Raw genomic sequence first — 45,285 nt, 5'->3', positions numbered from 1 at the left:
CGGCTGTGCACCCGGGCTTTCCTGCCCGGTTGTCGAACCCCAGGGATCCGAACCAAGTCCGCACTCACACGCACAAACAAAAACGCCCCGCTGGTGCGGGGCGTTTTTGTTTGAATATGGCGGAGAGTGAGGGATTCGAACCCCCGGAAGGTTTGACCCTTCGCCTGATTTCAAGTCAGGTGCATTCAACCGGACTCTGCCAACTCTCCGTTGAGTGGTGCGTATCTTAATGAAATTTTGATGGCTGTAAAGCATTAAATCTCAGAAATGGTTTAACTGATGCGTATTTAATCAAATCTAAGCGTTAATCACGGCCGTATACACCAACAGGCTGCGGTGATGTACATTTTTACTTATCAAGCTTGAAAAACGGAACCAAAAGCCATACAAAGTCTCTAAGTTTTAGTTTACCATCGTGGTCAACAACTTAAGTCCTGCTGGAGGAAACAATGGATCAACGTTCGGTGTATTCAAATGCATCATCACAATCGTCGGTGTTGCAAACCAATAAGGTTCTGCGCAACACGTACATGCTATTGGCGATGACTTTAGCATTTAGTGCCGTGTGTGCAGGGGTTGCTATGGCAGTGGGTATTTCACCCATTATGTCACTGCTGATGACAATTGGCGCCTTTGTAACGTTATTTGTCATTCACAAAAAAGCGGAGTCGTCGTCTGGTATATACTGGGTCTTTGCATTTACCGGACTTCTGGGCGCGTCATTGGGCTACACGCTTAACTTTTATCTTGGCGTCGCCGGGCCTGGGCTTATTATGGAAGCGCTGGGTGCAACAGCACTGGTATTTTTTGCCCTGTCAGGGTATGCCCTGACCACTAAGAAAGATTTCTCCTTTATGGGTGGCTTTCTGGTAGTTGGTCTGGTTGTCGTTCTGATTGCGGCGATTGCAAATATATTCTTTGCCGTACCTGCAGTTAGTCTGGCTATCAGTGCAGCGATTGTCTTTATCATGTCAGGGTTTATCCTGTTTGATACCAGCCGTATTATCCATGGCGGAGAGACCAACTATATCCGGGCGACCGTGTCTATGTACCTTAACCTGTACAACCTGTTCACGGCGATGCTGCACCTGTTAGGTGCGTTTGGCGGCGACGACTGATCGCAGCAAATTTTGAGGAAAACACCCCGGATTCGGGGTGTTTTTGTTTATGAGCAATTTTTCCGTCCTTATCACCACCCCGCCCTACGACAGCAGCGCTGGCGCGTCAGCCCTGACTTTTATAGAACAGGCTATTGCTCAGGGAAATGTGGTCAATCATGTGTTTTTTTATCAACAGGGTGTTTATCACGCCAACAGTTTTATACGTCCGCCGGGCGATGAGATAGCAATGCCTGATGCCTGGCGATCGCTACATGAATCTTTCGGCGTGCGCTTGCTGGTCTGCATCACAGCCGCGCTAAAGCGTGGTGTCTGTGATGTTCACAATGCACAGGAACATGAAATAAACGCGGCTAATATGACTGCACCGTTTGAACAGGCCGGGCTGGGTGAATTTTTTACTGCACTGCATGAGTGTGATCAGCTGGTACAGTTCTGATGAAACGTATTCTGGTCATTCTTACTACGCCCCCCTATGGCTCAGGCGACGCGCAGGACGCACTGGATTTTGCAGTGGCGGGTGTCAATTTCGGCCATGACATTGTTGTCCTGTTCGAGGGCGATGGCGTATGGCAGCTAACGCCTGAGCAGGCACCGCCCAAAGGCATTAAAAATGTGGGGAAACGAATTAAATCGTTACCGCTTTTTGATGTGGAAGAGATTTATGCCTGTAAAAGCAGTGTGGTTACGCGTATGGATAGTGCTGTGCTCCCCGCGTTCGTCACGCCACTCACAGAGGCAGAAAAAGCAGGCTTGCTTGAAGCTGCATCAATGGTTGTGAGGTTCTGATGCTGGTTTACTTAACGTCCAGTACATTGTCGGCAGCCAGCGCGGAACTGCTAAAAAAGTGCGCACCAGCTACACCAGTTTTACTGACACAAAATGCTGTGTATCAGTACGACTCACTTTGTCAGAACTTTCCGACACTGTCTGTCAGACTGTTAAGAGAAGATGCGACGGTGCGGGGTATCGGTATCACAGACAAACATCACTGGAGTATGGCCGACTGGATAAGCCATGGTCTCTCCTACAGCCCCTGGGTAAAATTAACATGAGTGAACATTACTACCTTGAGCATAACGGCAGCCAGATCCCCACCGACAAAGGTGGCTACCTGCTGGATTTTGAGCAGTGGGATGAATCGATGGTGCCGGTACTAGCCGAACAGGAAAACATTACGCTCACTGATGCACACTGGGAGGTAGTACGCTTTGTTCGGGCCTTTTACTTAGACTATGATACCAGTCCTGCGATACGGGCACTGGTTAAAGCCATGGCTCAGCAGTACGGGCCCGAAAAAGGCAACAGCCGCTATTTACAGCGGCTGTTTCCAAAAGGTCCGGCCAAACAGGCCACCAAGCTCGCGGGTTTACCCAAACCCGCGAAATGCCTTTAAATTTAAGCGCGCAGTTCGGTTACTCCGCCCATATAGCTCACCAGCGCTTCCGGGACTTTAATGCTGCCATCGGCCTGCTGATAGTTCTCAAGAATGGCCACCAGGGTGCGACCAATCGCAAGTCCTGAACCATTAAGGGTATGCAGCAATTCTGGTTTGTTGGTTTGTGGGTTACGGTAACGCGCCTGCATACGACGGGCCTGGAAGTCCGTCATGTTCGAGCATGAGGAAATCTCACGGTACGTGTTCTGTGCCGGCAGCCACACTTCCAAATCGTAGGTTTTTGCCGCACCAAACCCCATATCCCCTGTACAGAGAACCACTTTGCGGTATGCCAGTTCCAGTTTCTGCAGGATTTTTTCCGCATGTTCGGTTAAGGCATCCAGTGCAGCGAAACTGTCTTCGGGTTTCACCAGTTGCACCAGTTCTACTTTTTCAAACTGGTGCTGACGGATCAGCCCACGTGTGTCACGGCCATAAGAGCCGGCTTCAGAACGAAAACACGGTGTGTGCGCTGTCATTTTCAGTGGCAGTTGTTTAGCATCCAGGATCTCACCGCGGGCAATGTTAGTCAGCGGTACTTCCGCCGTTGGGATCAGTGATAACCCCTGCCCCTCTTCGGTGGCGGGTTGCGTGTGAAACAAATCTTCACCAAATTTTGGCAACTGACCCGTGCCATACAGGCTGTCATGGTTTACCAGGTACGGTACGTACGTTTCCTGATAATCGTGCTCGCACGTGTGTACATCCAGCATAAACTGCGCCAGTGCACGGTTAAGACGCGCCACCTGGCCCCGCATCACCACAAAACGACTGCCGGTTATCTTAGCCGAGGTATCAAAGTCCAGACCATTGGCCAGACCCTTGCCCAGATCCACATGATCCTGCACCTCAAAATCGAACCTGGGCGGTGTCCCCCACTTTAGCACTTCTACGTTCTCGTCTTCGCTTTTACCCACCGGCACACTGTCGTCTGGCAGGTTTGGGATGCCGGACGTAAATGACTCAATCTCTGCCAGCACTTCATCAAGCTGCGATTTGGCTGCATCAAGTTTATCGCCCAAGTCACTCACTTCGGCCAGCAGTGGCTGAATATCTTCGCCATCCCGCTTAGCCTTACCAATGGCTTTGCTACGTACATTGCGTTCGTTTTGCAGTTCCTGGGTTTCAGTCTGTAACGACTTGCGCTTTTCTTCAAGCGCAGTAAATGCCTCTGTATCCAGGGTGAAACCGCGTGTTTTCAGGCGCTGCGCAGTTGTCTCAATATCACTTCTCAGCCACTTGGGATCTAACATGTGTCTCTTATTATCCTTTCATCAATTCAATGCCTATCCAGCCCGCCACCAGGCAGGCAGTGACATTCAACAGCACATTAAGCAGTGCTTTGAACCACAGGCCATTTTCTAACAGGGTTAACGTTTCGATGGAAAACGTAGAAAACGTGGTAAATGCGCCAAACAAACCAACTCCAATCAGTAACCGGTAAGGGGAGTCTGCGATATCATGGCGCTCAATAAACCCGTATAACAGTGCCAGACCAAACGATCCCAGCACATTGACGGTAAGTGTACCAAAGGGAATGTGTTTTCCAAACCAGGAATCCACCGTCGTGGTCAGGAAATAACGCAGGCAGGCCCCGGCAGCACCACCAAATCCAATATACACATACATCAATGCGGTATTCATTTATAGCGTTTCCTGTTACTTCTGGCATTTAAGTCATCCAGATAGGCCCGTTTGGCCTTCACCGACTTTTCCATACCCCGCTCACTGGGTGTATACAACCGTGTGCCAGCCAGTGATTCTGGCAGGTACACTTCGCCGGCAGCAAAGGCATTGGGCTCGTCATGGGCATACCGGTAGCCCTCACCATGCCCCATCGACTTCATCAGTTTGGTAGGGGCATTGCGTAAATGCATCGGCACCGGGGCATCAGCAGTTTTACGTGCCAGCGCTTTTGCGTCACTAAAGGCGCGGTACACGGCATTGCTTTTGGCGGTCAGTGCACAGTATACCGTCGCCTGTGCAATGGCGCGTTCACCTTCCGCCGGTCCTACGCGATGAAAGGTATCCCACGCGGCTACGCATAACTGCAATGCTTTAGGATCGGCATTACCAATATCTTCTGAGGCTATTGCAAGCAGACGCCGGCCCACGTACAGCGCATCGCCGCCGCCATCTAAAATACGGGCGTACCAGTACAGCGCTGCATCAGGATCTGATCCACGTACGGATTTGTGAAAGGCGGAAATAAGATCGTAAAAGGTGTCGCCTTTATTATCGTAGCTTGCAACTTTCTCGCCTACAGCCTGTTCAATATCTCCCAGGCTGATTTCGCTGGCTTCCGTGAAGTCAGCGGCCAGCTCCAGATACGTCAGTAACCGTCGCGCATCGCCACTGCACAGACCTATCAGTGCATCACGGGCATCGCTGGCAAGCGTCAGCCCTCGCTCTCCCAGTCCCCGTTCGTTGTCGCTAAGCGCTTTGTCCAGAAGATTATTGAGTGAGTCATTTTCAAGCGGCTTGAGCACGTAAACACGCACCCGTGATAACAGTGCGTTGTTCAGCTCAAAAGACGGATTCTCGGTAGTGGCCCCCACAAACGTTACCGTTCCTGATTCGACAAACGGTAAAAATGCGTCCTGCTGACTTTTATTGAAACGATGTACCTCGTCAATAAATAATAAGGTGCGTTGCTGATACTGCGCGTCCTGCTGAGCCTTCTCCATGGCCTGACGTACCTCTTTTACCCCAGAGGTGACCGCAGAGAGGCGGATAACATTGGCATTGGTATAACGCGCAATCAATTCAGCCAGCGTCGTTTTACCGGTACCCGGCGGCCCCCATAACACCATAGAATGGCAGTGGCCGGCCTTAAGCATTTTTGCCAGTGGCTTGTCATCACCCAGCAGATGAGTCTGACCGGCGTAATCTTCGATAGTCGCTGGCCGCATGCGCGCTGCCAGCGGTGCAAACGGATCGGGTGTAGCGGTATCCATCAACGCTGATCGTCAATCACATAGCTGTCTGGTGCATCCACCTCAAACAGCGATGCATCCGGATTAAAATCGGTGTCAATAGCACTGAATGTCAGCTTATTGGTCTGTAACTGCGCATCAGTCATGGTCAGCGAGGTAAGCACATTATCGTCAAAAAACAGCGACAAGGACTGCACCTGCCCGTCAGCTTGTACGGGGTTAATCACAAAGTCCTGCTGCGAGTCAGCATAGGCAATATTGAAATCATTCCAGACCTCAGCCGATTGCGTGGTAAGCAAAATAACCGGGTTGTGACGCACAGCCTGGGCCTGATCGATGATAGTCACCTGTTCCACAAAGCTGTCGACGTTAAACACTGATTCCCCGTCGGCAATTAGCAAAGTTTCATCTGGCGTTTTGGTATGCCAGCGCAGTTTGTCCGGGCGTGCCATAACCAGCGAACCTGACGCTTCGCTAATCAGTGCGCCTTCATTATCCGTTACGGTTTGTTCAAAGTCAGCGCGGTACTGCTGCATCTCATGCAGCTTTTGTTTTAGCGCGCTACGGGCACTAATCGTATCGTCGCCAGCCCACACTGACAGGCTTAGTAACATCATTGCACCCAGCGTGGTAATTTTCTTTATCATCATTTTTACCCTTTTGGTGGTGGCGGTGCCAGCACTTCCCGGCTGCCATTGTGTCCCGGTGAACTTACGACGCCACTGGTCTCCATTTGTTCCACCAGACGTGCGGCCCGATTGTAACCAATTCTGAATTTACGCTGCACGCTGGATACGCTGGCCCGCCGGCTTTCTGTGACAAATGCCACGGCTTCGTCGTAAAAGGTATCCAGCTCCTGATCGCCGTCTTCGGCCTGTTCACCCGGCAACAGTACCTCAGAGGAGGCCTCACCGTTTAATATCTCATCGATATATTCAGGCTCACCACGTTTCTTCCAGTCAGCCACTACTGCATGCACCTCATGATCATCGACAAAGGCGCCGTGAACACGGGTTGGAACCGGGCTACCAGGCGGCAGATACAGCATATCCCCCATACCCAGCAGTGCTTCTGCACCCTGCTGGTCTAAAATGGTACGCGAATCCACTTTACTGGATACCTGAAAGCCAATACGCGTGGGTATATTGGCTTTGATGAGGCCTGTAATCACATCTACTGACGGGCGCTGAGTGGCCAGAACCAGATGAATACCTGCCGCCCGCGCTTTTTGGGCTATCCGCGCAATCAGCTCCTCAACCTTTTTGCCCACAATCATCATCATGTCGGCGAATTCATCGACCACCACAACAATACTGGGCAGCTTCTCAAGATCTGGCGCCTCGGTTTCCATGCTTTCCTCGGACTTCCAAAGCGGATCTTTAATTGGCTCACCATCTTTTATGGCTTGCGTCACTTTGGCGTTATAGCCTTTAAGGTTTCGTACGCCCAGCGCGCTCATCAGCCGGTAACGACGCTCCATTTCGCCCACACACCAGCGCAGGGCATTCGCTGCTTCCTTCATGTCGGTTACCACTTCAGCAAGCAGGTGAGGGATCCCTTCATACACAGACAGTTCCAGCATCTTGGGATCAATCATGATCATACGCACATCTTCCGGCGTGCTTTTGTACAGCAGGCTTAGGATCATGACATTGACCCCTACTGACTTACCAGAGCCGGTAGTACCCGCTACAAGCAGGTGCGGCATTTTGGCCAGATCAACCACCACAGGCTTACCGGAAATATCGGCGCCAAGTACCATAGTAAGTGCAGAGTCATTAGACTGAAATGTATCGCAGGCTATCACTTCGCTTAAGCGCACCATTTCACGCTTCTTGTTGGGAAGCTCCAGCCCGATGACAGACTTACCTGGGATAACTTCCACTACACGTACAGAAATGGCTGACATGGCCCGCGCCAAATCTTTAGACAGGCCGGTAATTTTGCTGACTTTGACGCCCGGCGCTAAATCAAGCTCGAACCGCGTAATAACCGGCCCCGGGTAAACTCCCACAACCGTCGCTTCAATATTAAAGTCTGCCAGTTTATCTTCTACCAGACGAGATACTGCATCGAGCTCTTCCTGAGTGATGGGATTCTCATGTCGATCGGGACGTTCCAGAAGATCCACCGACGGCATAGGTCCAACCGCTTCATTGGTACTCCCCTGCCCTGCTGATGAAGGTGCAACTTTTGTTGCCTTACGCGGTGCAGGCTCAGGCGCTGGCGGCGGTGTAGCCTGAGACGGGCCTGAATCTGCGTTCCCGGGCGCGTTATCGGTGTAAAATGGTGGCTCGTCCTCGTCCACAAACACATCATCCGGAATAGAAAATGTCGGCTCACTGCGTTGTGGCTGGCTGTGGGTGTCACGTGGCGTTCCAGGCTCCGGCCTGGCTGATGAGCCAGTATCATCTGCTGCAGGCTCTGCGCGCATACTGGTAATATCCAGTTCATCTGATGACGGCTGAACTTCATCCTGTTTAGGTTTAGCCAGCCTTGGCATATCAATATCCAGTAACTGCTGGGGCAGCCGCATTACTTTACGCCCGCTCCATAATGTCATATCCCCTATTGCATCAATAATCGCCAGCCAGGAAATACCTGTCATTAACGTAAAGCCGGTACAGAAGAAACACAGCAGCACTAAAATGGTACCCGCGATGTTGAAGTAGGGAATAAGCGCTGAACTGATCACATCGCCTACAAAGCCGCCTGCCGAGAAATTATAGATATCGTTGAAATTGACACTGGCAATTCCGGTCGCACCCAGTGCCATCAGTAATCCACCAATAATACGCAGGCCAATAGTCAGATAATCAAATTCTTCCAGAGTTTTAATGTGCTGAAACAGAAACCAGCCCAGAAACGCACTGACAAACGGTAACGTATAGGCAAGATAACCGAAGCTAAAAAGCAACAGATCGGCCACCCAGGCACCACTGGCCCCTACCCAGTTGTGTACATCCAGTTGCAAGCCAGCCTGGCTCCAGCCAGGATCACCAGAATTGAAAGAAGCTAATGCCAGCAGCAGGAAAAATGCAAATACGCAGGCGATAATCATGCCTGCTTCCAGAAGCCGCTGGATCCCTGTTAATCGCGCCATAACCCTAAAATCACTGTTTTTTTTACCACGTAGTTTCAAAGAGAAGATACCAAACTCACTTTTTGTTAGAAGACAGACGTGACGTTTGGATCCACGATTCGTGCCGCTTTGGAAACTGTTCGTGGTGGACTACTGTTTTTATGTACAACAGCCTACCACAAAGCTGCGGACAAGACCTATCAATTGTTTACTTCAGATTTATGCGTAATTCGGTAGTGCTTTTCACTTCTTCCATTACCACATAAGTGCGTGATTCACTTACGCCGGGCAAGCGCAACAAGGTGTCACCGAGGAGCTTGCGGTAACTCGACATATCAGCCACACGCGCTTTGAGCAAAAAATCAAAGTCACCGGACACCAGATGACACTCTTGTATGTCGTCATACTGGCGAACCGCAGCAGAAAATTCTGCGAAAATATCAACCGAGGTTTTGGTCAGTGTGATTTCCACAAATACCAGCATTGCGGCCCCAAGCTGCTGAGGATTGACGTGTGCATGATAGCCCAGAATATAGCCCTGTGTTTCAAGCCTTTTAACCCTTTCAAGACAAGGACTGGGACTCAGGCCAACTTGTTTAGCTAATTCCACATTGGATATACGTGCATTTTTCTGCAATACGTTAAGGATATTGCGATCGATACGATCGAGATGTTTCGGCGTTTTTACCAGCATATAATATTCTTCACATTGTCAATATGGCAGAATATAACACTGCGGAAGGTGGCTTTTCAGCAGATACTTTGCTTTTTTTTCACGTATACTGCGCAGCCTGTTATTCTGCGATATTGAAAAAAGAGGGCAAAACATGCTTGTCGGTGTACCTAAGGAAATTAAAAATCATGAATACCGCATTGGCTTAACCCCAGCCGCGGTGAAAGAATTTGTGACCCATGGTCACAGCGTTATGGTTGAAACCAATGCCGGTGATGCAATTGGTTTTACTGACCAGATGTATACCGAAGCCGGTGCGACGATTGCGCCGTCTGCACAACAAATTTTTGCAGAAGCAGAAATGATCGTGAAGGTAAAAGAGCCACAACCTAATGAGTGTAAATTGCTCAGTAAAGGTCAGACGCTTTACACGTACCTGCATCTGGCCCCAGACGCGACACAAACCGAACTGCTGGTCGCTTCTGGCGCAACCTGCATTGCCTATGAAACAGTGACCGATGGTCACGGTGGTCTTCCCCTGCTCGCGCCTATGAGTGAAGTGGCTGGCCGCATGTCTGTTCAGGCAGGCGCACATTATCTTGAAAAGTCTCACGGCGGCAGTGGTACATTGCTTGGTGGCGTACCGGGCGTTGCGCCAGGCAAGGTACTTGTAATTGGTGGCGGCGTGGTTGGCACTAACGCTGCGAAAATGGCGCTGGGACTGGGTGCTGATGTCACGATTCTTGACCGTTCACTACCACGTCTGCGCCAGCTAGATGATATTTTCCGTGGCCAGATAAAAACCGTATTTTCTACTGTTGATGCCATTGAGCATTACTCATCAAAAGCCGATCTGGTGGTCGGCGCCGTGCTGATTCCTGGCGCAGCGGCACCTAAGCTGTTAAATCGTGAACATATTAAAGCCATGAAGCCTGGCTCGGTACTGGTCGATGTTGCCATTGATCAGGGTGGCTGCTTTGAAACATCAAAGGCCACAACCCATCAGGAGCCAGTCTACACGGTAGATGACGTGGTTCACTATTGTGTGGCTAATATGCCAGGTGGCGTTGCACGCACCTCCACCATGGCACTCAATAACGCCACCATGCCATTTGGTCTGGCGCTTGCCAATAAAGGGCCAAAACAAGCGATGCTGGACGACAAGCACCTGCTGGCAGGCCTCAATGTTCATGAAGGCAAAGTCACCTATAAAGCAGTGGTTGATGCACTGGGTGAAGAGCTTGGTCTGAGTTATACGCCAGCGGAAGACGCGCTCAAATAAATCAGACTAAGTGTCAGACTAGGTCATTGAGAATTAAGCCCCGCTGAGCGGGGCTTTTTATTGCGGATAATCAGGATAGTTGATAGCGTACGCGGGAAACATTTCGACAATAAGGATTTTGACGATGAAGTTACGTATTTTAGTCGCAACGTTAGTTGCCCTCACAGCGAGTGCCTGTAGCAGTTTATCTCCCACCCTGACCCGCGCTCCTATCACAGTTGAGAATGATGAACTCGACAAATATTGGAAAAGTAGTGGCTTTAGTTTCAATATTGCATCACTGCCAGGACCCGCAGGCAGTGTCAAACTTCGCTACCTCATTGACTCAAATGGCGATGTCCACGATGTAGAAGTGATTGATTTTCAACCCAATGAAGACTGGGTCGTTGCAGGCAAGCGGGCCCTGGGTAATATTGAATACAAACCCAGTGAGCAGAACACCACAAAGCAGCCGGTGATTGTTGAAACCGAATTCACATTCATTAACCGCTAGAGAAGTGTCTTACCAGAGGCGACGGCCATCACTTGCGAAACCTGCCATGCGGCTGCGCCCTTCAGGACTCGCTAAGTGATGGTAAACTTAGCCGTATCCTGGGCTTGTTAACGACGCATTCACTTCAGTGAGTACCGACAGCGGAGCGTCAGCCTGTGTGACAGGTCGGCCCATGACCAGGTAACTGACACCATTTTGAATGGCTTCAACGGGTGTCATAATACGCTTTTGGTCGCCGGCATCACTGCCGACAGGCCGGATCCCAGGCGTTACCAACAGAAAATCGTCATCAAATACCTGACGTAACGCCATAGCTTCCTGGGCGGAGCAGACAATCCCGTCTAGGCCTGCCTGATGTGTTAATCGTGCCAGTTTCATAACCTGCTGGTCCGGTGTTACGCCATCAACAACCTCACTAAGTTGTTGCCGGTCCATACTGGTCAGCACAGTAACTGCAATCAGTTTGGTTTGCGGGTGCTGGCTTTCTGCGATTGCCTGTTTTGCAGCTTCCATCATTTCACGGCCTCCGGATGCATGAACGTTTACCATCCAAACGCCCAACTCCGCTGCGGCGCGGCATGCCTTGGCGACGGTATTGGGAATATCGTGAAATTTAAGGTCAAGAAACACATCAAAACCTTTGTCGATAAGTTGGCGCACAAAGTCCGGACCAAAAAGCGTGAACATTTCCTTGCCCACTTTTAACCGGCACAGTTCGGGATCAAGCGCATCGACAAATGCCAGTGCGGTCGCTTTGTTATCATAATCCAGCGCCACAATGACGCGAGGGTTTTGCATAGTCATTATTCTCCGTCGAGACCTTTGATGGGTTTAACGACCCCCCACTTTTTACAGGAGGGACATAACCAGTACAACTTTCGCCCTGAAAAGCCACAGCTCTGACAGCGGTATTTTGGCCGCTGCTCCATTTGCCGCTCAACCAAATCCTTCAATAACCGGAGACTGTTGGCGGAAGCAGGATCGTTAACCTGATCGATATACAGGCCCATCAGTGTTTTAAACCCGCGCATTGTAGGGCGTTCACCGAGTTGTTCAAGCAAATAATTGGCAGCCTGCTCCGTCTCACCCTTTTTAAGCAGCACATCGACCATGGCCAGATAGGACGTGGCGCATGCCTGCCAGTGAGCCTGCAAATGTTCGGAAAACCCGTCCCAGTCGTCAGTTTCCTCGGCTATTTTTTCCAGATATGGCACAGCTTCGCTGAACCAGCTGATATCCCGCTCGGCAACCTGACGATAATATGCCACTGCATCACTGTAGCGCTGTTGTTCCAGCGCCTGCTGGCCAAGCATTAACCACGGCCGCACAGCTTTTTCATCTGCATTGACCGCCTTTTGCAGCAGCGTTAAAGCCTGCGTCGTATCCTGCTTGTCTAGCAACACCTGCGCCTGTTCACAGTAAAAATGTGATAAACGCCCGCTGACTTCGTCATTATCACCGTGGCAGGCGACCATACGTTCAGCCAGTTCAATTGCCCTGTCCCATTCTTTGGTTGTCTGGTAAATGCTAAATAACTGTTGCTGCGCAATCAGGTAGTGTTTATCGCTGTTTAACAACTGCAAAAATGCATTTTCTGCCCGCTCAAGAAAGCCCGCCTGCGTGTAGTCAAGACCCAGTTCCTTAAGGGCGTTTTCCCGTTGTGTTGGTTGAATTTCATCGCGGCTCACCAGGTTCTGGTGCACCTTAATGGCACGGTCAATTTCTCCCCGGTGGCGGAAAAAGCTGCCCATAGCGATATGGGTTTCAACCGTATCGCTATTCATGTCAATCATCTTAATAAGGGTATCAACCGCTTTGTCAGGCTGATCGGACAATAGGAAATTAAGGCCTTTATAATAATGACGGGACAGAATGCTCGACTCTTTGCGCTGTGCCTGACGAACACTGTTACGGCCCATGATCCAGCCATAACCTGCAGCTACCGGCAGAAGAAGGAACAACAATTCGAGCATGTCAGGTTTCTTTGGTTAATCGCCGGACTTTCGCACGCAGCGCAACCACTTTCAGACGAAGGCTGAGCCAGCTTGCCAGCATAATCAATACGCCAATAACAACCCCCATCGCCAGAGCAATGGCAATTAAGGTTGATAGTCGTGTGTCTGACTGCGCAATTAAATAATTGACCGATACAACGGCGTCATTCTGTGACCCTACAGCAAACGCCAGTGCAAGCAGCACGACGATAACCAGTACGGAAAGTATAGCTCTCAATCCCTGTATCCTTTTTACAAACTATTGCTAGAGAATAGCAAATCAGGGCGCAACATCCTACAGGATAAAATGTTGAAAACCAGAATAGTTTCAGGCGGCATCGCCACTTTCAGCAGCATTTGGCTTTTTCCGGATCATACGCATACGGGCCCGTATTAAATCATTTTGCAGCGCTGAAATATTGGTCACATAAATACAGTGTGTGTAGCCGTCCTGCATACCGGAAAGCTTGTCATACATGGCTTTATCAAGTTTAGATAACTGTGCCAGACGCTTCTTAGTAAGCGGCGTGGTGGCATCATGGCAGCGCACCGCGGTCACCTCAGAAGTACACAACTGAATCGATTCTTCATCCAGTTTATGCTGAATTTGCTGGCGCATAGTACCAAAATTAAAGTCTTTTTCAGATATATAGACCAGCTTGTCATCGGTCTTTCTGACGCAATGTACAACCAGTGCCCCGGTACGTTTCCCTTTAAATAATAATTCCAGTAACTGAGATTTCGGTTTAGTGGCATCTTTATCTGCAAAAAAGCCGTGCAGAGGCGTCACACTTTGGGTTTTTGAAAATGGATACAAATCATCCGAAGATTCACTCTGATAGACCGTCTTCATTCGGTCCAGAATATGCCGGTTCATGACACAAAGCACAGACAGTGACGGCAAATGGCGTATCGCCAGATCCCAAAGAAAACGGTGCGTGGCCCGTTGCATACGAGCGATATCACGCATTTTAAAATACGCAGAGTTATCTTCGACAATCGCATCCACATTGGAGCCAGTTTTAGTTAGTTTATTTTCATCAAACAGGCATAGCCGCAATACACCGGCCTCACGGTCAAAATGTATAACCCGGTAGCGTTCGTTTCTGATCTTTAACTCTGGAATCGAGACACGAAGTTCATTGCCAATTTTATGATCGCCCGGCTCGACGGTTAGTTTCATGCCTTTGGCAGACAAGTCATTGACTGTTGCATCCAGTGATGACAATAGCCCAAGCTTTATGGATGCCGCCTTATCAACCAGGTAGCGGGTTTCGCTGCGACGATCCAGGTCTTCCTCCATTACATAGCCAATTGAACTGTGGCGCGTATCAGCAATATACCGCTTGGGGATCGATTTGAACTCACACCGTTCACCCAATGTGAGGTTTCTGAGCATATCGGATATATCGCGGCAATAGACAATATGGCTAATCTTATCGAGTTCGGGATACGTCTTGGCAGACATGTCGTGGATAGAAAATGCTTTTGATCGATCTTCGCTGGTCACTTCGTCAAGGCGACAATGCAGGCAGGCCAGACTTTTGCTTTTGTTCAGCAGATACACCAGGCCTGCAAGTTGACCATCGGCGGCGAGTTGCCGGTGGGTGACAACAATTTTGGTATCGCCCTTCTTTGTTTTAAGCAGACCATAAAATAAAAAGGCTTCGCGATAGGTCAGTAACTCTTTAGACAACGCACTAAAATTTTTCTGATGACCAAGCACATCCAACACATTATTCACTGAGTTAAATTGTGCATTGGCTTTGGTAAGCAACGCTATTTCTGGCTGAATACCTTCCAGCCCGCGTTTTGCATAAACGGGTAACCAGGGACTGTTTTCCAGCAAGCGATCGCGTTCAAGATCCTGCATGGCACGCTCAATTTCCAGCTCACGCTGCAGCGGTTGCTGATAGGCGGTTGCTTTAATGTATCGCTTAATCGCAGCTTTAATCTTTGGATCGGTGTCTGATGATATCGAGAAGTGGGAGTCGTATTTGCCGGTATGCTTGTTATATTTCATCGCGTCGAGGCGATATTTAATTTCTGTTGGCTGAGACGTCAGACCGCGTATTTCAGGAAACGTAAACGTAATTTCATCACCGGTTGCTGCACTGGGAGGGCGTCGTGTTTCCACCTCCATGGACTCAAAGGCGAGCGAACTCAGCGAACAGTGACGGCCTTTCTCAAACTCTGAACTGGCAACGGTAAAGTTGGGCTTTACCGCAATGTCATCACCAAAGTCGATATCGGTAAACGACTGCCCTTCTACTTTAAAGGCGTCCACAACCTTTTTAAATTGCTCGCGCTTCATGTGCGCCTGGTAGTGATCAGAATCCATGATGGATTCGAAGACACCCACCGTATAGCGGTCCTGATAAAGCGCTGTTTCATTCTTAAGAATTTGTGCGCCGACTTTGTCCAGGCGCATAGAAATGCCGAAGTGCTTAAACTTCATAACCGGGAATTGAGCAAACGCTGAATTGTCGGCAGGGGCATCTGTCAGCGATGTCAGCCGAATTACTTCCTCTTTAACAATGCGTCTGACACTGCTTGGCAGCCGTTTAGAAAACTTGTTGATCCCTTCAAGTAATCGGTTTTGCTGCTCATACGGCACAAGCGCACGAATAAGAGGTTGATACTGTTTTATTATTTTGTCTTCTTCAACAGCAGACATGAGCGGGACCACGCCTTTTAAGTACACCTCGAGAGCTATAATAAGAGGCGGACAGACAAATGGTCAATAGATAATCTATGCAATAAGATCATTAAATTAACTTTGTCAAAGTTATTTAGCTAAATTACATAAACTTAAGCTTTAAGCGTTTGCCTTTGCGTTGTTTTTAGAGAAAAAAAAACCGCACTGCGTGCGGTTTATTTATTAATCGAAGCGTTAACACGCTCGCGAAGTTCTTTTCCGGGTTTGAAGTGCGGGACATACTTACCATCCAACTCTACCGTTTCCCCGGTTTTAGGGTTTCTACCAGTGCGAGGAGCACGATAGTGAAGCGAAAAGCTTCCAAACCCCCGAATTTCAATGCGATCCCCTTTCTGAAGGGTCTGCGCCATTTGTTCAAGAATTTCCTTGATGGCGGCTTCAAGCTCCTTCGCAGGGATATGGCGAGCCTGATCCGCGAGCCGTTCTATCAGTTCCGACTTGGTCATAACAACCTCACTGTCAAATGAATACGCAAACAGCCACTACGGACGTGGGTGTGGTTTCAAACCACACCCAAGACGTTATTACTCGCCTTTCGCCGCTTTAAACGCTTCCGCCATCGCGTTAGCAAAGCCAGCTTCGTCTTGCTGGTTCACTTTGTCGATCGCTTCTTTTTCGTCAGCCTGGTCTTTCGCTTTAACAGACAGGTTAACGGTGCGGTTCTTACGGTCAACGCCCATTAGCTTGGCTTCAATGCTCTCACCAACGCTAACTTCGTCAGAAGCATCTTCTACACGGTCAACAGATAAATCTGCAACACGAATGTAGCCATCTACTTCTTCCGCCAGGTTAACTGTAACACCTTTCGCGTCTACAGCAGTAACTGTACCGTTAACGATAGCACCTTTCTTGTTGTCTGTCAGATACTTGTTGAACGGATCTTCTTCGATTTGCTTCACGCCCAGTGAGATACGCTCACGCTCTGGGTCGACTTGCAGAACCACTGCTGAGATTTCGTCACCTTTCTTGTAATCACGAACGGCTTCTTCACCTGGCTTGTTCCAGCTGATGTCTGATAAGTGAACCAGACCATCGATACCGCCTTCAAGGCCGATGAAGATACCGAAGTCAGTGATTGACTTGATTTTACCGGTAACTTTGTCGCCTTTCTCGTGAGACTTGGCAAACTCTTCCCAAGGGTTAGCGATGCACTGCTTAAGGCCAAGTGAAATACGACGACGCTCTTCGTCAATTTCCAGAACCATAACTTCAACAGTGTCACCCAGGTTAACAACCTTAGACGGGTGGATGTTCTTGTTCGTCCAGTCCATTTCTGAAACGTGAACCAGACCTTCAACGCCATCTTCAATTTCAACGAAGCAACCATAGTCTGTCAGGTTAGTAACCTGGCCAGAGATCTTGGTGCCTTCTGGGTAGCGCTGAGAAATATCCTGCCAAGGATCGTTGCCCATCTGTTTCATACCCAGAGAAACACGTTGCTTCTCTTTGTCGAACTTCAGGACTTTAACGTTAATTTCGTCGCCAACGTTGACGATTTCGCTTGGATGCTTAACGCGCTTCCAGGCCATGTCAGTGATGTGAAGCAGACCATCTACGCCGCCCAGATCAACGAACGCACCGTAGTCAGTCAGGTTCTTAACGATACCTTTAATTTCGTGACCTTCTTCCAGGTTCGCCAGCAGTGACTCACGTTCTGCGCTGTTTTCTGCTTCGATAACGGCACGACGAGAAACAACCACGTTGTTACGCTTGGCATCCAGCTTGATAACTTTAAATTCAAGCTCTTTGTTTTCCAGGTGCGTGGTGTCGCGTACAGGACGTACGTCAACCAGAGAACCCGGAAGGAATGCGCGTACACTGTTAACTTCAACAGTGAAACCGCCTTTAACTTTTCCGTTGATAACGCCTTTGATGGTTTCTTTATCATCATAGGCTTTTTCCAGCTCGACCCAGGCTTCGTGACGCTTCGCTTTCTCACGTGACAGTACTGTTTCGCCAAAGCCGTCTTCTACTGCGTCTAGTGCTACGTCAACCTGATCGCCGATCTCGATTTCCAGATCGCCTTCAGCATTCTTAAATTGGTCAGCTGGGATAGCACTTTCTGATTTCAGGCCTGCATCAACAAGAACGATATCTTTGTCGATAGAAACTACGGTACCTTTTACAATTGAACCAGGACGAGTTTCCAGTTCCTGTAGGCTTTCTTCAAAAAGTTGTGCAAAATTTTCAGTCATAAGGTTATAAACAATCAATTAAGTTGAAATCCACATTACATTCCGGCTAACGTGGGGTTATTAACAAACGTTGTCACTTCCTGTGACAACAGGCGCGATGAAAGCGATAAATATGCTGGCTATTTAAGCCTTGCTTTTACAACTTCCATTGCTTTTTCAAAGACCTGCGATATATCCAGGTCTGTCGAATCAATTACTACTGCATCTTCAGCCGGTACCAGAGGTGCGACGCTGCGTTGTGTATCACGCTCGTCCCGGGCCTTGATATCGGTTAAAAGGCGCGCAATATTAACATCCATACCCTTCTCTTTCAACTGGCTATAACGCCGCTGGGCTCTGGCCTCGGCGCTTGCTGTAAGAAAGATTTTTATGGCCGCGTCAGGAAATACAACCGTTCCCATATCACGGCCATCGGCAACGAGTCCCGGCTCCTGCTGAAACGCACGCTGACGGCGCAACAGCGCTTCACGAACGCGAGGCAGTGCAGCGACCTTTGACGCTACGGCCCCCACGTCTTCCGTGCGGATATCATCGGTGACATCTTCGCCTTCTAAAATGATCCGGGTAGCATCATCATTGGTGACAAAGTTCACATCAAGGCCGGTGGCCAGCGGCACAATCGCTTCTTCATCTTCGCATGGAAGGTCATGATGCAGTGTTGCCACAGCCAGCACACGATAAATCGCGCCACTGTCAAGAAAGTGCCAGTCGAGCGACTTGGCCAGCAAACTACTTAATGTGCCCTTTCCAGCACCACTTGGACCGTCAACCGTGACTACGGGGGATGGATGCATACCTGCTCCGGTTTATTTACAATCTGTTAAAAAACGCGCGCAATTATACGCGTTCACGACGTTTTCGCAACGTCACTGCACATGCAGTGACGCAACACGGATGAAAGCACAAACACTTGCTTTTACTGGTTACCGGCAAATCGTAGCAAACCGTGTAAAAAAGTCCGGAAAGGTCTTTGCGGTACAGCCGGGATCATTGATCGTCACCGACGCATTGCTCAGAGCAATGAGAGAAAAGCACATCGCTACGCGGTGATCATTATAGGTGTCGATCGCCACTTCGTCAGGGTTCGCCAGTGGCCAGACTTTGATATAGTCACGCCCCTCCTCGACGGTCGCCCCCAGCTTCTTAAGTTCTGTCGCCATGGCGTGCAGTCTGTCCGTTTCTTTTACACGCCAGTTATAGACATTGCGAATGGTCGTCGGGCCATCTGCAAACAGGGCTGTTGTAGCAATAGTCATGGCTGCGTCAGGAATATGATTCATATCCATATCGACCCCCTGCAGCGGACCGCCAGTTACCGTGATCGCATCGGGCTGCCAGTTAATGGTTGCACCCATCGCTTCGAGTACGTCAGCAAAATGAATATCGCCCTGAACACTGTCCTTTCCTACGCCGGTAACCCGAACCGTACCACCTTTAATGGCGCCGGCTGCCAGAAAATATGACGCCGAGGATGCATCGCCTTCTACCATAAACCGCCCTGGCGACTGATATTGCTGGCCAGCACGTATATGAAACGCCTGATACGCATCGTTTTGTACTGCTACACCGAATTTCGCCATGGTATCCAGCGTTATATCAATGTAGGGTTTTGAAACCAGTTCGCCTTTGATGGTAATTGTCACATCACCGTCAAATAACGGCGCCGCCATCAGCAGTGCGGTAAGAAACTGACTCGATACACTGCCCTCCACACTCAGTGTCGTGCCTTTTAGGGTTTTACCCTTGATCGCCACAGGAGGGAAGCCAGTCTGCTTGAGGTAACGGATATCGGCGCCTGCGTCATTCAGTGCATCTGCCAGATCGCCAATCGGGCGTTCTTCCATCCGCGGCTCGCCGGTCAGCACCACATCGACGTCACTCAGCGCCAGCGCCGCACACAGCGGGCGCATTGCCGTGCCAGCATTGCCCAGAAACAGCTCCAGCGGCTCAGAATGTGTGAAGCGACCACCCAGCCCTTTTACTGCACACTCGGTTTTGTCGTCACTCAGTTGATATTCAACCCCCAGTGCCCGCAACGCGGTTAACATATGCTGAATGTCTTCACTGTCCAGCAGGTTGGTCAGAACCGTCTCGCCACTGGCCAGCGCCGCAAGTAATAAGGCGCGGTTAGAAAGGCTTTTTGAGCCTGGCACGTTGACTTCGCCCTCAACACGCGCCACCGGCTTAAGTGTCAGTGTCTCTTCGCCACTCATCCGTTGACCCTCTCGAACTCCTGCATAAATTCAACCAGCGCAACCACACCTTCAATTGGCATGGCATTGTAGATGCTGGCACGCATTCCGCCGACGAAACGATGACCTTTCAGCGCAACCAGGCCCGCTGCATGCGCCTGCTCAAGAAAGCGGGTATCCAGTGAGTCGTCATGCAGTTGAAACGGTACATTCATTTTTGAGCGATTGTCAGGATGGACGCGACTTTGGTAAAAGTCAGAGTTGTCGATTGCGGCATAAAGCAGGTCTGCTTTTTCGGTATTATTGGCGGCAACGGCCTGCAGTCCGCCCTGTTCTTTCAGCCATTCAAACACCAGCCCGGACAGATACCAGGAGAACGTTGGCGGTGTATTGTACATCGAATCGGTTTCAGCCAGTTTCTGGTAATCGAAAATTGATGGGGTTTCCTGACGTGCCTTGCCAAGCAAGTCATCGCGTACGATCACGACAGACAGGCCTGCAGAGCCAATGTTTTTCTGAGCGCCTGCATAAATAATCCCGTACTGACTGACATCAATCGGCTGAGACATGATCGTCGATGACATATCCGCAACCAGTGGTACGTTACCCGCTTCCGGAAGCCAGTCATAGGCAATCCCATCAACGGTTTCGTTGGGACAGAAATGCAGGTACGCGGCATTCAGCTGATCGCCGCTAAGTTGCGGCTGCTCGACAAACTGTAACCCGTCTTTTAATACAGTTTCACCAATGACTTTGGCGGTATTGTATTTCCCGGCCTCACTGACCGCGCCTTTGGACCAGGAGCCGGTGACCAGATGCAGACTGGTATCATCCGGCGCCGAAATATTCAGCGGTACCGCGGCGAACTGGCCCCGGCCACCGCCGTGGGTAAACAGTACTTTGTAATTTGAGGGAACCGCAAGCAAGTCCCGTAAATCCTGCTCAGCTTTTGATGCGATAGTACGGAAATCATCGCCGCGATGACTGACTTCCATGACTGAGCATCCTGTATCGCGCCAGTTCAGAAATTCATGCTGGGCTTTTTCCATCACGGCCTTGGGCAGCATGGCTGGCCCGGCACTAAAATTATATACCTCACTCATTGCCGTTCTCTTTACCTATAAACACAACAAGCGGCACAATGCCGCTTGTTAATCAACGATTATGCAGCAGGCAGCAGTTAATGCTGCCGGGCTACCCTACTCTTCTGTCGTTGTATCGTCGCTGTCTGCTGCAGCGTTTTCCTGTTCGATTTGCGCGGCATCTTCTTCAGAAAGCTCAATCGCCTCCTCGACTTCTTCAATGCGTTGCAAGCCTACAACAAATTCATCCTCGGCAGTACGAATAAGACGGACACCCTGCGTATTCCGGCTCACCGTAGACACCTCAGTAACCCGGGTTCGCACCAGCGTGCCCTGATTGCTGATAAGCATGATTTCGTCGTTTTCATCTACCTGAACCGCACCAACTACCTTGCCGTTACGCTCAGACACCTTGATGGATACCACACCTTGCGTGGCCCGGCTCTTGGCGGGGTAATCAGCCAGCGGCGTACGTTTGCCAAAGCCATTTTCGGTGGCAGTCAGAATAGCACCCTCACCATTGGGCACAATCAGTGACACAACACGCTGACCTTCAGGCATCTTAATACCACGCACACCTGTTGCTGTACGGCCCATGGGGCGCAGCGCCAGCAACTCTTCGCCGGTTTCCGGATCGCGTTTAACCTCACCGGTTTCAGCGTCACGCAGTTTCTCGTTAAAGCGTACTACCTTACCGGCATCAGAGAACAGCATAATGTCATCGTCACCGTGGGTAATAGCGACGCCGATCAGTTCATCGCCGTCATTCAGGTTCACGGCGATAATGCCGTTAGACCGCGGACGCGAATAAGACGTTAAATCGGTCTTCTTAACCACACCATTGGCAGTGGCCATCAGCACGAATTTGTCTTCCACAAACTCTTTGATTGGCAGAATGGCGGTAATACGCTCACCTTCTTCGAGCGGCAGAATATTTACAATTGGACGACCGCGCGCGTTACGGCTGGCAAACGGTAACTGATACACCTTAAGCCAGTACAAACGGCCACGGGTCGAGAAGCACAGAATATGATCATGGGTGTTAGCAACCAGCAACCGCTCGATAAAGTCTTCATCTTTCATCTTGGTGGCGGACTTACCCTTACCACCACGGCGCTGCGCTTCATAATCGGTCAGTTTCTGATATTTTACATAGCCTTCGCGCGACAGGGTGACAACTACGTCTTCCTGCTCAATCAGATCTTCGATGTCGATATCATGGCTGGCAGCCGTGATTTCCGTTTTACGGTTATCGCCAAACTCGTCACGCACTTTTTCCAGCTCTTCGCGGATCACTTCCATCAGACGCTCAGGGCTGTTAAGGATATGCAGCAATTCTGCAATCTGCTCAAGCAGCGCTTTGTATTCATCCAGAATTTTTTCGTGTTCAAGACCGGTCAGCTTGTGCAGGCGCAGATCCAGAATAGCCTGAGCCTGCTGCTCGGTAAGGTAATATTTACCGTCACGGATGCCGTACTCCGGCTCCAGCCAGTCAGGTCGCGCAGCATCATCGCCAGCACGTTCCAGCATTTGTGACACGTCACCCAGCGCCCAGCCTTGTGCGACCAGCGATTTTTTCGCGTCGGCCGGACTGTTTGATGCTTTGATAAGCTCAATGACCGGGTCGATATTTGCAAGCGCAATGGCCAGACCTTCAAGCACATGCGCACGGTCGCGCGCTTTACGCAGTTCATACACCGTACGGCGGGTAACCACTTCACGGCGATGCAGAATAAAGGCTTCCAGCACTTCTTTTAGATTGAAGACTTTTGGCTGGCCATTATCCAGCGCCACCATATTAATGCCGAACACGGTTTGTAACTGAGTCTGGGCATATAAATGATTAAGCAGGACTTCCGCTGACTCATTTCGCCGCACCTCAATAACAATGCGCATGCCGTCTTTATCCGACTCATCGCGTAGTGCTGAAATGCCCTCGATCTTCTTCTCTTTCACCATTTCGGCGATACGCTCGATCAGACGCGCCTTATTCACCTGATACGGGATTTCATTTATGACAATGGTTTCTTTACCGTTGTCTTCGGTTTCGATCTCGGCTCTGGCGCGCAGATAAATCTTGCCACGACCGGTACGGTAGGCATCATCAATACCTTTGCGGCCACTGATCATCGCTGCAGTCGGGAAGTCCGGCCCAGGGATATGGGTCATCAGTTCATCAATGGACGTATCCGGATTTTCGATAAGCGCAATACAGCCATTAATGACTTCCGTCAGGTTGTGAGGCGGAATGTTGGTCGCCATTCCTACGGCAATACCGGAAGAGCCATTTACCAGAAGGTTGGGTACTTTGGTTGGCAATACTTCAGGAATGAATTCCGTACCGTCATAGTTCTGAACGAAATCAACCGTTTCTTTATCCAAATCGGCAAGAAGTTCGTGCGCAATCTTAGCCATACGCACTTCGGTGTAACGCATGGCAGCGGCGGAATCACCATCGACAGAGCCAAAGTTCCCCTGCCCGTCAACCAGCATATAGCGAAGCGAGAACGACTGCGCCATCCGCACGATCGTGTCATAAACCGCAGAGTCACCATGGGGGTGATATTTACCAATGACATCACCCACCACACGGGCCGACTTTTTATACGGTTTATTGAAGTCGTTTTTTAATTCATTCATGGCGAACAGAACCCGTCTGTGCACGGGCTTCAGGCCATCTCGTACGTCGGGCAGCGCGCGCCCTACAATAACGCTCATCGCGTAATCGAGGTAAGAGTTTTTCAGCTCTTCCTCTATGTTTACGGGGAGGATTTCTTTAGCGTTATCAGTCATAAACTGCTTAATCCCTTATTTTGGTTTGTCGCCGCTCTCGCTTACCAGACCCGATTTTTGGCGATAAGTGAGACAAGACACATTATTATTCAGCGGGTCATAATCACACGCCAGTGTACCACTGCACTGACAAATAATGTAGCGGTTAATCGTATGCGTTTGGCCTGTGTGTCTCAACCGTCTATTTTTCCATCAGGTTGTTTGCTTACCTGTTTTTTAATATCCAAACTTGACGCAAATTGCGCTATGTTAGCGCAACGATTTATTACAGGAACCTTGCCCGGACAACCAACTATGAGCAATGTCGATCAGAAGGAAATCAATAAGTTTTCAGAACTCGCTTCCCGCTGGTGGGATCCTGAGGGAGAATTCAAGCCCCTGCATGATATCAATCCGTTACGCCTGTCCTTTATTAACGAACATGTACAGGGACTGAGCGGTAAGAAAGTTGCCGACATTGGCTGTGGCGGCGGTATTCTGTCAGAAGCGATGGCGCGCAGCGGAGCAGAAGTAACCGGCATTGATATGGCGGAAGCATCGCTTGAAGTGGCCAGGCTGCATGGTCTTGAATCGGGTACTGAGGTGACCTACGAATGTACGACGGTGGAACAGTTTGCCGCACAGCACCCGCAACAATTTGATGCTGTCACCTGCCTGGAAATGCTGGAACACGTGCCGGAGCCTGCCTCTGTAGTGGCCGCTTGTGCAAAACTGGTCAAGCCTGGCGGGCAGGTTTTTTTTTCTACCCTGAACCGCAATATAAAGTCGTACCTGATGGCCATACTCGGTGCAGAGTATTTGCTTAACCTGGTACCGAAAGGCACGCATGATCATGGACGCTTTATCAAGCCTTCAGAATTGATGAGGATGACCGATGCCGCAGATCTCAAGGCAACAGACATCACAGGGCTACATATGAACCCGCTCACTCGTCGTTATTATCTGTCTGATCGCAATGTGGACGTGAACTACCTGCTCTGTACCCACGCCATCTGAATCGTCGTGTCGCCAGGCATAGAGAAATACGCCATATATGGAGAGTAAAAAGTGCAAGAGGCACTATATATCGTGTTTTTATAAAAACAGGCTTTTTGGAATAATTTATTTTATAAGACGATCAATTTTTCAAAATTGCTTGCATTTAAGATAGCGAAGGGTCAATCCCCACTTTTAGGTGAGTCGTTACTAACGTTAAAATCTCTTGTGGTTAAATGCTGGAATAACCACCAGATATTGGGTTGCATAAAACACCAAACCTCACTATCTTGTGTTTGAACCTAATTCGACATATCGACTGTCCGGGTAGAGTCTGCATCCGTGTGTGAACTTCGCCCTGACGGGATCGTTACGATCGTCTTTGTGCAGTATTGCGATCTCAACGATGTACATAACTAGAATCGGGCATCAAGCCCACGCATCCATGCGCTAAAACAAAACGGCCACGACAATGAACAACAATCTTTACGTCACGAAACGGGATGGTGAAAAAGAGCCAATCGATCTGGAGAAAATCCATAAGGTCATTACCTGGGCATCAGAGGGACTGAATAATGTGTCCGTCTCTCAGGTAGAGATTAAAGCCCAGATTCAGTTTTACGATGGCATTTCTACCAGTGAAATTCATGAAACGCTGATCAAATCTGCGGCAGATCTCATTTCTACCGATGCACCTGATTATCAGTATCTGGCAGCCCGTCTCGCCATTTTCCATTTGCGTAAGCGCGCTTATGGCCAGTTTGAACCACCGACATTGCTTGAACATGTGTCCAGCATGGTCGATATGGGCAAATATGACCATCATCTGCTGGAAGATTATACGCCTGAAGAATTCGCAGAAATGGACAGCTTCATTGATCACTGGCGTGATATGAATTTCAGTTATGCGGCCGTCAAGCAGCTGGAAGGTAAGTATCTGGTACAAAACCGGGTCACCGGCGATATCTACGAAAGTGCGCAGTTCCTGTATATTCTGGTCGCCGCTTGTCTGTTTGCCAACTACCCTAAAGCAACACGACTGGACTATGTACGCCGCTTTTACGATGCCGCGTCGACGTTTAAGCTGTCACTGCCAACACCCATTATGTCAGGTGTGCGTACCCCTACCCGCCAGTTCAGTTCCTGTGTTCTGATTGAGACCGGTGACAGCCTAGATTCCATTAATGCCACCGCCAGTGCCATCGTCAAATACGTCAGCCAGCGTGCAGGTATTGGTGTCAATGCCGGGCGTATCCGTGCACTGGGCAGCCCTATTCGCGGCGGTGAAGCCTTCCACACAGGCTGTATTCCATTTTATAAATACTTTCAGACGGCGGTTAAAAGCTGTTCTCAGGGCGGTGTACGCGGCGGTGCAGCCACCCTGTTTTATCCGTTGTGGCATATGGAAGTTGAATCGTTACTGGTGCTCAAGAACAACCGTGGCGTAGAAGAAAATCGCGTACGTCACCTCGACTATGGTGTGCAGTTTAACAAGCTGATGTACACACGCATGATGAAAGATCAGCACATCACTCTGTTCAGTCCATCGGACGTGCCAGGGCTATATGATGCTTTCTTTGCGGATCAGGACCGCTTTGAAGAGCTGTACATTAAATACGAAAATGATGACAGCATTCGTAAAAAGCAAATCCGCGCCATGGACTTATTCAGCCTGTTCATGCAGGAGCGGGCCAGCACCGGACGCATTTATCTGCAGAATGTGGATCACTGTAATACGCACAGCCCGTTCAATCCGCAAATTGCCCCCGTCAGACAATCGAATCTGTGTCTGGAAATCGCCCTGCCTACCAAGCCGCTTGAGCATGTGAATGATGAAAATGGTGAAATCGCGTTATGTACGCTGTCTGCTTTCAACTTAGGCGCGATTAATTCGCTGGATGAGTTTGAAGAACTGGCGGATCTTGCTGTACGAGCGCTGGACAGCCTGCTGGACTACCAGGACTATCCGGTTCCTGCAGCCTTCAATGCGACGATGTCACGCCGTACGCTGGGTGTAGGTGTGATTAACTTTGCCTATTACCTTGCCAAGCACGGTGTGAAATACTCCGATCACAGTGCTAATGGCCTGGTTCACCGCACCTTTGAAGCCATGCAGTATCACCTGCTTAAAGCGTCAAACGAACTGGCAAAAGAAAAAGGCGCCTGTCCGAAATTCAACGAAACCACCTACGCGCAGGGCGTTATGCCCATTGATTCCTACAAGCGTGATTTGGACAAGGTTTGTGACGAACCGCTTCATTACGACTGGGATGCATTACGTGAGGACATAAAAACGCACGGCCTGCGTAACTCTACCCTGTCAGCGCTGATGCCCTCTGAAACGTCGTCGCAGATTTCCAATGCCACCAATGGTATTGAACCGCCGCGCGGTCACATCAGTGTGAAGTCAAGTAAGGACGGCGTACTGAAGCAGGTGGTTCCGGATTATGAAAACCTCAAAGACAAGTACGAACTGCTGTGGGATATCCCGTCAAATGATGGCTACCTGCAGTTAGTGGGGATCATGCAGAAGTTTGTTGACCAGACAATTTCGGCCAACACCAACTATGATCCCGGTCGCTACGAAGGCGGCAAGGTCCCAATGAAGCTGTTGCTTAAAGATCTGCTGACAGCTTACAAGCTGGGTGTGAAGACTATGTACTATCACAATACCCGTGACGGCGCATCAGACAGCTCTACCGTAGAGGCGAAAGCGCAGGAAAGTCAGCCTGCCAATGCTCAGGAAGCGGTAGTAGAGGAAGATGATGATTGCGCAGGCGGTGCGTGTAAAATCTAAGCCTTACTCATTCCGCCGTACGCTTAATCATTGCGTGCGGCGGTAACACAGCAAGAACAATCATAATAAACGCGTTAAGTACAATCGGTGAATCAATTCGCTATGAAATATACAACGTTTAATCAGAAAACCACGGATCCGCTGGTCGAGCCCATGTTCTTCGGCAACCCGGTCAATGTTGCCCGCTACGATCAGCAGAAACACGCCATCTTTGAAAAACTCATTGAGAAGCAAATCAGCTTTTTCTGGCGCCCGGAAGAAGTGGATGTGACCCGCGATCGGGTCGACTTCCAGAAGCTGACTGATCCGGAAAAGCATATTTTTATTTCTAACCTGAAATACCAGACGCTGCTGGACTCTGTGCAGGGTCGCAGCCCGAATATTGCCTTTCTGCCGATTATTTCATTGCCGGAACTGGAAACCTGGGTTGAGACCTGGTCGTTCTTTGAAACCATCCACTCGCGTTCTTACACGCATATTCTGCGTAACCTGTTTTCCGATCCCAGTGAAATTTTTGAAGATATTGTGGTTAATGATCAAATCAAGCGCCGGGCGGCAGATATTTCCCGCTACTACGACGACCTGATCTTTGCCACACAGCTCTGGCAGACCCTGGGGGAAGGTGAGCACAAGGTTAATGGTGAGACGCATGTCATTAACCAGTATGAGCTGAAGAAGAAACTGTTCTTGTGCATGAATTCAGTCAACGCGCTGGAAGCGATTCGCTTTTACGTTTCCTTTGCCTGTACCTTCGCCTTCGCAGAGCGCAAGCTGATGGAAGGTAACTCAAAGATTATTCGTCTTATTGCGCGAGATGAAAACCTGCACTTGTCATCTACCCAGCACATTCTGAATTTATGGGCCCGGGGCAAGGATGATCCCGACATGGCACAAATTGCTGAAGAATGTAAAGACGAAGCCCGTGCGATCTTTATGAATGCTGTACAGCAGGAAAAAGAATGGGCAGATTATCTGTTCCAGAACGGCTCTATGCTGGGCATGAACAAAGACATTCTGTGTCAGTATGTTGAATACATTGCCAACGAACGGATGCGGGCCATTGGCTACGAGCCGCCTTTCGAAGTGAAAAGTAACCCGCTACCCTGGATGAATAACTACCTGCAGTCTGACAATGTTCAGGTTGCGCCGCAGGAGTCTGAAATCAGCTCGTACCTGGTGGGTCAGATTGATTCATCTGTCGACGAGAGCGATTTCGCAGACTTCGAACTCTGAGTCTGTCTGATACATGGCCCCTCCGCCCACGTCCTACCGCATCGACGTTGTCGATGTGGGGACGCTTGATGCGTCTACCGAGGATACGCTGCTAACCTCACTGGAAAAAGCCGGCGTACGGGCGCAGTTTCACTGCCGGGAAGGGTTTTGTGGGGCCTGCAGGACCACCTTACTGTCAGGCGACGTCGATTACACCACAGATCCCCTCGCCTTTATTGATGACGATGAAATTCTGCCCTGTTGCTGTATCCCCCTAAGTCCGTTAAAGGTTAAAGTACCGCTTTAACGTCGGCGAAAGTGGATCACCAGAGCAATGCCTCCCAGCACGGTGATGGATGCAACTAACATTCTTACCGAAATCGGCTCTGACAAAAACGCCCAGCCCGCTATCGCCGCTATAACCGGCACACTTAACTGCAATGTTGCCGCAATGCTGGCCGTGAGGCTGGGTAGTACCAGATACCAAATCGCATAGCCAAGCGCCGACGCCAGCGTGCCGGAAGCGATGGCCAGCAACACCCCTTCCCTATCCCAGCCGGGTTCATCAACAGCGACAAGCACAAGCCCCAAAAGTATAACCATGGGTAAGGTACGCAGAAAGTTGCCGGTCGTCACAGCCAGCCCGGAAAATGCTCGCTGGCCAAGTAATGAATATACTCCCCAGGCGATCCCAGCAACAATCATCAGCAAAGCTGGCCCGGGTTCTGGCGCACTCACGCCAGGCAAAAGTAAAATAACCAAGCCCAGAATGGCTAAAACGATGCCCAGCAGCTGTGGTGGCGCGAATGACTCTTTGTTCATGATCCCCGCCGTCATCATGGTTAGCTGAACAGCCCCAAACAGCAGCAGTGCGCCTGTTCCCGTACTCAGGCCAACATAAGCGTAAGAAAACCCGGCCGCATAAATAAATAAAGCCAGCGCCCCTGTCCAGCTACCGGACTTAAGAGCAGGCTGGCGACGCAATAAAGCCAGTAGCAAAAGCGTTACCGCGCCGCTTACCAATCTCACTTCGGTAAACACACCCGGCGACACAGTGGTTTGCGTTAAGGCCATTCTACAGAGCAATGAATTACCCGCGAATGCCATCATGGCCAGACTCGCGAGCAGAAATAGCGTCAGTCCATTAGGACGATGATTTGTCATAATATTCCAGGTGGTTGTACGAATGGTGCATTGTAAACGATAACCTTGTCGCTTGCGCATTATCACTGTTCAATGAAAAACATTCCGCCCTGTATGTCCGACACCTGGTATACCGATGTGGTGAGCCTGTCTTTAACTTTGCACGTAACAACGATGAATTCATTTACAGGGATCAACGGTGAGCAACGCATTTCAAACTAATACACAGGTAAAGTGGGAGTGGGGAAACGGCTGTGGCAGCGGCTATGTCCGGGACGTATTTCGTCGTGAGGTTACCCGCACATTTAAAGGCGAAGAGGTAACCCGGAAAGGCAGCGACGATAATCCCGCCTATACCATTGAACAGAAAGACGGCGATGAAGTTCTGAAGCTGCATTCTGAACTAAAAAAGGTAAATGAATAACTAAAAAAGACTAAAAGCATTTTCCACTAAGGATAGCTATGCAAAACACCGTCCGCCGCTGGGTGTATCGCCTGGAACGGCGTCTGGACAAGCTAAGACACCGTTTTAAACGCTGGTATGGATATTCGCCTGTCATTGTACAACCTTACATGACATACGGTACACAAGACGCGTTATGGGTGGCAGGCAGGCTTCTGGAAGCCAAAGGTGTCCAGGGCAGGATTGATGATAGCCGCTGGAAAAACCTGATACATATGCTGCGGCGCTACCAAAGTGATGAGATCCCGTTTACCGATATTGTTATAACACTCGGTAACGAGGAGCGTACTGTTACCACCGATGCCGATGGCTATTTTCACTATCAATGGAAAGCACCCGCTATCGCAGATATTCAACGCCCATGGACGAGGTTAACATTACGCGCCGCTGATCCTGAATTACCCAAAGCACAGGCGCAGAGCATTGTAGAAGTCTCAGTCCCTTCAGATAGCGCACAATACGCTGTCGTCAGCGACGTCGATGATACCATTATGCGTACCGGCGCCACCAACTTCCTTCGTCATACAAAAACAGTACTGCTTAATAACGCTCACAGCCGCGAATTATTCCCGGGGACGTCTGAGCTTTACAATGCGCTGCAACAAGGTGCGTCAGGCCACGCCGGCAACCCCTTTTTTTATGTCTCCAGCAGCCCGTGGAATATTTACGATCTTATCGCTGAGTTTATTGCGATTCATGACCTGCCCAAAGGCCCAGTGTTACTGAAAGATTTTGGTTTACGCGAAGATCGCTGGTTCAAAAGCGGCCATGAAAGCTATAAAACAGACCGCATCGAAGCAATATTAAACACATACCCGCACCTAAATGTTGTGTTGATTGGCGACTCAGGACAACAAGATGTGTATGCCTATTTAGAGGTGGCCAAAGCGCACCCGGACAGAGTATTAGCGGTGTATATTCGAGACCTGAAGCCCGCCGCCCGATCACAGAAGATTAACCAGGCGGCAGAGAAGTTTGCCGACTATAACGTGCCCTTTCAATTTATCGAAGATGCTGAAGACGCATCCGAACATGCGTTGGCCCTGAACCTGGTGACAAAAAACGCAGTTCAGGCCATCAAGCATGACGTTGCTGCAGCGCAGGCATCCACTGGTACGGATTAACGGTAGTTATCTCTCCCGTTGCGTTACTTACCCGAATGGCCCTCTTTTTTATAAACCAAAAGCACAGCGTCAGCTTTATTTAGTGCGCCTGTTTATCCTGTGTAACAGGCGGGCACCTGTCCCTTGCACTGTATGACAGGGGCTCAGGCTAAAACGCAAAAAGAGTATGCACAGTCAGTCAGGTAATAGCAGCAAAATAACGCCGTAGCGTGCAGCTTTTCCCAGGGTCACCAACGTCAGAAACAAGACCAGCCGGACCCGAATAACCCCGGCCAGCATAGTAAGAGGATCGCCAATCACCGGCACCCAGGCCAGGCAAAGTGAGCCAACCCCATATTTAGCGAAGCGGGTTTCAGCACGGGCAAACTGATGGTCACTGACTTTCAGCACCCGTTTTAGCCCGGGACGGCCAGCTTTGTAGCCTATAATGTAATTGACACACGAGCCGGCGACATTGCCGGCAGTCGCCACAATCAGCAGGGCCGGCCACCAGTAACCATGCTGCTGCAACGCAATAAGCATGGCCTCAGAGCCCAGCGGCAATAACGTTGCGGCAAGGAAAGCACTGACAAACATACCACTTAGTCCAAGACTCATAAGCATACTATGGCGCCTACTTGCCTGATCTATGCGATCGTTCCTGCCGGATTTGCGCGTTGCTACACCGGGCGGGCCGACAAAACGTAACCTTCATGCACTGACCATCATCCGCCTGAAACGGAAAAGCCAGGATTTCGTTATTTTTGAGCATCAACTGCCGCTTTGTGGAGAAATGCCTGATGACTCCTGGGCATCCACGAATACATCGGGGGGTAAATCCGCTTAACGCAAAATCTGACATACCATCCTATCGGTGAAAGCGTTTACCGCGTTCCATCAGGTGATTAGCGTCGTCATCATCAACCGGACTCACAGTAAACTGAAATTCTGTTATCAGATTTTCCGGATTACAGGCTTCGGTGGCAACCAAAATAAATTCGGTATCGATTTCGCCATTAATCGCGGTATTCGTCTGGACACAGATGCTTCCCCGGAAAAGGTAAACTTAATATTTACGACAACTCAGCTTAATTTTTGAACAACCTTGCCGAATGTGCCATGATTTAGCTCCACTATTATTGCTACGGCTATTATTCCGATGACACGCACCGCAACGTATATTTTGTTTTCAGTATTCCTTTTCACTGCACTTATGTGTACCGCGCCGGCTTCGGCGGCATCCGATGAAGCAAAACTGGGCATCGGTTTAGAGCAAGGCTATGACTATCCTTACATTTTAGAAATTGACCCGTACGGCCTGGGCGCTGCGGCCGGACTGATGCAGGGAGACCATATAAAGCAGATTGGCAGCGTGTCGATGTGGTTTACGGATCAGGCTGAAAAGTTTTTTAAACATCACCTTTCTAAGGACAAGCCTTTTATTGTATTAATTGAACGTAATGGTGCCCTGAATCAAATCGTCGTAGATAAGAGCAAAGCGTCTCGTGTATTCCCCAAAAAACCGGGAACAGATGTTTACTCAAATTGCTACTTCGCGCCTGAAGCTGCTTGCATACAGAGCATAACAGAGACGATGCGACCGGATGGCAGTTCGCACTCTTCACAGCTGCGACACTATTTTTCTAAAATTAAAAGTCTTATGTTGCTGAATGAAAAGCAAAAAGCAATGGCTGTCTTTAAAGACATGGAACGGCTCTTTTTTAACGACCCCACGCTCGTTATTTATAACAGTTGGTCGGTTTTAGAAAGTAGAAAACTTTTAGGTCTTGCCCCAGAAAAGCGTCATTTTGACTATATCTACAAGCACACAGACAAAAGAATCAGTGCCCTCGCCCAAAAGGCATCCATGTTTGCGAAATTTGGTCAGGCTGGGTACGCCGATGTTTTTTACAACGACACTATCAGCCTGATCGAAAAGAAACCTGACGAGCTTAAAAACAAATTCATGTATATCGCGCCCATGTTAGCGAAGCTGGGTAAACAAGAGCAACTGTTGAAGTATCTTCAGGCAGACAACTATTCTTCCACTGTGCGCAACAGTCTCCTTGCACGATATATTACCGAACTCATGAAAGAACAGAAACACGGGCAACTGAAGGACGCTTTGTCGATGATATTCAGTGTAAAACGTCCCTGGACGAATAAGGACTATGTCCTTTTCGCAAAACTTTTTCATAAGTTACATATGAACGATGCTGCTCGCAACATGGCTAAACGCCTGGAAAAGCTTCACGAAAAGAATAACGACAAACCGCTTTTTCAGCCCATTACTGCCCGCAGCCTTATAGAGGTCAACGGCGCATTAGGCAGAATACATCTGGCTCGCGAATACATTGATAAACATTTTAAGGACCAGCCCCTGGAGATGCTGATGAAGCTAGCTGTAGAGACTGCAAATTCCAGATCGTCTAAAGTGTTAGCTGTTCAGTATTATAAAGACCTGCCCAAACTGATTGATGAGGCTTACGCACTGTTAAAAAAATTACCAGCTGCACAAAAGAAGAAACTCAACAGGCGCATTGCTGTAGATTTTTATGAAGTTTTAGCCGCTCACCTGTACTCTAATCCACAGTATTCAGAACTAAAAGCCTACACGCAGTATAAAGATGATTATAAAGGTATTATTCAAACGTTTATAGAAGCCAGACGCTTCGACGACGCAATGACATGGGTCAATGCCGCGGAACAAGAGTTTGGAAAAACATACTGGTATGGTGATATATACAGCGCCCTTGGCGCACTTTCACCTTCTCGCGAATTTAGTGAGAAGTTTAAAAAATACCCATCGTTTCAAAAAAACAAAATCCGCTACTATAACCCGCATATAACCCGCCTGTACTGGAATGGCTACTTTGAGGAAGCATTATTAAACTTTAATGCATTAAATACGGCTCAAAAAGTGTATCTCACTCTTAATCAGGCCAGATTTGTCATGCCCTGCAAAACGTGCACTATTTAAAATGGCTGGTTGTAATTGAATGTCTAAAAAAGTCGGTAATACAGCGTTTTGTCTTTTTATCTGCGACTGTTAGCGACCTGATGTCAGGCAGGCGTTGGTGATAGTTTATTACCGATCGGCCGCTGTCTTTCGGTACAAAAAAGCACAGCGTCTGCTGTGCTTTTTCTGATTAAAATGAAAGCGCCTTTTTAAAGCTTTAACCCCAGTCGTTCTGCGACTTCGATATAGGTTTCAACCACCGATCCCAGCCCCTGGCGGAAGCGGTCTTTATCCATCTTCTTACGGGTTTCTTTATCCCACAGTCGGCAGCCATCGGGCGTAAATTCATCGCCAAGCACGATGTTGCCCTGCCCGTCCAGACCAAACTCCAGCTTGTAGTCGACCAGAATCATGCCTGCATCATCAAACAGCTCTCTCAGCACGGCATTCACTTCAAAGGTAAGTGCCTTCATTTTCTCGATCTGCTCTGCCGTCGCCCAACCAAATGACACAACGTGATAGTCGTTGATCATGGGATCGTGCAGAGCATCGTTTTTCAGGAAAAACTCGAAGACAGGCGGATTGAGGGTCAAGCCCTCTTCAACGCCAAGACGGCGAACCAGCGAGCCAGCAGCAACGTTACGCACAACACATTCTACCGGTATCATATCCAGTTTTTTAACCAGCGACTCTGTATCAGAGACCAGTTCTTCGACCTGTGTTGCAATCCCCGCTTCTTCCAGCTTTGACATGACAAAGTGATTGAACTTGTTATTCACTTCCCCTTTACGATCAAGCTGTTCAATCTTCTCGCCGTCAAATGCTGATGTATCATTACGAAAATGCAGGATCAGCTTGTTGTCATCGTCGGTTGTATAGACGGTTTTCGCTTTACCCCGGTAAAGCTCATCTCGTTTTTCCATTGTCATTCCAGTTAAATATCCAGGTTGTCTTCCGCCATAACCTCAGCGAAAGGCTTGTACAGATCAGACACCTGATTAGCTTCGAAAGGCTCACTCTCTTGATTCATAAAGGTGATAACCGTTTTTTCGGGGCCGGCTTCGGCGACTTTCAGACGGTAATCATCTTCTTCCAGCAGTTCCTCATCACTGCCAAACCAGTTATTCCACCAGCTCTCGTTATCGCCGGTGTAGCTCACGAATATTAAACCCGTAGATTTATCCAGATCTTTTACGTCAAAACCCATTTTACGCATAACCAGTAACAGTCTTGGCCAGGCAACATCGTAGGTCGCAGAGACTACATACGCGGGCTCGCCATCGGCGTTAAAGCCCATTTCGGTATCCAGACCTTCGCGGATACGGGCCATTCTGCGCGAGTCTTCCAGCTGGATCTGATATTCATAATGCGTAATTACCTGGTTAAGGATTGCCACTTCTTCGCGACGCTCTTCGAGCTCGTTCACTTCAGCGTCAACATCGTCACCGCGAGTAGCCATGTAATCGCGCAGGTTCACGCTAAGTGACGCTGAACGGCCATGTGGCTTCATGGTCAGGTTGAACTCAAAGCGTCTGCCTACCTGCTTCTCTTCAGAACTGCTCCAGTCGTACCAGGCACTGTCTTCATCCGAAGTAATCAGCATCCAGTCTGTGACCAGTGTGCCCGTCTCGGGTTCGAATTTATCGACACCAATTTGCTGTCTATCCAGATAGCTAAGCAACGAATTCCAGATGGCTTTATCCAGCGGCTGACTGTCGTCGACCTGGTCAAACAACACGGTTGCAGAGCGGCTGCCTTCTTCCACATGCGAACCAGTCACCAGCGGCAGCACCAGTGGGGGAGACTTGACGGTTATGTTTCTGCCAAGCAGCGACGTATCGGCCTGCTCACCCACCGGCGGCAACGCGTAGTCGTCGGAATAATCGGGCTCTTCCAGTCCTTCAGGGATTTTAAGCTTGCCACTTTGCTGCGTCTCCAGGTAATCATAGTTACCTGATGCCGTCTCTTTTTCCAGTTGGCTAGAACAAGCTGTAAGCGCCAAAATGCCGAGGCTACTTACCAAAGCCAGGGATGTTTTCATTCGTATTCCTTATTAACCAGAAATCAGTGCGTAATTTTTAAGTATTTGTTCGAGTTGTTTTTGACTCGCAAGTTCCGGTTGAACCATCGGTAATCGTAAATGCGCACTTTGCATCATGCCCATGCGGTACAATGCCCATTTAGGCATCACGGGATTGGGCTCGATAAAGAGCCCGGTATGCAAGGCTTCGATCGTCTCATCAATCGCTTTACACTGTGCTTTGTCACCCGCCAGACCTGCCTCACACATCTGTGCGATAGCTTTGGGCACAACATTCGCGGTAACGGAAATGACACCGTGACCGCCCTCGCACATAAATTCGCAACTCGTGCCGTCGTCGCCACTAAGCATAATGAAGTCGTCTGAAACCAGAGGCTGGGTTACTTTCAGCCGTGAAATATCGCCTGTTGCGTCTTTCAGGCCAACAATATTGTTGTGCTGTGAAAGTTCGGCAACGGTTTCCGGCAACATGTCAGCCACCGTGCGCCCTGGCACATTGTAAAGTAAAATAGGAAGTTCAGAGGCATCAGCAATAGCATTGAAATGTGCCACCATACCCGCCTGCTGAGGCTTATTGTAGTAAGGCACCACACTTAAAAAGCCATCAACGCCGACACTGGCCATTTGTTCAGTAAGAAAAATGGCTTCTGCCGTCGCATTGGCGCCGCTACCCGCGACCACGGAGATGGCACCGTCAGCCATGGCAACCGTTTCCCGCACGACCTTTACGTGCTCTTCGAACGGAAGCGTCGCCGACTCACCCGTGGTTCCCACAGATACAATGCCATGGGTACCCTGGTCGATATGAAATTTTACCAGTCGTTCAAGGGCCGGATAATCGATGTCGCCATTATCATGCATGGGCGTCACCAGTGCGACGTAACTGCCTGTAAACATAATCTCTCCGCTTTTTGTGAGCGCCCAATGGTAATTATCTCAGACCATAAACACAAGCATTGGCAGCGTATCGCGGCGAATATTCTTAACCATGGCTGGGTCGCGCGCATGAGGACAGCAATAAAAGCCTGTGCTAGTATCTCCGCCTCGCGAAATTTGAAGTATGAGATCATGGCGCAACATCAGTTAATTGTAACGATTTTGGGGACAGACCGAAGCGGAATTCTCAGTGAACTGGCTTCGATGGTTTCTGATGCTCAGTGTAATATTCTTGACAGCCGTCAGGCGATTTATGGCAAAGAGTTTTCTCTTACAATGATTCTGGAAGGATCTCACCAGGCAATCACCCGGGCTGAATGCCTCATCCCCCCACTTTGCCAGCGTCTTGATTTGCTTTCTATGATGAAGCGGACCAGCCATCACGCAAAACAGAACCTGGCACACTTATTTGATGTAGAGTTTAGTGGTGACGATACCGCGGGCCTGATTGAGGCTGTCACTGGCTTTTTTGCCGAGCGCAGTGCTTCTATTAGTGCTTTCAGGCAACGCACCTTCACTGACAGTACCTCAGGCAAACACACCATGCGTTGCAAATTTGTGGTGAATATTCCCTCCGCTGAAAATTATGCCGACATCGAAACCTCGCTGATGGCGCTGTTTGATGAGCTGAATGTGACCGGTAAAGTGGTTGATAAATATAAACGCGACGAACAGGATGATTCTGCAAACTGGTAAATATCACCGCGACACCGTCAGTTTTCAGTGCTTCTGAAGCGGGCGTGGTTCTTAAAGCCGGTCGCCCGCCTCATGGTGTCAACGCAAAGTCGTGACTGCCAGCCGCTCTTTTTGCTACACCGGTCGCAGTGTGCCGGTTGTCTATGGACATTTTACCTATCGCCGATTAGGCTTTCTGGCACTAAACCTTGAACAACAAGAAGGAATTCTATGAAGACACTTCAGGCAGGCGACGCAGCACCACAGTTTACGCTTCCTTGTGAGACCGGCGATGATGTTTCATTGGCCGATTTTTCGGGTAAAAAGGTGCTGGTGTATTTTTATCCGAAAGCAATGACACCCGGCTGTACGACCCAGGCTCAGAATCTCAGAGATGTAAAGCCAGAGCTGGACGGGCATAATGTGGTGGTATTAGGTATCAGCCCTGATCCCGTGAAGCGGCTCCCTAAGTTCATCGACAAAGAGTCACTTAACTTTACGTTGTTGTCTGATGAAGATCATGCGGTTGCCGATGCGTTTGGTGTGTGGGGCCCGAAGAAATTTATGGGTAAAGAGTATGATGGCATTCATTTATACCCCCTCTAATAATTTGCACATTACGTTCTAAAAAATCCTCATTTCCTTTTCTAAAATCACTCTTTACTACTACGCTTAAAAACTGCACAGTCCAAACGGATAAAGTAGGTTTCCATGAAGGAGCTCAGTTCTTTTGTTGCTGCTAAAGAGCCTGTTGATTTATCTAAGTCTTTACTGAATGAAGATGATGATATTTGGTTATCTAAAACCGAGTTACTTACTGGTGTTGCGGCTTTTGATGATGAACTTCGAGTCCTACCGTTGATTTCAGAGTTTCTCTCATACAGCTTGAGAAACAATAAGATAAGCCCTCACACCGCAAAAACATATGCAAAAAATCTGACCTATTTTTTGGCTTACCTGAGAAAACGACCAGAATTCAGTGACTCTTTGCTTGACGAAGCCTACCTTACTGTATCGAAATTTGTCATCGAAGAGTATCTGGCAGAATTAAAAACTATTCATAACCTGGCTTCAGCGACAATAAGAAATAGGGATGCGACACTGCAAGCATTCATTCATAAATTTCTTTATCAAACCCAAGAACATAGAGATTCGTACATCGAGAAAAGTCCATATGAAAATGGATTAATTAGTGGATCCGTAAAGCAAAAACTTGTTGGATCTTGTTCAATTAATGAGCTCACAATATTAATGATGCAAACCAGCTCGGAAAGAGAAAGACTGATACTTCAGTTTATTTTTGATTCTGGTATTAGGAGGTCTGAGTTACAAAACGTAACTCAGCAAGACATCATAGATGCCACTGAATTTAATAGTCAAAAGCTAATATCCCGAAACTCTGATACACCAACTATATCTTCGTATGCTCCTCTTTCTATAGACGGTGTAAAAGGTCGCCATAATAATAGAAAACAGAGAATGACCCTAGTAAGCCGAGCGGTGTTAGACCGAACAAATAAATATCATGCTTCTCCGCTTTATAAAAAGTACGCGAGGAAATACGTTTCACCAGATGAGTTGCCTGCATTTTTTAATTCCAAAGGAAGACCCATTACACCTAAATGCTTGTCTAAATTACTGGATAGGCTTTCAAATCGTGCAATACAAAGTGGAGCGCTGCATAAGCCCATTTCTCCACATAAACTAAGGCATGGCTATGCTTATGACTTACTTCAGTCACCTGATATAGGACAAACCTATGTTGACAGACTTGCTGTAGTGCAAAAATCATTAGGCCATGCATATCTGAGTAGCACCGAGGTGTATACAAAAATACCGGTGGAGCTATATAAAAAAATATCTGATAGCGAGGGTGAAGTAATCACAAAGGCGGAACGAATGGAGCGGCTAGTAAAGAAAACACAACTGAAAATATCCATCAAGGACAAAAAGTGAACATTGCAACAGTCTTTATGGATGAATGGGCACAACTGCTAAAAATACCACTAAATAGCTTTGATGATTTGGTACAACCTACTGAAAATTCGCCGCATCGCCAACTAATGCACCTCTTCACGTCAGTGTGTAAAGTCAAAAATAGTCAGTCGCATCGAAACGATATTAAGTTGGCTTTCAAGCATGTGTCAGCGTTGATGAAAGAGAAATTTAACGACGAGCCAATTTATCTCTGCAAAGCGCTGAATGAATTCTCATTACATGACTTTAATGCATACTTAAAACGATGCATATTGGAGGAAAAAATACATAATCGTTATGCAAATGTTTTGCAAACTACGTACAAAAACGTCTTAAACAAAGCAATCTTTATTAACACTCCGAATTTTGAAAGGTTCTATTTACCAAGTGCATTTTGCTATCACACTAGAGTGACGGATCGCTACAAGCCCTACACCGACCGTGATAGAAAATTGATTATAGATGCTATAGACAGAGATATCAGCGAAATTTCAAAGCTTCTTCCTTCCTACAAAAATACAAGTAAGAGATCTGTTACTGCCTTTGGATATTCGGCCGTTCCCTGCAAAGTTACCATGAACCAGTTACTCCCCTTTCTACTTAAGCTACTCCAAGTAACCGGAATGAATGTTGAATCAATATATTCTCTTTGTGTTGACGATCTGGTTGATGCACATCCAGCAACAGGTAAACCATGTTTACGGTATTGGAAAGACCGCTCCGATGGACAAAAGCTGTATCATTTGGATATTTTCAAGGCAGATCTTCAATGGTTAACTCATAGCCAAGGAAGTCAGGTAAAAGGCATTTTTGATGATGTATTAAAACTAACTAATCGGATAAGAGAAAAGGCCCCTCCTGAACATAAAAATAAACTATGGTTATTTGAAACTCATAACGGACTCATAAAAAGTCTTCCTCTTGTCCATCATGTAACTAAAGCCATAAAAAATTTTACTACGCGACATCAGATATTTGACTATCATAGTGGCGTAAAAATCTTAGAAACAACGAGGTTCAGACCAACATTTGTTAGTGAACTAATAGAACAAGGAGTATCAATTAGAGAAGTTCAGTTGTTAATGGGTCATAAGAGCTTATATGCGACTATGCGTTATCTAGATATACATGATTTTGGAAGAATGGCTAGAGAAAAAATCCGAAAAAAATTATTAGAGATTCATCGCAACGCACAATCATCAGTACGCAAAACGCCGAATAAGAGAGTGAGTCAGAAAAATAAAGAGCACTCTATACCCATATCAACGCCTTTAGCTACATGTAAGAACATTTTTGATCCCCCTGAGTCAGTTAAGAGTCTTTCCAACTACACACCAGGCAAGCCATGCAGTACATACAATATGTGTCTTAGTTGCCCAAACATGATCATTACTCAGACAGATTTACCTCAACTCTTTGCTATGAAGCGCGACTACTTAACCAAAATTCAAAATAGTAGGATCTTAGATACGCCCTTTGGCAAGGTAATAAAGAATAACCTTGCGTTGCTAAACCCAATTTTAGATGCACGATATTCAGAATTTAGCGCGCAAGAGCTAGATGAAGCCGAAAGGTTGTCTCTATATGTCGAAACAACTGAACTAATTTGAGGGAATAGAATGGAGAGACAACCACACTACCTCAACATCCTTAGTACTATCGCTAAGCTAAAAAAATACAGAGCAGATTTTTTACAACCTGAGCAATATGAAGCCGCAACGAAAGAAAACATAGTTTATTTTACTGAATTACTCAGCCTGCCAGTCTCTAAAGCATCAATATTCTCCGATACGGCCTGGGATTTTAACCTTGAAAACCCAAATGTCTCAGCAAACATCAGAGGTAGTAAACTTAAAATAAACTTCAAAAAATATAGAAACATTCCCTCAGAGGTGGTTATAGAGCTTAAGTGCTTACTTCTGAGTGTTCTACTAACTCCAGAGGTCTTTATAAGCAATAGGAAAAAAGCCAAAAGAAAGACTATGAGCAAGCTTGCTACAAGTACTGTCTTGGCACACATGAAGTCTGGTCTCCGTTTTTTTGAAACTCTATTTTACATTCTAAAAAATAAACTTGGAGATGAGCATGTTGAAAGAAAATATTTTTCGCTAACTCAAATTCAAGCCAATGATTACAGGGAAGCTGCCAAACTTCACACAAGTACCTATAACGATGACTTAAAACAATTTTTCTCTTACATTCAAAACCCCTACACATCTGAGAATATCTTTGGTGAGAGCGTTCCAGCGTTCGACTCTGACCAATTCACTTGGAAGAAACGCTATAGCAAGCAGGTTACTAGTCAAGTTATGCCAAACTGGGCGTTTGATAAGCTCATAAGGGCAGCATCAGTACTTGTGCACGACTTTTTAATGACTATGGAAAAGGATGTATTGGACTCGTATGTAAGTCGATATACGCTTAAAGATACCCACCAATATTGCAAGAATGCCGGTGTCACTAAAGAAACCTTTCATATATATAGGGCATATCGGCTTCTAAATGCAGGATATTCTGAGCAGTTTGTCGACTGCAAATACGGCATACCGAACGACCTGCGAAACTCCAAGGGAAAATATAACTTGAAAGATATGACCCTCTTTCTCGCCAATCATCAAGGAACTGGGTTCTCACTATCAATTGTTTATGCGCATTTAACACTTGTGGCCAGTGCTGCAAGATACTTAATAGGTCAATATACCGGGATGCGCCCATCTGAACTGGCCGTTATAAACTTGAGGACTTGTCTGACTGAAGAAAATGGAATAAGACTTCTTCGTTCACATGTTTTCAAAGGAAAGGATAGTTTTTCCAAAGGCCTTTTCGATGATAAGTGGGTTGTTATTCCAATCATTGAAGACGCGATAAATGCAATCAGAATTTTGAGTTCAATAACTCAAAGAGAATTAATATTTAGCTCTATTCATACCAAGAAATTTAAAGAGAAGGAAACAGCCCAGAACTCGGTTTCAATACGGCACCAATTAAAGATTTTTATAAAGTATGCATCACCCGATGATGACCTTTGCTTTAGTAATTACATGATGCGCCACACGCTCGCATATCAACTATACAGGTTGGAAGCAGGCCTTCCTCTAATTTCATTTCAACTAAAGCACCTGGTCAATACTGTAGATAAATTTCTATCCCGAGGCTCTACAAGCGATGTCACAATGGGCTACGGCGGAATTGCAGACAGTTTAGTTGAGAGCCAAACAGCACAGAGACTAAGGAAACAGTCTGAAGTTGAGGTGATAAAAGCAACTGCAGACCCAGATGGAAACTATCTTGGAGGTAAAGCAGCTGAACATAAAGAGCGATTACGTAATGCCTTCAAAGGCTATATGGCAAGCGGTTATTCTAAGGATGAGATCTTTAATGCAATGGCGGACCAAGGCCTAGGCGTCATTAATGTAGGATTAGGATATTGCTACGGTTCTGATAGCACTAATACTGATCTTCCTTGCATCGGCTCCCTCAGATGTAACCCAAACCGTTGTTCAAATGCTATTGTAAGTGAAGCAAATGCTCCCTATTGGCGAGAGATATACAACACTAATCTGGCAAACCTCAACAATCCGAACTATCAAGACAATTACGAGCAAATAAATGAGGTGATTAGCGAGGCTAAACAAGTACTAGAACTACTGGGGCATAGTGTAGACGATGAATAACTTTGATGAGAGAAACCAGCGAGATTTTGAGGAAAACACGAAGCGTCTAGTCGAAGCCATGGACAGGATAGGCTCAAGCTCCGATCTACCAGCCACTATCGCACAATTGTCTCAACTGACGGGGATGCATAGGAATGCAATCAGCAGAAGGCAGTGGCCTATGGTTAAGCTCAAGGAAATAAAAAATAAACGAAAAGCTCTAAGGCATCTACAGTTTGTTGAGAAGAAGCAGATTGATCCGTTCACTATTCTCGAAGATAGACTCGATAACGCCAAGCGCGAGCTTGTTTATTGGTTCAACAAGAGCTTAGACAACGAGAAAAAGATCAAACAGCTCGAACAAAATCTACAAAGAATGACACAAGCACGAACCGACTACGAATACATGTTGAAGCAAGAACGCCAACAGACAAATGAGCTCACAAAGCAGTTAACTATTATGCGAGACTTGTTATCATAAGACGCAAAACTCTACGCCTCTAACGAGTTTTTTACTCAATACAATTGCTAGAGGTAATTCTACAGAACTCCATTCACTGGTGTAAGAAAGAAGGATTAAATAATGGTAGAAGCAGGCCAAAAAGCCCCAGAGTTTACGTTACAAGATCAGAATGATGAATCGGTTTCCCTTGCAGATTTCAAGGGCAAAAAAGTACTCGTTTATTTTTACCCAAGGGCCTCGACCCCTGGTTGTACTGTTCAAGCTTGTGCTCTAAGAGACACAAAGTCAGAACTAGACGAATTAAACGTTGTAATTCTTGGCATTAGCCCAGACACACCGAAAAAGCTTACAAACTTCACCAACAAGCAGGAACTGAACTTCACCCTACTCGCAGATGAAGATCACGCTGTTTGTGAAGCATATGGCGTTTGGCAACTAAAAAAATTCATGGGCCGTGAGAACATGGGGGTGGTACGAACTTCATTCCTTGTTGATGAAAACGGCGATATTGAACATGTTTTTGATAAATTTAAAACCAAAGATCATCATGAAACTGTCCTGAGCTATCTCCAAGAAGGCAAATGAAACCTTTGACTGAAGAGACAGGTAGTAAGGATTTTGCATGGCAAGCATTATGCTCAGAAAATTACACTGTAAGACATTTTCTATAGCCAAGCTTATTATAGTGGTTTGTAATTGAACTCAATTTTTTTAGAGAATTTGGTGTGCCAAATTCTCTTATAGCTATCGAAAGGCGAGCGATATATGTAGTGGCATAGTGAATTTGGCCACCTAATTAGAGCTGCTATGATAGCAGCATAACAACATTAGGTGACAAAATGGCAAAGAAGAAAGGCCCGAATTTCAGCCCTGAATTCAGACTCGAAACAG

General features: G+C 47.9%; 41 protein-coding genes, 1 tRNA gene and 1 pseudogene. 21 read left to right on the top strand and 22 right to left on the bottom strand.

The window, feature by feature from the left end; all coding sequences use genetic code 11:
* Positions 1–117: 117 nt before the first annotated feature.
* Positions 118–209, bottom strand: a tRNA-Ser gene (locus IE054_RS17360).
* A gap of 240 nt (positions 210–449) precedes the next feature.
* Between IE054_RS17360 and IE054_RS17355 the strand changes: the two genes are divergently transcribed.
* The 5 genes from IE054_RS17355 to IE054_RS17335 are packed head-to-tail and all read left to right on the top strand — an operon-like array spanning position 450 to position 2,514.
* Positions 450–1,118 (top strand): Bax inhibitor-1/YccA family protein, encoded by a 669-nt coding sequence (locus IE054_RS17355; protein WP_189408502.1) that lies wholly within the window; start codon positions 450–452, stop codon positions 1,116–1,118.
* 49 nt (positions 1,119–1,167) lie between these two features.
* The gene (tusD, locus tag IE054_RS17350; protein ID WP_189408500.1) at positions 1,168–1,557 is read left to right on the top strand and encodes a sulfurtransferase complex subunit TusD; all 390 of its coding nucleotides are present in this window, start codon (positions 1,168–1,170) and stop codon (positions 1,555–1,557) included.
* Entirely contained in the window at positions 1,557–1,907 is a 351-nt protein-coding gene (locus IE054_RS17345) for a DsrE family protein (protein WP_189408498.1), read from the top strand. Before tusD ends, IE054_RS17345 begins: the two co-directional genes overlap by 1 nt.
* On the top strand, positions 1,907–2,173 hold the full coding sequence (locus IE054_RS17340; protein WP_189408497.1) for a hypothetical protein: 267 nt from the start codon (positions 1,907–1,909) through the stop codon (positions 2,171–2,173). Before IE054_RS17345 ends, IE054_RS17340 begins: the two co-directional genes overlap by 1 nt.
* A complete protein-coding gene (locus IE054_RS17335) occupies positions 2,170–2,514 on the top strand; it encodes a TusE/DsrC/DsvC family sulfur relay protein (RefSeq protein WP_189408496.1) in 345 nt (114 codons plus the stop codon). The genes IE054_RS17340 and IE054_RS17335 overlap by 4 nt, the downstream gene beginning before the upstream one ends.
* A gap of 2 nt (positions 2,515–2,516) precedes the next feature.
* Here IE054_RS17335 and serS read toward each other — a convergent pair whose 3' ends face one another.
* The 6 genes from serS to lrp form a co-directional block, all read right to left on the bottom strand.
* The gene (gene serS / locus IE054_RS17330) at positions 2,517–3,809 is read right to left on the bottom strand and encodes a serine--tRNA ligase (protein ID WP_189408494.1); all 1,293 of its coding nucleotides are present in this window, start codon (positions 3,807–3,809) and stop codon (positions 2,517–2,519) included.
* Positions 3,810–3,819: 10 nt separating this feature from the next.
* Entirely contained in the window at positions 3,820–4,200 is a 381-nt protein-coding gene (gene crcB, locus IE054_RS17325) for a fluoride efflux transporter CrcB (protein WP_189408492.1), read from the bottom strand.
* Complete coding sequence (locus tag IE054_RS17320; RefSeq protein ID WP_189408490.1) at positions 4,197–5,513, bottom strand: replication-associated recombination protein A; 1,317 nt, start codon at positions 5,511–5,513, stop codon at positions 4,197–4,199. The genes crcB and IE054_RS17320 overlap by 4 nt, the downstream gene beginning before the upstream one ends.
* A complete protein-coding gene (gene lolA / locus IE054_RS17315) occupies positions 5,513–6,142 on the bottom strand; it encodes an outer membrane lipoprotein periplasmic chaperone LolA (protein ID WP_189408489.1) in 630 nt (209 codons plus the stop codon). Before lolA ends, IE054_RS17320 begins: the two co-directional genes overlap by 1 nt.
* Before the next feature lie 2 nt (positions 6,143–6,144).
* Positions 6,145–8,595, bottom strand: coding sequence for a DNA translocase FtsK (locus tag IE054_RS17310; RefSeq protein WP_189408487.1), 2,451 nt, complete (start codon positions 8,593–8,595; stop codon positions 6,145–6,147).
* Positions 8,596–8,782: 187 nt separating this feature from the next.
* The gene (lrp, locus tag IE054_RS17305) at positions 8,783–9,268 is read right to left on the bottom strand and encodes a leucine-responsive transcriptional regulator Lrp (RefSeq protein WP_189408486.1); all 486 of its coding nucleotides are present in this window, start codon (positions 9,266–9,268) and stop codon (positions 8,783–8,785) included.
* A gap of 133 nt (positions 9,269–9,401) precedes the next feature.
* On the opposite strand from lrp, the gene ald reads away from it, so the two are divergent.
* Positions 9,402–10,529, top strand: a complete 1,128-nt coding sequence (gene ald, locus IE054_RS17300; RefSeq protein ID WP_189408484.1) for an alanine dehydrogenase — start codon at positions 9,402–9,404, stop codon at positions 10,527–10,529.
* Between the two features lie 124 nt (positions 10,530–10,653).
* A complete protein-coding gene (locus IE054_RS17295; protein ID WP_189408482.1) occupies positions 10,654–11,022 on the top strand; it encodes an energy transducer TonB in 369 nt (122 codons plus the stop codon).
* 87 nt (positions 11,023–11,109) lie between these two features.
* Here IE054_RS17295 and pyrF read toward each other — a convergent pair whose 3' ends face one another.
* The 10 genes from pyrF to gyrA form a co-directional block, all read right to left on the bottom strand.
* Positions 11,110–11,820: an orotidine-5'-phosphate decarboxylase gene (pyrF, locus tag IE054_RS17290; RefSeq protein ID WP_189408480.1), complete on the bottom strand. Its 711-nt coding sequence runs from the start codon at positions 11,818–11,820 to the stop codon at positions 11,110–11,112.
* 5 nt (positions 11,821–11,825) lie between these two features.
* The gene (gene lapB / locus IE054_RS17285) at positions 11,826–12,995 is read right to left on the bottom strand and encodes a lipopolysaccharide assembly protein LapB (RefSeq protein WP_189408478.1); all 1,170 of its coding nucleotides are present in this window, start codon (positions 12,993–12,995) and stop codon (positions 11,826–11,828) included.
* Position 12,996: 1 nt separating this feature from the next.
* A complete protein-coding gene (locus IE054_RS17280; RefSeq protein WP_189408475.1) occupies positions 12,997–13,254 on the bottom strand; it encodes a LapA family protein in 258 nt (85 codons plus the stop codon).
* Between the two features lie 90 nt (positions 13,255–13,344).
* Positions 13,345–15,693: a PilZ domain-containing protein gene (locus tag IE054_RS17275; RefSeq protein ID WP_189408474.1), complete on the bottom strand. Its 2,349-nt coding sequence runs from the start codon at positions 15,691–15,693 to the stop codon at positions 13,345–13,347.
* 197 nt (positions 15,694–15,890) lie between these two features.
* Positions 15,891–16,181 carry an integration host factor subunit beta gene (gene ihfB, locus IE054_RS17270; RefSeq protein ID WP_189408472.1) on the bottom strand — a complete coding sequence of 97 codons (291 nt, stop codon included), beginning with the start codon at positions 16,179–16,181 and terminating at the stop codon, positions 15,891–15,893.
* A gap of 78 nt (positions 16,182–16,259) precedes the next feature.
* Positions 16,260–17,930 carry a 30S ribosomal protein S1 gene (gene rpsA, locus IE054_RS17265; protein ID WP_189408471.1) on the bottom strand — a complete coding sequence of 557 codons (1,671 nt, stop codon included), beginning with the start codon at positions 17,928–17,930 and terminating at the stop codon, positions 16,260–16,262.
* 119 nt (positions 17,931–18,049) lie between these two features.
* Positions 18,050–18,724 (bottom strand): (d)CMP kinase, encoded by a 675-nt coding sequence (cmk, locus tag IE054_RS17260; protein ID WP_189408469.1) that lies wholly within the window; start codon positions 18,722–18,724, stop codon positions 18,050–18,052.
* 129 nt (positions 18,725–18,853) lie between these two features.
* Positions 18,854–20,143 carry a 3-phosphoshikimate 1-carboxyvinyltransferase gene (gene aroA, locus IE054_RS17255; protein WP_189408467.1) on the bottom strand — a complete coding sequence of 430 codons (1,290 nt, stop codon included), beginning with the start codon at positions 20,141–20,143 and terminating at the stop codon, positions 18,854–18,856.
* Positions 20,140–21,225: a 3-phosphoserine/phosphohydroxythreonine transaminase gene (gene serC, locus IE054_RS17250; protein ID WP_189408466.1), complete on the bottom strand. Its 1,086-nt coding sequence runs from the start codon at positions 21,223–21,225 to the stop codon at positions 20,140–20,142. The genes aroA and serC overlap by 4 nt, the downstream gene beginning before the upstream one ends.
* A 96-nt stretch (positions 21,226–21,321) precedes the next feature.
* Entirely contained in the window at positions 21,322–23,997 is a 2,676-nt protein-coding gene (gene gyrA, locus IE054_RS17245; RefSeq protein WP_189408464.1) for a DNA topoisomerase (ATP-hydrolyzing) subunit A, read from the bottom strand.
* A 294-nt stretch (positions 23,998–24,291) separates the two neighbouring features.
* Between gyrA and ubiG the strand changes: the two genes are divergently transcribed.
* From ubiG to yfaE, 4 genes are all read left to right on the top strand, one after another.
* Entirely contained in the window at positions 24,292–24,993 is a 702-nt protein-coding gene (gene ubiG / locus IE054_RS17240; protein ID WP_189408462.1) for a bifunctional 2-polyprenyl-6-hydroxyphenol methylase/3-demethylubiquinol 3-O-methyltransferase UbiG, read from the top strand.
* A gap of 451 nt (positions 24,994–25,444) precedes the next feature.
* The gene (gene nrdA, locus IE054_RS17235) at positions 25,445–27,769 is read left to right on the top strand and encodes a class 1a ribonucleoside-diphosphate reductase subunit alpha (RefSeq protein WP_189408460.1); all 2,325 of its coding nucleotides are present in this window, start codon (positions 25,445–25,447) and stop codon (positions 27,767–27,769) included.
* A 102-nt stretch (positions 27,770–27,871) separates the two neighbouring features.
* The gene (gene nrdB / locus IE054_RS17230) at positions 27,872–29,002 is read left to right on the top strand and encodes a class Ia ribonucleoside-diphosphate reductase subunit beta (RefSeq protein ID WP_189408458.1); all 1,131 of its coding nucleotides are present in this window, start codon (positions 27,872–27,874) and stop codon (positions 29,000–29,002) included.
* Between the two features lie 13 nt (positions 29,003–29,015).
* Positions 29,016–29,288: a class I ribonucleotide reductase maintenance protein YfaE gene (yfaE, locus tag IE054_RS17225; RefSeq protein ID WP_189408457.1), complete on the top strand. Its 273-nt coding sequence runs from the start codon at positions 29,016–29,018 to the stop codon at positions 29,286–29,288.
* Here yfaE and IE054_RS17220 read toward each other — a convergent pair.
* Positions 29,285–30,145 (bottom strand): DMT family transporter, encoded by an 861-nt coding sequence (locus tag IE054_RS17220; protein WP_189408455.1) that lies wholly within the window; start codon positions 30,143–30,145, stop codon positions 29,285–29,287. The two genes, yfaE and IE054_RS17220, sit on opposite strands and share 4 nt — an antisense overlap.
* Positions 30,146–30,323: 178 nt before the next feature.
* On the opposite strand from IE054_RS17220, the gene IE054_RS17215 reads away from it, so the two are divergent.
* On the top strand, positions 30,324–30,548 hold the full coding sequence (locus IE054_RS17215) for an HVA1 family protein (RefSeq protein ID WP_189408454.1): 225 nt from the start codon (positions 30,324–30,326) through the stop codon (positions 30,546–30,548).
* 38 nt (positions 30,549–30,586) lie between these two features.
* Positions 30,587–31,711 (top strand): App1 family protein phosphatidate phosphatase, encoded by a 1,125-nt coding sequence (locus tag IE054_RS17210; protein WP_189408453.1) that lies wholly within the window; start codon positions 30,587–30,589, stop codon positions 31,709–31,711.
* A gap of 174 nt (positions 31,712–31,885) precedes the next feature.
* On the opposite strand, the gene IE054_RS17205 is transcribed toward IE054_RS17210, so the two are convergent.
* Positions 31,886–32,314 carry a YqaA family protein gene (locus IE054_RS17205; protein WP_189408452.1) on the bottom strand — a complete coding sequence of 143 codons (429 nt, stop codon included), beginning with the start codon at positions 32,312–32,314 and terminating at the stop codon, positions 31,886–31,888.
* Positions 32,315–32,849: 535 nt separating this feature from the next.
* On the opposite strand from IE054_RS17205, the gene IE054_RS17200 reads away from it, so the two are divergent.
* Entirely contained in the window at positions 32,850–34,670 is a 1,821-nt protein-coding gene (locus IE054_RS17200) for a PDZ domain-containing protein (protein WP_189408451.1), read from the top strand.
* A 188-nt stretch (positions 34,671–34,858) separates the two neighbouring features.
* Here IE054_RS17200 and purC read toward each other — a convergent pair whose 3' ends face one another.
* The 3 genes from purC to dapA are packed head-to-tail and all read right to left on the bottom strand — an operon-like array spanning position 34,859 to position 37,587.
* Positions 34,859–35,572 carry a phosphoribosylaminoimidazolesuccinocarboxamide synthase gene (gene purC / locus IE054_RS17195; RefSeq protein ID WP_189408450.1) on the bottom strand — a complete coding sequence of 238 codons (714 nt, stop codon included), beginning with the start codon at positions 35,570–35,572 and terminating at the stop codon, positions 34,859–34,861.
* A gap of 11 nt (positions 35,573–35,583) precedes the next feature.
* Positions 35,584–36,690 (bottom strand): NlpB/DapX family lipoprotein, encoded by a 1,107-nt coding sequence (gene bamC / locus IE054_RS17190; protein ID WP_189408449.1) that lies wholly within the window; start codon positions 36,688–36,690, stop codon positions 35,584–35,586.
* Between the two features lie 12 nt (positions 36,691–36,702).
* Complete coding sequence (gene dapA / locus IE054_RS17185; protein ID WP_189408448.1) at positions 36,703–37,587, bottom strand: 4-hydroxy-tetrahydrodipicolinate synthase; 885 nt, start codon at positions 37,585–37,587, stop codon at positions 36,703–36,705.
* Positions 37,588–37,758: 171 nt separating this feature from the next.
* Here dapA and IE054_RS17180 point away from each other — a divergent pair, with 171 nt between their 5' ends.
* The 7 genes and pseudogenes from IE054_RS17180 (at position 37,759) to bcp (IE054_RS17150) (ending at position 44,979) form a co-directional block, all read left to right on the top strand.
* Positions 37,759–38,322: a glycine cleavage system transcriptional repressor gene (locus IE054_RS17180; RefSeq protein ID WP_189408447.1), complete on the top strand. Its 564-nt coding sequence runs from the start codon at positions 37,759–37,761 to the stop codon at positions 38,320–38,322.
* Positions 38,323–38,532: 210 nt separating this feature from the next.
* Positions 38,533–38,892, top strand: a pseudogene (bcp, locus tag IE054_RS17175) (thioredoxin-dependent thiol peroxidase); the annotation flags it as partial.
* 120 nt (positions 38,893–39,012) lie between these two features.
* Complete coding sequence (locus IE054_RS17170; protein ID WP_189408445.1) at positions 39,013–40,257, top strand: tyrosine-type recombinase/integrase; 1,245 nt, start codon at positions 39,013–39,015, stop codon at positions 40,255–40,257.
* Positions 40,254–41,888 carry a tyrosine-type recombinase/integrase gene (locus tag IE054_RS17165; protein ID WP_189408444.1) on the top strand — a complete coding sequence of 545 codons (1,635 nt, stop codon included), beginning with the start codon at positions 40,254–40,256 and terminating at the stop codon, positions 41,886–41,888. Before IE054_RS17170 ends, IE054_RS17165 begins: the two co-directional genes overlap by 4 nt.
* A gap of 9 nt (positions 41,889–41,897) precedes the next feature.
* Positions 41,898–43,952 (top strand): site-specific integrase, encoded by a 2,055-nt coding sequence (locus IE054_RS17160; RefSeq protein ID WP_189408443.1) that lies wholly within the window; start codon positions 41,898–41,900, stop codon positions 43,950–43,952.
* Entirely contained in the window at positions 43,945–44,412 is a 468-nt protein-coding gene (locus IE054_RS17155) for a hypothetical protein (RefSeq protein WP_189408442.1), read from the top strand. Before IE054_RS17160 ends, IE054_RS17155 begins: the two co-directional genes overlap by 8 nt.
* Positions 44,413–44,514: 102 nt before the next feature.
* Entirely contained in the window at positions 44,515–44,979 is a 465-nt protein-coding gene (bcp, locus tag IE054_RS17150; RefSeq protein WP_229805240.1) for a thioredoxin-dependent thiol peroxidase, read from the top strand.
* The last annotated feature ends 306 nt before the right edge of the window (positions 44,980–45,285 follow it).

Origin of the sequence: Alteromonas halophila (assembly GCF_014651815.1) — a bacterium.
Classification (GTDB): Bacteria; Pseudomonadota; Gammaproteobacteria; order Enterobacterales; family Alteromonadaceae; genus Alteromonas; species Alteromonas halophila.
Note: the sequence above shows the minus strand (reverse complement) of the source record. Positions and strands in the feature narration are given on the sequence as shown.

Coding starts and splice junctions, on each gene's coding strand:
- IE054_RS17210 (WP_189408453.1), top strand. CDS start 30,587: ATGCAAAACACCGTCCGCCGCTGGGTGTATCGCCTGGAACGGCGTCTG.
- IE054_RS17320 (WP_189408490.1), bottom strand. CDS start 5,513: ATGGATACCGCTACACCCGATCCGTTTGCACCGCTGGCAGCGCGCATG.
- serC (WP_189408466.1), bottom strand. CDS start 21,225: ATGAGTGAGGTATATAATTTTAGTGCCGGGCCAGCCATGCTGCCCAAG.
- ald (WP_189408484.1), top strand. CDS start 9,402: ATGCTTGTCGGTGTACCTAAGGAAATTAAAAATCATGAATACCGCATT.
- ihfB (WP_189408472.1), bottom strand. CDS start 16,181: ATGACCAAGTCGGAACTGATAGAACGGCTCGCGGATCAGGCTCGCCAT.
- lapB (WP_189408478.1), bottom strand. CDS start 12,995: ATGCTCGAATTGTTGTTCCTTCTTCTGCCGGTAGCTGCAGGTTATGGC.
- serS (WP_189408494.1), bottom strand. CDS start 3,809: ATGTTAGATCCCAAGTGGCTGAGAAGTGATATTGAGACAACTGCGCAG.
- pyrF (WP_189408480.1), bottom strand. CDS start 11,820: ATGCAAAACCCTCGCGTCATTGTGGCGCTGGATTATGATAACAAAGCG.
- IE054_RS17345 (WP_189408498.1), top strand. CDS start 1,557: ATGAAACGTATTCTGGTCATTCTTACTACGCCCCCCTATGGCTCAGGC.
- IE054_RS17180 (WP_189408447.1), top strand. CDS start 37,759: ATGGCGCAACATCAGTTAATTGTAACGATTTTGGGGACAGACCGAAGC.
- rpsA (WP_189408471.1), bottom strand. CDS start 17,930: ATGACTGAAAATTTTGCACAACTTTTTGAAGAAAGCCTACAGGAACTG.
- ubiG (WP_189408462.1), top strand. CDS start 24,292: ATGAGCAATGTCGATCAGAAGGAAATCAATAAGTTTTCAGAACTCGCT.
- IE054_RS17170 (WP_189408445.1), top strand. CDS start 39,013: ATGAAGGAGCTCAGTTCTTTTGTTGCTGCTAAAGAGCCTGTTGATTTA.
- gyrA (WP_189408464.1), bottom strand. CDS start 23,997: ATGACTGATAACGCTAAAGAAATCCTCCCCGTAAACATAGAGGAAGAG.
- IE054_RS17355 (WP_189408502.1), top strand. CDS start 450: ATGGATCAACGTTCGGTGTATTCAAATGCATCATCACAATCGTCGGTG.
- IE054_RS17220 (WP_189408455.1), bottom strand. CDS start 30,145: ATGACAAATCATCGTCCTAATGGACTGACGCTATTTCTGCTCGCGAGT.
- IE054_RS17275 (WP_189408474.1), bottom strand. CDS start 15,693: ATGTCTGCTGTTGAAGAAGACAAAATAATAAAACAGTATCAACCTCTT.
- IE054_RS17340 (WP_189408497.1), top strand. CDS start 1,907: ATGCTGGTTTACTTAACGTCCAGTACATTGTCGGCAGCCAGCGCGGAA.
- IE054_RS17205 (WP_189408452.1), bottom strand. CDS start 32,314: ATGCTTATGAGTCTTGGACTAAGTGGTATGTTTGTCAGTGCTTTCCTT.
- nrdA (WP_189408460.1), top strand. CDS start 25,445: ATGAACAACAATCTTTACGTCACGAAACGGGATGGTGAAAAAGAGCCA.
- bcp (WP_229805240.1), top strand. CDS start 44,515: ATGGTAGAAGCAGGCCAAAAAGCCCCAGAGTTTACGTTACAAGATCAG.
- IE054_RS17200 (WP_189408451.1), top strand. CDS start 32,850: ATGACACGCACCGCAACGTATATTTTGTTTTCAGTATTCCTTTTCACT.
- IE054_RS17160 (WP_189408443.1), top strand. CDS start 41,898: ATGGAGAGACAACCACACTACCTCAACATCCTTAGTACTATCGCTAAG.
- aroA (WP_189408467.1), bottom strand. CDS start 20,143: ATGAGTGGCGAAGAGACACTGACACTTAAGCCGGTGGCGCGTGTTGAG.
- tusD (WP_189408500.1), top strand. CDS start 1,168: ATGAGCAATTTTTCCGTCCTTATCACCACCCCGCCCTACGACAGCAGC.
- dapA (WP_189408448.1), bottom strand. CDS start 37,587: ATGTTTACAGGCAGTTACGTCGCACTGGTGACGCCCATGCATGATAAT.
- purC (WP_189408450.1), bottom strand. CDS start 35,572: ATGGAAAAACGAGATGAGCTTTACCGGGGTAAAGCGAAAACCGTCTAT.
- crcB (WP_189408492.1), bottom strand. CDS start 4,200: ATGAATACCGCATTGATGTATGTGTATATTGGATTTGGTGGTGCTGCC.
- bamC (WP_189408449.1), bottom strand. CDS start 36,690: ATGAAAACATCCCTGGCTTTGGTAAGTAGCCTCGGCATTTTGGCGCTT.
- nrdB (WP_189408458.1), top strand. CDS start 27,872: ATGAAATATACAACGTTTAATCAGAAAACCACGGATCCGCTGGTCGAG.
- lrp (WP_189408486.1), bottom strand. CDS start 9,268: ATGCTGGTAAAAACGCCGAAACATCTCGATCGTATCGATCGCAATATC.
- cmk (WP_189408469.1), bottom strand. CDS start 18,724: ATGCATCCATCCCCCGTAGTCACGGTTGACGGTCCAAGTGGTGCTGGA.
- IE054_RS17310 (WP_189408487.1), bottom strand. CDS start 8,595: ATGGCGCGATTAACAGGGATCCAGCGGCTTCTGGAAGCAGGCATGATT.
- IE054_RS17295 (WP_189408482.1), top strand. CDS start 10,654: ATGAAGTTACGTATTTTAGTCGCAACGTTAGTTGCCCTCACAGCGAGT.
- yfaE (WP_189408457.1), top strand. CDS start 29,016: ATGGCCCCTCCGCCCACGTCCTACCGCATCGACGTTGTCGATGTGGGG.
- lolA (WP_189408489.1), bottom strand. CDS start 6,142: ATGATGATAAAGAAAATTACCACGCTGGGTGCAATGATGTTACTAAGC.
- IE054_RS17155 (WP_189408442.1), top strand. CDS start 43,945: ATGAATAACTTTGATGAGAGAAACCAGCGAGATTTTGAGGAAAACACG.
- IE054_RS17335 (WP_189408496.1), top strand. CDS start 2,170: ATGAGTGAACATTACTACCTTGAGCATAACGGCAGCCAGATCCCCACC.